General features: G+C 64.5%; 52 protein-coding genes and 5 tRNA genes (1 of these 57 running past the window's edge). 37 read left to right on the top strand and 20 right to left on the bottom strand.

The genetic code is table 11. The features are described from left to right. From Clow_RS10605 to fepB, 8 genes are all read left to right on the top strand, one after another. Positions 1–478, top strand: the 3' portion of a protein-coding gene (locus tag Clow_RS10605) for a DUF2334 domain-containing protein (RefSeq protein WP_055179024.1). 212 nt of this gene lie to the left of the window's left edge; the window shows 478 of its 690 coding nt (coding positions 213–690); its start codon lies off the left edge, out of view; its stop codon occupies positions 476–478. Positions 479–546: 68 nt separating this feature from the next. Further along, on the top strand, positions 547–792 hold the full coding sequence (gene purS, locus Clow_RS10600) for a phosphoribosylformylglycinamidine synthase subunit PurS (protein ID WP_055179022.1): 246 nt from the start codon (positions 547–549) through the stop codon (positions 790–792). Next, positions 789–1,460: a phosphoribosylformylglycinamidine synthase subunit PurQ gene (gene purQ / locus Clow_RS10595; protein ID WP_055179020.1), complete on the top strand. Its 672-nt coding sequence runs from the start codon at positions 789–791 to the stop codon at positions 1,458–1,460. The genes purS and purQ overlap by 4 nt, the downstream gene beginning before the upstream one ends. An 18-nt stretch (positions 1,461–1,478) precedes the next feature. Further along, entirely contained in the window at positions 1,479–3,758 is a 2,280-nt protein-coding gene (gene purL, locus Clow_RS10590; protein ID WP_055179018.1) for a phosphoribosylformylglycinamidine synthase subunit PurL, read from the top strand. 137 nt (positions 3,759–3,895) lie between these two features. Then, entirely contained in the window at positions 3,896–4,918 is a 1,023-nt protein-coding gene (locus Clow_RS10585) for a FecCD family ABC transporter permease (protein WP_245625760.1), read from the top strand. After that, positions 4,915–5,979 carry a FecCD family ABC transporter permease gene (locus tag Clow_RS10580; protein WP_245625759.1) on the top strand — a complete coding sequence of 355 codons (1,065 nt, stop codon included), beginning with the start codon at positions 4,915–4,917 and terminating at the stop codon, positions 5,977–5,979. The genes Clow_RS10585 and Clow_RS10580 overlap by 4 nt, the downstream gene beginning before the upstream one ends. Next, entirely contained in the window at positions 5,979–6,758 is a 780-nt protein-coding gene (locus tag Clow_RS10575; protein WP_055179012.1) for an ABC transporter ATP-binding protein, read from the top strand. The genes Clow_RS10580 and Clow_RS10575 overlap by 1 nt, the downstream gene beginning before the upstream one ends. Before the next feature lie 198 nt (positions 6,759–6,956). Further along, entirely contained in the window at positions 6,957–7,997 is a 1,041-nt protein-coding gene (gene fepB / locus Clow_RS10570; protein WP_055179011.1) for a Fe2+-enterobactin ABC transporter substrate-binding protein, read from the top strand. Positions 7,998–8,124: 127 nt separating this feature from the next. On the opposite strand, the gene Clow_RS10565 is transcribed toward fepB, so the two are convergent. Further along, a complete protein-coding gene (locus Clow_RS10565) occupies positions 8,125–8,736 on the bottom strand; it encodes a GNAT family N-acetyltransferase (protein WP_055179009.1) in 612 nt (203 codons plus the stop codon). A gap of 78 nt (positions 8,737–8,814) precedes the next feature. Between Clow_RS10565 and Clow_RS10560 the strand changes: the two genes are divergently transcribed. The 4 genes from Clow_RS10560 to Clow_RS10545 are packed head-to-tail and all read left to right on the top strand — an operon-like array spanning position 8,815 to position 19,851. Further along, a complete protein-coding gene (locus tag Clow_RS10560; protein ID WP_055179007.1) occupies positions 8,815–10,344 on the top strand; it encodes an amino acid adenylation domain-containing protein in 1,530 nt (509 codons plus the stop codon). Between the two features lie 12 nt (positions 10,345–10,356). Continuing rightward, positions 10,357–16,893, top strand: coding sequence for a condensation domain-containing protein (locus Clow_RS10555; protein WP_055179005.1), 6,537 nt, complete (start codon positions 10,357–10,359; stop codon positions 16,891–16,893). Further along, complete coding sequence (locus tag Clow_RS10550) at positions 16,890–18,191, top strand: SidA/IucD/PvdA family monooxygenase (protein ID WP_082418656.1); 1,302 nt, start codon at positions 16,890–16,892, stop codon at positions 18,189–18,191. The genes Clow_RS10555 and Clow_RS10550 overlap by 4 nt, the downstream gene beginning before the upstream one ends. Beyond that, positions 18,178–19,851 (top strand): siderophore-interacting protein, encoded by a 1,674-nt coding sequence (locus Clow_RS10545; RefSeq protein WP_055179003.1) that lies wholly within the window; start codon positions 18,178–18,180, stop codon positions 19,849–19,851. The genes Clow_RS10550 and Clow_RS10545 overlap by 14 nt, the downstream gene beginning before the upstream one ends. Before the next feature lie 29 nt (positions 19,852–19,880). Here Clow_RS10545 and Clow_RS10540 read toward each other — a convergent pair whose 3' ends face one another. After that, positions 19,881–20,348, bottom strand: a complete 468-nt coding sequence (locus tag Clow_RS10540; RefSeq protein WP_156334914.1) for an Lrp/AsnC family transcriptional regulator — start codon at positions 20,346–20,348, stop codon at positions 19,881–19,883. 92 nt (positions 20,349–20,440) lie between these two features. Here Clow_RS10540 and Clow_RS10535 point away from each other — a divergent pair, with 92 nt between their 5' ends. Continuing rightward, on the top strand, positions 20,441–21,085 hold the full coding sequence (locus tag Clow_RS10535; RefSeq protein WP_055179001.1) for a LysE family translocator: 645 nt from the start codon (positions 20,441–20,443) through the stop codon (positions 21,083–21,085). A 126-nt stretch (positions 21,086–21,211) separates the two neighbouring features. Then, on the top strand, positions 21,212–22,465 hold the full coding sequence (locus Clow_RS10530; RefSeq protein ID WP_082418655.1) for an MFS transporter: 1,254 nt from the start codon (positions 21,212–21,214) through the stop codon (positions 22,463–22,465). A 55-nt stretch (positions 22,466–22,520) separates the two neighbouring features. Here Clow_RS10530 and Clow_RS10525 read toward each other — a convergent pair whose 3' ends face one another. The 4 genes from Clow_RS10525 to Clow_RS10510 all read right to left on the bottom strand — a co-directional run bounded on the left by Clow_RS10525 (position 22,521) and on the right by Clow_RS10510 (position 26,553). Beyond that, positions 22,521–23,315, bottom strand: a complete 795-nt coding sequence (locus tag Clow_RS10525) for an ABC transporter ATP-binding protein (protein ID WP_156334911.1) — start codon at positions 23,313–23,315, stop codon at positions 22,521–22,523. Between the two features lie 13 nt (positions 23,316–23,328). Continuing rightward, on the bottom strand, positions 23,329–24,387 hold the full coding sequence (locus tag Clow_RS10520; protein WP_055178997.1) for a FecCD family ABC transporter permease: 1,059 nt from the start codon (positions 24,385–24,387) through the stop codon (positions 23,329–23,331). Beyond that, positions 24,384–25,430: a FecCD family ABC transporter permease gene (locus tag Clow_RS10515; protein ID WP_055178995.1), complete on the bottom strand. Its 1,047-nt coding sequence runs from the start codon at positions 25,428–25,430 to the stop codon at positions 24,384–24,386. Before Clow_RS10515 ends, Clow_RS10520 begins: the two co-directional genes overlap by 4 nt. A gap of 127 nt (positions 25,431–25,557) precedes the next feature. Next, a complete protein-coding gene (locus tag Clow_RS10510) occupies positions 25,558–26,553 on the bottom strand; it encodes an acyl-CoA thioesterase (RefSeq protein ID WP_156334908.1) in 996 nt (331 codons plus the stop codon). A gap of 110 nt (positions 26,554–26,663) precedes the next feature. On the opposite strand from Clow_RS10510, the gene Clow_RS10505 reads away from it, so the two are divergent. The 3 genes from Clow_RS10505 to purM are packed head-to-tail and all read left to right on the top strand — an operon-like array spanning position 26,664 to position 29,696. Further along, positions 26,664–27,053, top strand: coding sequence for a sterol carrier family protein (locus Clow_RS10505; RefSeq protein WP_055178991.1), 390 nt, complete (start codon positions 26,664–26,666; stop codon positions 27,051–27,053). Positions 27,054–27,064: 11 nt separating this feature from the next. Continuing rightward, positions 27,065–28,588, top strand: coding sequence for an amidophosphoribosyltransferase (gene purF / locus Clow_RS10500; RefSeq protein ID WP_055178989.1), 1,524 nt, complete (start codon positions 27,065–27,067; stop codon positions 28,586–28,588). A gap of 34 nt (positions 28,589–28,622) precedes the next feature. Further along, positions 28,623–29,696 (top strand): phosphoribosylformylglycinamidine cyclo-ligase, encoded by a 1,074-nt coding sequence (gene purM, locus Clow_RS10495; protein ID WP_055179087.1) that lies wholly within the window; start codon positions 28,623–28,625, stop codon positions 29,694–29,696. 91 nt (positions 29,697–29,787) lie between these two features. Here purM and Clow_RS10490 read toward each other — a convergent pair whose 3' ends face one another. Both Clow_RS10490 and ygfZ read right to left on the bottom strand, forming a co-directional pair. Further along, positions 29,788–29,994, bottom strand: a complete 207-nt coding sequence (locus Clow_RS10490) for a DUF3073 domain-containing protein (protein WP_055178987.1) — start codon at positions 29,992–29,994, stop codon at positions 29,788–29,790. Between the two features lie 162 nt (positions 29,995–30,156). Further along, the gene (ygfZ, locus tag Clow_RS10485) at positions 30,157–31,263 is read right to left on the bottom strand and encodes a CAF17-like 4Fe-4S cluster assembly/insertion protein YgfZ (protein WP_245625758.1); all 1,107 of its coding nucleotides are present in this window, start codon (positions 31,261–31,263) and stop codon (positions 30,157–30,159) included. A 40-nt stretch (positions 31,264–31,303) separates the two neighbouring features. On the opposite strand from ygfZ, the gene Clow_RS10480 reads away from it, so the two are divergent. Then, a complete protein-coding gene (locus Clow_RS10480) occupies positions 31,304–32,200 on the top strand; it encodes an aminodeoxychorismate lyase (protein WP_055178983.1) in 897 nt (298 codons plus the stop codon). Between the two features lie 17 nt (positions 32,201–32,217). Here the strand turns inward: Clow_RS10480 and Clow_RS10475 are convergent, their stop codons facing one another. Further along, a complete protein-coding gene (locus Clow_RS10475) occupies positions 32,218–32,913 on the bottom strand; it encodes a heme-binding beta-barrel domain-containing protein (protein ID WP_055178981.1) in 696 nt (231 codons plus the stop codon). Positions 32,914–32,974: 61 nt separating this feature from the next. On the opposite strand from Clow_RS10475, the gene Clow_RS10470 reads away from it, so the two are divergent. From Clow_RS10470 to Clow_RS10460, 3 genes are all read left to right on the top strand, one after another. Further along, positions 32,975–34,000 (top strand): diacylglycerol/lipid kinase family protein, encoded by a 1,026-nt coding sequence (locus Clow_RS10470; RefSeq protein ID WP_082418659.1) that lies wholly within the window; start codon positions 32,975–32,977, stop codon positions 33,998–34,000. Between the two features lie 77 nt (positions 34,001–34,077). Further along, complete coding sequence (locus Clow_RS11535) at positions 34,078–34,680, top strand: TetR/AcrR family transcriptional regulator (RefSeq protein ID WP_082418654.1); 603 nt, start codon at positions 34,078–34,080, stop codon at positions 34,678–34,680. Between the two features lie 117 nt (positions 34,681–34,797). Then, positions 34,798–35,958: an MFS transporter gene (locus Clow_RS10460; RefSeq protein WP_055178976.1), complete on the top strand. Its 1,161-nt coding sequence runs from the start codon at positions 34,798–34,800 to the stop codon at positions 35,956–35,958. Between the two features lie 34 nt (positions 35,959–35,992). Here the strand turns inward: Clow_RS10460 and Clow_RS10455 are convergent, their stop codons facing one another. Next, entirely contained in the window at positions 35,993–36,793 is an 801-nt protein-coding gene (locus Clow_RS10455) for an LmeA family phospholipid-binding protein (protein WP_055178974.1), read from the bottom strand. 32 nt (positions 36,794–36,825) lie between these two features. Here Clow_RS10455 and mshD point away from each other — a divergent pair, with 32 nt between their 5' ends. From mshD to Clow_RS11860, 6 genes are all read left to right on the top strand, one after another. After that, complete coding sequence (gene mshD, locus Clow_RS10450; protein ID WP_055178972.1) at positions 36,826–37,704, top strand: mycothiol synthase; 879 nt, start codon at positions 36,826–36,828, stop codon at positions 37,702–37,704. 154 nt (positions 37,705–37,858) lie between these two features. Further along, a complete protein-coding gene (gene pstS / locus Clow_RS10445) occupies positions 37,859–38,959 on the top strand; it encodes a phosphate ABC transporter substrate-binding protein PstS (protein WP_055178970.1) in 1,101 nt (366 codons plus the stop codon). Between the two features lie 26 nt (positions 38,960–38,985). Further along, positions 38,986–39,966 carry a phosphate ABC transporter permease subunit PstC gene (pstC, locus tag Clow_RS10440; protein ID WP_055178968.1) on the top strand — a complete coding sequence of 327 codons (981 nt, stop codon included), beginning with the start codon at positions 38,986–38,988 and terminating at the stop codon, positions 39,964–39,966. A 12-nt stretch (positions 39,967–39,978) separates the two neighbouring features. Beyond that, entirely contained in the window at positions 39,979–40,887 is a 909-nt protein-coding gene (gene pstA, locus Clow_RS10435) for a phosphate ABC transporter permease PstA (protein WP_055178966.1), read from the top strand. A gap of 29 nt (positions 40,888–40,916) precedes the next feature. Then, on the top strand, positions 40,917–41,690 hold the full coding sequence (pstB, locus tag Clow_RS10430; RefSeq protein WP_055178964.1) for a phosphate ABC transporter ATP-binding protein PstB: 774 nt from the start codon (positions 40,917–40,919) through the stop codon (positions 41,688–41,690). 308 nt (positions 41,691–41,998) lie between these two features. Continuing rightward, entirely contained in the window at positions 41,999–43,201 is a 1,203-nt protein-coding gene (locus tag Clow_RS11860; RefSeq protein ID WP_156334905.1) for a hypothetical protein, read from the top strand. A 149-nt stretch (positions 43,202–43,350) separates the two neighbouring features. Here the strand turns inward: Clow_RS11860 and Clow_RS11855 are convergent, their stop codons facing one another. The 4 genes from Clow_RS11855 to dusB all read right to left on the bottom strand — a co-directional run bounded on the left by Clow_RS11855 (position 43,351) and on the right by dusB (position 46,036). Continuing rightward, a complete protein-coding gene (locus Clow_RS11855; RefSeq protein WP_156334902.1) occupies positions 43,351–43,542 on the bottom strand; it encodes a hypothetical protein in 192 nt (63 codons plus the stop codon). A gap of 58 nt (positions 43,543–43,600) precedes the next feature. After that, positions 43,601–44,107 (bottom strand): hypothetical protein, encoded by a 507-nt coding sequence (locus tag Clow_RS10420; protein ID WP_055178960.1) that lies wholly within the window; start codon positions 44,105–44,107, stop codon positions 43,601–43,603. 83 nt (positions 44,108–44,190) lie between these two features. Further along, on the bottom strand, positions 44,191–44,868 hold the full coding sequence (gene phoU, locus Clow_RS10415; protein ID WP_055178958.1) for a phosphate signaling complex protein PhoU: 678 nt from the start codon (positions 44,866–44,868) through the stop codon (positions 44,191–44,193). A 22-nt stretch (positions 44,869–44,890) separates the two neighbouring features. Further along, a complete protein-coding gene (gene dusB, locus Clow_RS10410; RefSeq protein WP_055179085.1) occupies positions 44,891–46,036 on the bottom strand; it encodes a tRNA dihydrouridine synthase DusB in 1,146 nt (381 codons plus the stop codon). A 155-nt stretch (positions 46,037–46,191) separates the two neighbouring features. Here dusB and Clow_RS10405 point away from each other — a divergent pair. Further along, positions 46,192–46,264, top strand: a tRNA-Lys gene (locus tag Clow_RS10405). A gap of 52 nt (positions 46,265–46,316) precedes the next feature. On the opposite strand, the gene Clow_RS10400 is transcribed toward Clow_RS10405, so the two are convergent. Next, complete coding sequence (locus tag Clow_RS10400; protein WP_055178956.1) at positions 46,317–46,553, bottom strand: hypothetical protein; 237 nt, start codon at positions 46,551–46,553, stop codon at positions 46,317–46,319. Between the two features lie 150 nt (positions 46,554–46,703). On the opposite strand from Clow_RS10400, the gene Clow_RS10395 reads away from it, so the two are divergent. Further along, positions 46,704–46,997 carry a hypothetical protein gene (locus tag Clow_RS10395; RefSeq protein ID WP_055178954.1) on the top strand — a complete coding sequence of 98 codons (294 nt, stop codon included), beginning with the start codon at positions 46,704–46,706 and terminating at the stop codon, positions 46,995–46,997. Between the two features lie 426 nt (positions 46,998–47,423). Here Clow_RS10395 and Clow_RS10385 read toward each other — a convergent pair whose 3' ends face one another. Both Clow_RS10385 and Clow_RS10380 read right to left on the bottom strand, forming a co-directional pair. Next, on the bottom strand, positions 47,424–47,819 hold the full coding sequence (locus Clow_RS10385; RefSeq protein ID WP_055178950.1) for a hypothetical protein: 396 nt from the start codon (positions 47,817–47,819) through the stop codon (positions 47,424–47,426). Between the two features lie 43 nt (positions 47,820–47,862). Then, complete coding sequence (locus tag Clow_RS10380; RefSeq protein ID WP_055178948.1) at positions 47,863–49,293, bottom strand: histidine-type phosphatase; 1,431 nt, start codon at positions 49,291–49,293, stop codon at positions 47,863–47,865. Positions 49,294–49,395: 102 nt separating this feature from the next. Here Clow_RS10380 and Clow_RS10375 point away from each other — a divergent pair, with 102 nt between their 5' ends. Beyond that, positions 49,396–50,616: a threonine/serine exporter family protein gene (locus Clow_RS10375; protein WP_055178946.1), complete on the top strand. Its 1,221-nt coding sequence runs from the start codon at positions 49,396–49,398 to the stop codon at positions 50,614–50,616. Here the strand turns inward: Clow_RS10375 and Clow_RS10370 are convergent. Then, positions 50,613–50,900 (bottom strand): metal-sensitive transcriptional regulator, encoded by a 288-nt coding sequence (locus Clow_RS10370; RefSeq protein ID WP_055178944.1) that lies wholly within the window; start codon positions 50,898–50,900, stop codon positions 50,613–50,615. The genes Clow_RS10375 and Clow_RS10370 overlap by 4 nt on opposite strands. Before the next feature lie 87 nt (positions 50,901–50,987). Here Clow_RS10370 and Clow_RS10365 point away from each other — a divergent pair. The 5 genes from Clow_RS10365 (at position 50,988) to Clow_RS10345 (ending at position 51,853) form a co-directional block, all read left to right on the top strand. Beyond that, a tRNA-Glu gene (locus Clow_RS10365) sits at positions 50,988–51,060 on the top strand. 30 nt (positions 51,061–51,090) lie between these two features. Next, positions 51,091–51,164, top strand: a tRNA-Asp gene (locus tag Clow_RS10360). Between the two features lie 154 nt (positions 51,165–51,318). Beyond that, positions 51,319–51,395, top strand: a tRNA-Asp gene (locus tag Clow_RS10355). Positions 51,396–51,418: 23 nt separating this feature from the next. Further along, positions 51,419–51,491: transfer RNA gene (locus tag Clow_RS10350), tRNA-Phe, on the top strand. A 77-nt stretch (positions 51,492–51,568) separates the two neighbouring features. After that, positions 51,569–51,853, top strand: coding sequence for a GNAT family N-acetyltransferase (locus Clow_RS10345; protein WP_055178942.1), 285 nt, complete (start codon positions 51,569–51,571; stop codon positions 51,851–51,853). Here Clow_RS10345 and epsC read toward each other — a convergent pair. Next, the gene (epsC, locus tag Clow_RS10340) at positions 51,846–52,415 is read right to left on the bottom strand and encodes a serine O-acetyltransferase EpsC (RefSeq protein WP_055178940.1); all 570 of its coding nucleotides are present in this window, start codon (positions 52,413–52,415) and stop codon (positions 51,846–51,848) included. The genes Clow_RS10345 and epsC overlap by 8 nt on opposite strands. A 95-nt stretch (positions 52,416–52,510) precedes the next feature. Beyond that, the gene (cysK, locus tag Clow_RS10335; RefSeq protein ID WP_055178938.1) at positions 52,511–53,446 is read right to left on the bottom strand and encodes a cysteine synthase A; all 936 of its coding nucleotides are present in this window, start codon (positions 53,444–53,446) and stop codon (positions 52,511–52,513) included. Between the two features lie 298 nt (positions 53,447–53,744). Here cysK and ramA point away from each other — a divergent pair, with 298 nt between their 5' ends. Further along, complete coding sequence (gene ramA, locus Clow_RS10330; protein WP_055178937.1) at positions 53,745–54,587, top strand: acetate metabolism transcriptional regulator RamA; 843 nt, start codon at positions 53,745–53,747, stop codon at positions 54,585–54,587. A gap of 40 nt (positions 54,588–54,627) precedes the next feature. Next, a complete protein-coding gene (gene murA, locus Clow_RS10325; RefSeq protein ID WP_055178935.1) occupies positions 54,628–55,884 on the top strand; it encodes a UDP-N-acetylglucosamine 1-carboxyvinyltransferase in 1,257 nt (418 codons plus the stop codon). The last annotated feature ends 143 nt before the right edge of the window (positions 55,885–56,027 follow it).

The raw sequence follows: 56,027 nt of genomic DNA, 5'->3' as shown, positions 1-56,027 counted from the left end.
CGGCTTTGACCAGGCCGTTCAGGGCCGCCGCGCGGAGTTTGCCCAATTAGAAGAGCACGAGGCCCGGCTGCGCCTGCGCGGGGCCACCCGCCAGATGGAAAAACTCGGCCTTACCACCCCCATCTTCGCCCCGCCGCGCTGGCGGCTTTCCCCCGGTACGCTCGCCGTGGCCCCGGAGTTCGGCTTTCAGGTGGTGGGATCCACCAAGGGGGTGCACGTGCTTAGCGACGCCCCCACTGAACTGCGCCGGGGCCGCAATCTCTCGGTGGGTGAGGGCTTTGGCTCGCCGGGGTGGTGGCGTCGCAACGTGATTGCTGCGGCGCGCCGGGGCGGGGCGAAGGGCAAGTTGGTGAGGCTCTCGGCGTCGGCACGCAATTTGTGCGAGCAGAAGGTGGCGCGGGACTTTGTGGGTGCGGTGTGTGCGGCCCGGGAGGAAGGCGCGGTGCCGGTGACCTACGGGCAGGTAGCGGGCAAATAAGAAAGCACTGCCGCACACAAGGTACTCTGTGGGCGTAATGAGAACGTGCGAGAAATAGGGGATTAACCGTGGCCCGTGTAGTAGTTCATGTGATGCCCAAGGCGGAGATTCTTGACCCCCAGGGTCAAGCCGTGGTGCGTGCGCTGGGGCGCCTGGGTGTGACTGGCGTGAGCGATGTGCGCCAGGGCAAGCGCTTTGAAATCGAGGCGGACGATACCGTCACGCGCGAGGACATTCAGAAGATGGCCGAGGTGCTGCTGGCTAATACCGTGATCGAGGACTTCGAGATCGTGGACGTGGAGGAGATCAAGTGACGGCACGAATCGGGGTTATCACCTTCCCCGGCACGCTGGACGACGTCGATGCCGCCCGCGCCGTGCGCTACGCCGGAGCCCAGGTGGAGCGCCTGTGGCACGCGGACGCCGACCTCCACGGCGTGGACGCCGTGGTCATTCCCGGCGGTTTCTCCTACGGCGATTACCTGCGCAGTGGCGCCATCTCCGCGCTGGCTCCGGTAATGAGTTCCGTTATTGAGGCCGCCCGCGGCGGTATGCCGGTGCTGGGCATTTGCAATGGCTTCCAGGTGCTCACCGAGGCCCGCCTGCTGCCCGGCGTGCTCACCCGCAACCAAGGCTTGCACTTCCACTGCGAGGACACCTACCTCACCGTGGAAAACGCCAACACCGCGTGGACGAACACGCTGGAGGCCGAGCAGAAGATCCTCATTCCTGCCAAGCACGGCGAAGGGCGCTTCCAGGCCTCGGCGCAGACCATCGAGGAACTAGAGGGGGAGGGCCGCGTGGTGTTCCGCTACACGGATAACTTCAACGGTTCCATCAACGCTATCGCCGGTATCACCGACCCCACCGGCCGCATTGTGGGACTCATGCCGCACCCCGAGCACGCCATTGACACCCTCACCGGCCCGTCTACCGATGGGCTGGAACTGTTCTTGTCCGCCGTCGGCTCGATCGCCGCCTAAAGGAGAATCGGAGAATCTATGTCTGTTCTCAACGACACCGTGGCACAGGCCGTAGCGCAGCCGGATACCGCGCAGCCCTACGCGGAACTGGGCCTCAAGGACGATGAATACGCCCGCATCAAGGAAATCCTGGGCCGCCGCCCCACCGACGCCGAGCTGACCATGTACTCCGTGATGTGGTCCGAGCACTGCTCGTACAAGTCCTCCAAGGTGCACCTGCGCTACTTTGGGGAGACCACCACCGAGGAGATGAACTCCAAGATCCTCGCCGGTATTGGCGAAAACGCCGGCGTGGTGGACGTGGGAGACGGCAACGCCGTGACCTTCCGCGTGGAATCCCACAACCACCCCTCCTACGTGGAGCCCCACCAGGGTGCGGCCACCGGTGTGGGCGGCATTGTGCGCGACATCATGGCGATGGGCGCACGCCCCATCGCGGTGATGGACCAACTGCGCTTTGGCCCTGCCGACGCCCCCGATACCCAGCGCGTGCTGCCCGGCGTGGTGGAGGGCATCTCCCACTACGGCAACTCCCTGGGCCTGCCGAATATCGGCGGCGAGACCGTCTTTGACCCCACCTACGCGGGCAACCCCCTGGTTAACGCCCTGTGCGTGGGCACCCTCAAGGTGGAGGACCTGAAACTGGCCTTCGCCTCCGGCAAGGGCAATAAGGTCATGCTCTTTGGCTCGCGCACCGGCCTAGATGGCATCGGCGGCGTATCCGTGCTGGCCTCCGACACCTTCGAGGACGGCGCGGAGCGCAAACTCCCTGCCGTGCAGGTGGGCGACCCCTTTGCGGAGAAGGTACTCATCGAGTGCTGCCTGGACCTCTACCACGCTGGCGTGGTGGTGGGTATCCAGGACCTCGGCGGTGCGGGCCTGGCCTGTGCCACCTCCGAGCTGGCGGCCTCCGGCGACGGCGGCATGACGGTGAACCTGGATAACGTTCCGCTGCGCGCCGCGAACATGAGCGCGGCGGAGATTCTGGCCTCCGAGTCCCAGGAGCGCATGTGCGCCGTGGTGGCCCCGGAGAACGTGGAGCGCTTCAAGGAAATCTGCGCGCACTGGGACGTCACCTGCGCCGAGATCGGTGAAGTCACCGAGGGCGATCACCTGGTGATTACCCACGGCGGCGAGGTAGTGGTGGACGCCCCGGCGGCCACCATTGCCGATGAGGCCCCCGTGTACGAGCGCCCCTACGCCCGCCCCGAGTGGCAGAATGAGGTGCAGGCCGAGGCCGCCGTACCGGCTCCCAGCGACCTGGCCGCCACCCTGCGCCAGATGGTTGCCTCCCCGGCCCTGTGCTCCCGCGCCTACATCACCGAGCAGTACGACCGCTACGTGCTGGGCAATACCGTCAAGGCCCAGAACTCCGACGCCGGTGTGCTGCGCATCGACGAGGAGACCGGCCGCGGCGTAGCTGTCTCCGCCGACGCCTCCGGGCGCTACACCTACCTGGACCCGAACACCGGCGCGCGCCTGGCCCTGGCCGAGGCCTACCGCAACGTGGCCGTTACGGGTGCCCGCCCGGTGGCGGTGACCAACTGCCTCAACTTCGGCTCCCCCGAGAACCCCGATGTGATGTGGCAGTTCCGCGAGGCTGTGCACGGTCTGGCCGATGGCGCCAAGGAACTGGGGATCCCGGTGTCCGGCGGCAACGTCTCCTTCTACAACCAGACCGGCGAGACCCCGATTCTGCCCACCCCCGTGGTGGGCGTGCTGGGCGTGATCGAGGACGTCCACAACGCCATCGGCCACGACCTCGGCAGCGTGCCGGAGGACGAGGTGCTTTACGTGCTGGGTACCACCGAGGCGGAGTTCGGCGGTTCCATTTACCAGCAGGTGACCACCGGGGAACTCAAGGGCATGCCCCCGCGCGTGGACCTCGCCAACGAGGAGCGCCTGGCGGACTTCTTCGTGGGCAACACCCTGCTCACCGCCGCGCACGACGTCTCCGAGGGTGGCCTGGCTCAGGCCCTGGTGGAGATGGCCCTGCGTTCCGGGCGCGGCCTGGACCTGGATTTGAGCTCGGTACACGAGGACCTACACGCGGCGCTCTTCTCCGAGTCCGCCTCCCGCGCCGTGGTGGCCACCACGGGGGACCGTGCGGACGCCCTAGAGCGCCGCGCCGCCGAGGCCGGGGTACCCTGCATCCGCATTGGCGGCACCGCCGAGGGCCGCACCCTGCGGGTGAACGAGGCCTTGGAGGTCTCTCTGGACGAACTGCGTGAGGCCTGGGAGTCCACCCTGCCCGAGCTCTTCGGGCACGCGGTGGGCGCGAACTCCGTGGTGGAGTAAACAAGCCTCTGCATACAAGGGCACCACCCGCAGCGGGTGGTGCCCTGTGCTATCGCCGCAGCGGGGGCGTCGCCAGTTAAGGTAGGCCGGGCAACTCAGGTTATACTGCCCTCAGTTTTCGTGAGAAAGGTGAGAGCGTGCGGCGATCTGTGATGTCCGCCTGTGGCGCGGTGCTCCTCATCGCGGCCCTGGTTCTGGTGAGTTTCTTGGTGGGGGCGCGTTCCTTTAGCGCCGCCGAGGTCTGGGAGGGTATTCCCGGGGGGCTGCGCTACGCACTGGGTACTCAGCCGGAGGGCAGCGATGTGGAATTGGTCCTGGGTATTCAGCGTATTCCGCGTACCTTTTTAGCCCTGATCGCCGGGCTGTGCCTGGGCGCGGCGGGTGCCCTCTTGCAGGGCTTTACCCGCAATCCGCTGGCCGATCCCGGAATCCTCGGCGTGGGAGCCGGGGCGGCGGCAGCCGTGGCGGTGGGGGTGAGCCTGGGCGTGCTCACCGATACCACCAGTTATGTGTGGCCCTCCATGCTGGGGGCGGTGGCGGTGACCATTGTGCTTTTCTTCCTGGCCTCCTCCGGCCCCACGGCGGGCAGCCCCCTGGCCTTTATTCTGGCCGGTACAGCCCTTTCCGCGCTGCTCATGGCGGTGGTCAATGCCCTGGTTATCACCAATGATCGCGTGCTGGACGCCCTGCGTAGCTGGGCCACCGGTTCGGTGGCGGGGCGCGATTTCTCGGTGGTCACGGTGGTGGCCCCGGTGGCGGTGGTGGCCCTGATCGCCGCCGTGGCCCTGGGGCCGGTGGTAAACCTGCTGAGCCTGGGCGAGGAGAGCGCGCACGGCCTGGGGGTGTCGGTGCGCCGCGCGCAGACCTTCGGGGTGCTCGTGATTGCCGCGCTCACGGCGGCGGCTGTGGCGGCCGCCGGACCGGTGGGCTTCGTGGGCCTGGCCGCCCCGCACATCGTGCGAGGTTTTACCGGCCCGGATTACCGTCTGCTCATTCCCTTGGCCGCCCTGGTGGGCGGGGTTTTGGCCCTGGTGGCGGATATTCTTGGCCGCGCCCTGGTATCCCCGGCGGAGTTGCCGATGGGCACGGTGCTGGCGCTGCTCGGCGTGCCGATCTTCGTATGGCTGGTGCGCCGCGGACACATGGGGGTGGGGCTGTGAAGGCACTGCGGATAGGGCCGGTGTCCTGGAAAATCAACGCTCGCCTGCTGGCGTGCATGGCGATCACGGCGCTGCTCATGGCGGCGGGCGTGTGCTGGTCGGTCACCCAGGGTTCGTATCAACTGACCTTGGGGGAGGTGATGGAGGTCTTTACCGGGGGCGGCACCAAGATTCAGCGGGCCGTGGTTTTTGATATGCGCCTGGGCCGGGCCGTGGTGGCCTGCCTGGTGGGCGCGGCCCTGGCTTATTCGGGGGCGCTCACGCAATCGGTGGCGCGCAACCCGCTGGCCAGCCCGGATATTTTGGGCATCACCAACGGCGCCTCCCTGGCGGCGGTGGCGGTGATCGTCTTTGCCGGTGCGGGCTCGGGCGGCGTGATTGAGGCCGGGGCCACCTCGGTGCTGGGCACCGTGGGGTTGCCGGGGGCCGCGATGGTGGGAGCCTTCCTCACCGCGCTGCTGATTTGGCTGCTGGCCGGGCCTGCGCGCAGTTCCATGTTGCAGGTGGTGCTCATCGGCGTGGGTGCCTCGATCTTCTTGAGCTCCTGTACCACCTGGCTTTTGGCTTATGCGGAATTGGACAGGGCGGCGGCGGCCCGCATGTGGCTCACCGGCTCGCTCAATGGCAGGGATTGGAACCACGCCTGGGCGCCCCTGGCGGTGCTGCTCGTGGCGGTGGCCCTGGGTGGCTGGCTGGCCTTCCAACTTTCCGCCCTGGTGCTCGGTGAGGCCACCGCGCATGTGTTGGGCCACCGGGTGCAACTGGCGCAACTGGTGCAGTTGTTCTGCGCCGTGGTGTTGGCGGCGGTGGCCGTGGCGGCGGCAGGTCCCATTGGTTTTATCGCCTTCGTCAGCCCCCACCTGGCGCGCCGCCTGGCGCGCACTCCCACCCCGCCGTTGATTTTCTCGGCGCTGCTCGGCGGCACGCTGCTGCTGGGTGCCGATCTCTTGGCCCGCGTGGTGTTGCCCTGGGAGCTGCCGGTGGGCGTGGTCACGGCCTTCATCGGTGCGCCGTTCTTGCTGTACATGATCTTCCGCACTCGTCGAGAGGAAACCATCTGATGAGCACCCCGCTTTTTTCCGCGCGCGGCTTGAACACCGGCTACCCGGATCGCCCGGTGATCGAGGGGCTGGACGTGGATATTGCCGAGGGCGAGGTCACCTGCCTCATCGGCCCCAATGGCTGCGGCAAGTCCACCCTGCTCAAAACGATGTGCGGGCTGCTCAGTCACGGCGGCTCCCTGACCTTCCAGGGCCGCGAGGTGGGGCAGTGGCCGCGCAAGGAGCGCGCCCGCGAACTCTCCCTGCTGCCGCAGACCCCGGTGGCCCCGCCGGGGCTCACGGTGGGCCAGCTGGTCTCGCGGGGCCGCCACCCCTATCAGTCCTGGATGGCGCAGTGGTCACGGGAGGATGATGCCGTGGTCACCCAGGCCCTGGAAACCACGGGGCTTACCGAGCTAGCCGATCGACGCATCGCGGACCTCTCCGGCGGGCAGCGCCAGCGGGTGTGGATCGCCATGACGATCGCGCAGGATACCCCCACGATGCTTCTCGACGAACCCACCACCTACCTCGATCTCTCCACCTCCGTGGAGGTGCTGCGCCTGGTGCGCGGGCTGCGCGAGGAGTCCGGCCGCACGGTGGTGATGGTGCTCCACGATCTCAACCTCGCGGCCCGCTACGCCGATCGCCTGGTGCTGCTCGCCCGCGGCGGCAGGCTGGCGGGGGTGGGCACCCCTGCGGAGGTGTTGAGCGAGGAGAATCTGGCCGAGGTCTTTGATCTGGATGCAGTGGTGGTGGAGGATCCGGTGAGCGGCGGGCCGTTGGTGGTGCCGCGCTGAGTCGGTACTGCCAAGGGGGACCGTCGGGGCGTCGCTAAGTAAAAGAAATGCAATGGCCTCGGCGGCGGGGAAACGAAAGTGTGAGCAAAGATACCTACTTTTGGGTATGGATAGTGTAACCTTACGTGGGAAGGCAATTGTTGGCAGAAGCTTAATTTTTTGCTGCCTTCATCCTTATACTGTTTTGAGGAGAACCTAATGACTTTCTCTCTTTCCCGCCGCGTGACGGCGACCCTCGCCACCGCAGCCGTGGCCCTGAGCCTGGTGGCCTGCTCCAACTCCGACGAGGAATCCCAGGATTCCTCCGCCAACGCCTCCAGCTCTTCCGATTCCTCTTTCCCGCGCACCGTGGATACGCAGGATAAGGACAAGAACGCCACCGAGATCACCATTGAGGAGCGCCCGGAGCGCATCGTTTCCGCCTCCGTGAGCCTCACCGGTGCGCTGCTGGCTCTCGACGCCCCCGTGGTGGCCTCCGGCGGCGGCAACCCCAACGCGCCGATGTTCGCGGACGAGACCGGCTTTGGCCTGGCCTGGGACGACCTGGCGAAGGAGAAGGACGTGGAGTCCATCTTCACCATCGGCTCTGTCAACGCCGAGGCGATCCTGGCCCAGGACCCTGACCTGGTGGTCATGTCCAACGTGGGTGCCGATACCGGCGCGGAGATCTACGATCAGCTCAAGGACGTTGTGCCGGTTCAGGTGATCGACTACTCGGATCAGTCCTGGGAGGAGACCACCCGCGAGGTGGCCGAGGCCGCGGGCCTGGAGGATAAGGCCGATGAGGTGATCGCGGATTATGAGGACTCCGTGAAGGAGGCCAAGGATAAGATCAAGGTCGATGGGCCGGTGAACCTGATCGCCCTGTCCCAGGAGGGTGCGGTGAACTTCTTTACCGAGGAGTCCGCGCAGGGGCAGATCTTCAAGGATCTGGGCATCGAGATCGCCGTGCCTGGCGATGATCTGGTGGGCGATTCCGCCCAGGGTTCCAGCCGTGGCGACGTGAAGGCCGTGAGCGCGGAGAACGTGCCGCTGGCCCTGGACGGCAACAGCGTGTTCGTGCTCAACATTGATCCGGGTACCCCGGCCGATGAGCAGGTGCGCACCAACCCGCAGCTGGCCGAGGTCACGGCGGTGGCCGAGGATCGCGTGTACGGCCTCGATGGGGAGTTCTTCCGCATTGATGCCATCGCGGCTCAGGACCTGGTGAAGTACCTCTCGGAGAACTACTCCTCCTAAGTTATAAGAGGTATCAGGGGAGGGCGCTCGCAGCGGCGGGTGCCCTCCCTTTTTGCGTGCCGATTCCGTGCGCTGGTTTCGGGTGCTGGAGCTATCCCCCGGCGCTCAGCCCCAGCAATCCCAGCACTCACCCCCGATACTCGAAAATGCGTACCCGCCGCGTGGGCCGGTGCTGATATTCCCCAAGGTCGCTCCATCCGGTCTTGCGCAGCATGGAGTGGATGCGGGTATTGCGGTGATCGGGCTCCGCGATAATGCGCTCCGAGCCGGGATTGGCCCGCAGCAGCGCGCCGGGTAATTCCTCAAAGAAGGGTTGGAAGAAGCCGCGCCCGGTGAGTTCTTCCAGGCCGATGGCGATGTGCAGGCCGAGGTCCGTGGGGGCGGAGGGGAAGCAATAGCTGATGTCGTCGCGGGCGGGGTAGTACACCTCTAGGTAGCCCACCTTGGGTGGTTGGTGGTCCGCCACGGAGAGGATCACGGGGGTGGAGTAGGTGCCGCTCAGGCGCGCGGCGATGTCGGCGCGCCAGCGTTCCTCCTTCCAGGGCTGCTCCCAGGTACTCGCCAGGTGGGGGCGATTCATCCACTCGGAGATGAGCGCGGCGTCCTCGGGGGTGGCGACGCGAACCTGGTAGCGTCCGGGTAGTTCGGGCAGGCGCGGCGGGTGGGGCAGCACGGTGGCGGGGGCGACGTCGGTACGCAGGCGGTGCAGCACGGCTGAGGGGTCTGTGTGAGCGGTCACGGCGGTGCTCCTTGCTATTTTGGTAAATCTATCCTTAGTAAACCTATCCGGCCAACGTATCTCTGTAAAAGGCTCTTCATGGAATTACACACCACCAACTCCGCCGCCACGGTGGCCGAGTTGCTGGAACGCACCCTCGAACAGGCAAAACCTGAGCACAAAGCAATCCGCGTGGAGGGGGGAGAAACCATCTCGTACCCGCAATTGCGCGAACTCAGCGGGGCGCTGGCGCGTCGTCTCCTCGCCGCCGGGGTGCAGGTGGGAGACCGCGTGGCGGTGGTGGCTGGGCGCTCGCCCTGGCAGGTGATCGCGGCGGTGGCGGTGATTCGCGCGGGCGGGGTGTACGTGCCCGTCGATAGCTCTTATCCCGCCGCGCGCATCGCGGGCCTGCTGCGCGAGAGCGAGCCCGCCGTGGTGCTCCACGAGGGGGCAGACCTGCCGGAGAACTACCTGAGCCTGAATCTCGCGGACCCAGGTATCCGGGAAGACCTGCGCGCAGAAAGCCAGGGGGGTGAGGTCACCCCCTCGCGCCCCATCCACGGCGAGGACCCCGTGTACATGATCTATACCTCGGGCACTACGGGCACCCCCAAGGGCGCGATCAACCTGCACGAGGGCGTGGCCTGGCACCTGGAATGGATGCGGGAGACCTTCGGTGGTGGGGAACACGTGGTGATGAACAAGGCCCCGGTGGCCTTCGACGTCGGCGTGGCCGAGGTGCTCAGTCCGCTCAGCGCGGGCGGCACGGTGGTGCTCCCGCCCGCCGATTGGTGGCCGGGTGATTCCCGCGCCCTGGTGAGCATGATCGAGAGCCATCGGGTGAGCGTGCTCTCTATCGTGCCGAGCATGTTGCGCGCCCTGTTGGAGGCCGGGGTGCGCCCCGGCGCGCTGGATTCCCTGCGCCACCTCCTGCTCGGCGGGGAGGCGGTTCCGGCGGATCTCGTGGAGGCCGTGCGCGAGGCCACCTCCGCCAGGATTCACGGGCTCTACGGCCCCTCCGAGGCGGCGATGGACGTGATGTGGGTGGAGTACACCCCGGAGGTGCCCCTGCGCGCCGGGCAGGCGCTGCTGGGTCACGCCGAGCCGGGCGTGGGCGTGCAGGTGGTGGAACCCGGTACGACGCAGGAGGTACGCCCAGGCGAGGCCGGGGAACTGCTGATCTTCGGCGTGCAGGTGGGCGGGGGTTACTTCCGACGCCCCGAGCTCACCGCCGCGGCCTTCGACACGACCGAGGCGGGGGAGCGCCGCTATCGCACCGGCGACCTGGTGCGCTTTGATACCGGCTTGGGAATGTACGAGTTCCGGGGGCGCCTGGGCGATCAGGTGAAGGTGCGCGGCAATCGCGTGGAGCTGGGCGAGGTGGAGGCCGCTCTGCGCGCGGTGCCGGGGGTGAGCAACGCCGCCGCGCGTCTGGTGGGGGAGGAACTGTGGGGCTACGTCACGGGGATCGACCTGGCAACAGCGGCGTCGGACGCCGAAGGGGTGCGCGCGCAGGTGGCAGATGCTCTGCCCGCCTACGCCGTGCCCGGTCACATCGTGGTGATGGAGGCGCTGCCCGTGAGCGCCAATGGAAAACTCGACCGGGCGGCGCTGCCGCAGCAACGATAAAAGAAAGGCCCTATGACCACGCCCGATACCTCCGCTCTGCTTCCTTTAACCGGCGCACAGCGCGGAATCTTTGATGCCCAATTGATTGACCCTCACTCGCCCTATTACGTGGTGGGCGAGGTGCTGGAATTAGAAGGCCGCGTGGATACCGCCGCGCTGGTGCGCGCCATCGAGGCCACCCAGCGCGAGGTGGAGACGCTGCGGATTCGCCTGCGCGATACCGAGGGTGGCCCGCGCCAGTACCTCAGCGAGGAGATCGTGCCGGTCATCGTGCGTGACCTGCGCGGGGTCACCCACCCGCGGCGCCTGGCCGAGGCGCGTATCGACGCCGCCAAGACCGCTCTGGCCGAGGGGGCGGCTGGGCTCACCGAGGCTGCGCTGTGCCGCTATGAGGTGCTGCGCCTTGATGAGCAGCGCACCTGGGTGATTCAGCTTTATCATCACATTGTGGTGGACGGTTATTCCGCCACCCTGATTACCCGCCGCATGGCGGAGCACTACCGGGCGGAGGTCACGGGCAAGGCCCCCAAGCGCTATCGGGGCGTGGGCCTGGCGGAATTGGTGGCCGAGGATAGCGCCTACGCCGCCTCCGAGGAGGCCGAGGCCGCCCGCGCCTTCTTCCGCGATCTGCTCACCCCCTTGCCAGACCTCGCCGCGCGCGAACGGCTTAACGCCGCCACGGGTGGCGCCCAGACCTCCGGGACCACCATCACCACCACGGTGCGGGTATCGGCCCAGGATTATCAGTGTTTCAGTGCCGCAGTGGAGCAGGCGGGAAGTACCTGGGTGAGCGCCCTGGTGGCGGTCTATGCCGCTCAACTATGGCAGATCACCGGCCGCCCGCAGGAGGATCTGTGCCTGGCCATGCCGGTGATGGCGCGCACCACCCGCGCCCAGCGGGCCACCCCGCACATGGCGGTGAACGTTCTGCCGTTGCTGGTACCTGTGCGTGCGGAGGCCACCTTGCGCGACCTGCTGGCCGAGACCGACGAGCGCTTCCGTCAGGTGCGCCAGCACCAGCGCTACCGGGGCGAGAATCTGCCGCGTGATCTCGGCGTTCCCGGCGCCGGGGCGCTGCTGCATGGCATGGGCGTGAACGCCAAGATCTTTGATATGACCTTTGATTTTGCCGGGGCCACCGGGGCGCTGCGCAACGTGGCGGGCGGACCCCCGGAGGATTTCGGCCTGGTGGTCATGCCCGCCGCCGATGGGGGCCTAGACCTCGGCCTAGAGACCGACCCGGCGCGCGTACCCGCGCCTGTGGCCCGGCAGCGCCTGAGCGAGCTGCGGGACCTGCTCGCGGGCTTCTCGGGGGAGGCCACCGTGGGCGAACTCGTGGGCGCCACTGACGATACCGAGGCGCTGATCGACGCCCGCGCAGCCCAGCCCGCCACAGCAAGCACGGAACCTACCGCGAGCCTGCGCGACCTCATCGACGCCCTGGCGACGCAGGAAGAGGAAAGCCTCATCGCCCAGGACACCCGGCTCAGCGGCGCGGAATTGCACCGCCGGGTGATCGAGACCGCGCTCCACCTGCCCCAGGGGCAGCCCATCGCCATTGATATGCCGCGCGGCAGCGACCTGGTGGTCACCGTGCTGGCGGCCTTGTATGCCGGGGTGCCCTTTACCTACCTGGAACCGGGGGCGCCGCGGGGGCGTCGCCAAGCAATCATGGAGGCGTTGGGGGCTACCTGGGTGGCCGGGCGCAACGCCTTTCCCGCTGCCGAGCAGGAACGGCGCGAACTCCAGGCTACGGAGCTGGCCTACGTGATCTTTACCTCCGGCTCCACGGGCACTCCCAAGGGCGTGGAGATTACCCGCGCCAGCCTGGAAGCCCTGCTCACGGGCCATCTGGCGGGGCTGTATCGTCGCCCGCGCGCGGTGGTGGGGCACACCGCGAGTTTTGCTTTCGACGCCGCGCTGGACCAACTGCTGTGGCTGCTGGCCGGGCACTGCGTGCGCCTCTATCCCGAGGAGATCGCTACCGACGCTGAGGCCGCCGTGGCCGCCCTGCGCGCCGATGAGGTGACGGTCTTTGACACCACGCCCTCGCTGGCCGCCGCGCTCATGGCGGCGGGCCTGGTCGAGCTCCCGGAGCTGGAATTGTTGGTGCTCGGCGGGGAGGCCCTACCCGCCCCGCTCTGGGACGCCCTGGCGGGAAGCCGTGTGCGTGCGCTCAATGCCTATGGCCCCACGGAGGCCTGCGTGGATGCGCTCATGGCGGAGGTCACCCCTGGCCAGCCGGTCATTGGGTACCCCGTGGCGGGCATGAGGGCCTACGCGCTCACGGAGAATAACCAGGTAGCCGGGGACTTTGAGAGCGGGCGGCTCTACTTGGCCGGGCCTCAATTGGCTAGGGGCTACCTGGATGAGGAGGCCACGGCGCAGGCCTTTATCACCCGCACGGTGGACCCGCGCCGTGGCCCGGAGCGCCTGTATGACACCGGCGATATGGTGCGCTGGATACCGGGGCGCGGCTACGAATACTTAGGCCGTGTGGACGATCAGGTGGAGATCAATGGCCGCCGCGTGGAATTAGGTGAGATCGAGGCCGCCCTGGCCGCCACCGAGGGGGTGGCGGCAGCAGTAGCCACGGTGCACGGGCGCGCGGGCCTGGTGGGGTGGGTGGTACCTGCGTCAGGGGCAACGCTGACTCCCGGTGCGGTGCGCGAGGCCGTGGCCGCCCAACTTCCCAAGGCCTTGGTGCCAGGCCGCATTGAGGTGATCGCGGATCTGCCCACCACGGTTTCCGGCAAGGTGGATCGCAAGGCGCTGGCCGCCCGGGAACAGGGAGATGATTCTCCGGTGCCGGTCAACGACGAGACCCCCGCCGAGGCCGCACTCCTGGCCGCCTGCCGGGAGCAAACGGGCGCGGTTATGGCCCCCACCGGGGACTTTATCTCCCAGGGCGGCGATTCCATCAGCGCGCTCACCGTGGCTACCCAATTGCGCCGCGAGGGCTGGACGATCTGGCCCAAGAATCTTCTTTCCGGGGCGAGCCTGGGCAGCGTGGCCGCCGCGATGGAACAGGCCGGTACCCAGGGAGCAGAGCAGGAAGAAGAGTTCTTCCTACCCATCGGCGCGCTACCGGAAAGCCCCGTGGCCGCCCGCCAACGCGCTGCCGCCCCCGATGCTGAGGCCTGGGCGGGCTTTGCCCAGTACGCCGAGATTCCCGGTCCGCAGGTCTCCCCGGAGGTGCTGCCGGGGATACTCGCCCAGCTCAGCGCCGCCCACGGGGCGCTGCGCATGATTCTGGATACCCAGGCCGGCGAACTCATCGTGCCCAGGGTGTCTTTGGTAGAGCTAGAGGAGAGCACCGAGCCCAGCCCCGTGCGCGACCTCGCCCAGGTGGCCGCCCGCTCAGGGCTGCTCGCCCCCGAGGCCGGGCGCATGGCACACCTGGTGGCCCTGGAACACGGCGGCGTGGGCCTGATCGTGCACCACAGCGCCGTGGATGCGCTGAGCTGGCGGGTGCTGCGCGCCGAGGTCACCCGTATTCTGCGCGGTGGAAAGTTAAACAGCGAGCAGGACGGCTGGCGGGCGCACGCGCTGCGCAGCGCACGGGGCGATCATCGCGCGGAGATTCCCCACTGGCTGCGCGTGCAGCGCGCCGGGCGCCCTACAGAACCCCAGCCGCACACCCTGCCCACCCGCGCCGAGGCCACCACCGTCACCCTGGAGATTCCCCCGGCCGCCGCCCGCGCCCTGACAGAATCCCCGGAGGAGGTCATGCTGGCAGCCCTGGCCCGCAGCACCGGCGCATTGCTGGGGGTGGAGGGCCACGGCCGCAGCAGCGATCAATCCACCGTGGGTTGGTTCACCATCGAATACCCGCTGGCCGTGGAGGCGCCCCACAGCACTGACCCCCTGGCCGATACTGCCGATGCCCTGGCCGCCGCTCGTCGCGCGCGCCACGAGGTGCCCGGCACCGGCGGGGGTTATGGGGTGCTCGCCGCGCACGACTCCGCGGGTGCCCTGCACGGGATCGGTCTGCGCTACCCCGAGGTGGTGCTCAACGTGCTACCGGGCGATACCGGGGAGTTCGCCGTGGTGGACCACCCGCGCCGCCGCCTCACCGAAGCACTCACGGTGAATGTCTTTGTGGGAACTGGGCGCATCGAGTACACCGCCGACCCCGTCCGCTTTGACCCGGCGCGCCTGCACGAGGAGATCGTGTGCCACCTGCTGCGGGTGCAGGCGGTGCGCGCCGGGCAGGTGCCGGAGGCGTCGATACGCCACCTAGAGCAGGCGCACGGCCCCATCGAGGCCACCTGGCCGCTCACCCCGCAGCAGGAGGGGCTGGTATTCCACGCCCTGAGCGCCAGCGAGGACCCGTATGTGCTGGCCATGCGCCTTGACCTGCGCGCCAGCGGGCCTATCGACGTCCCCCGACTGCGCGCGGCCTGGGAGCAACTGCTGCGCCGTCACCGCACCTTGGCGGCCGGTTTCGACGCCGCCGCGGGCCTGCAATTCCTGCCCCGGCACCTGCCCGAGACCTTCCGGCTTATCGACGCCCGCGGCTTGGGGTCCGCGCACAGCGACCTTGTGGTACACCTCATGGCCCGGGAATCGACCCGCCGCGTGGACCTGGCCGCCCCGCCGCTGGTGCGCGTGACGGCGGTGATCTACGAGGAGGACCGCCTGCACCTGGTGCTGGCCGGGCACCACGTGGTCACCGATGGGTGGTCCACGGGCCTGATGATTCGGGAGCTCAACGCGCTCTATTCCGGTGCCGCCCTGCCGCCTGCCCCGCAGCCGGAGATCTACCTTGATTGGCTAGCCCGTCACCGCGAGGCCGACGTTGCCGTGTGGCGCGAGCACCTCGACGGCCTGGAAGGCGGCACCCTGGTGGCGCCGGAGGCCGTGGAAGCAAGCACGGGCGGGGAGGAGTTCTTTGCCGTCGATGTGGCCGAGCACGCCGAGGCCCTGGTGGACGTGGCGCGTGAATCCGGGGCCACCGCTGCTGAATTGCTCCAGGTGGCCTGGGCCTACGTGCTGGCGGAACTGACTGACTCTACCGGCGAGGTGGTCTGCGGCGTGACCGTTTCCGGCAGGCCGCCGGAGGTGCCCGAGGCTGCCGAGATGATCGGGCTTTTTGCCGCCACCCTGCCCGCTCGCATTGCGGTGAGCGGTGACCCGCTGGCCGACCTGCGCGCCCACCACGCCGCCCGCGCGCACCTGGGGCAGCACACGGCGGTGTCCGCCGCGGACGTGGGCGGGGCGGGTCTCTTTGACACCATCGTGGTCTATGAAAATGCCCCCACCCCGCAGGCGGGCGGGGAACTCACCGTGGAGGGTACCGAGTCCTTTGGGCAGACCCACTATCCCATCACGGTGCTCTCCCAACCGGGGCGGGATTTTGACGTGGTGCTCGCCTACCGGCCCGGACTGGTGGATACCGAGCGCGCCCGCTGGGCGGCGAACCGCCTGGGCCAGGTGCTGCGTTCCTTCCTGGGAGAGGGGCTCCCGGAGGCAACCCCGCCGCGGGCAGCCGTGGCTCCGATGTCGGTAACGCAAGAGAAGGACCGGCGGGGCGTCGATAAGCGCCGCGCGGCTCCAGGTACTGCGGAACTGATCGCGGCGGAGATGTCCGCGCTGCTGGACAGCGAGGTCGGCCCGGAGACGAACTTTGCCGAGGCGGGCGGTCACTCCCTGCTAGCGGTGCGGCTTTTGGGTCGCCTGCAAGGCGCCGGCCTGGATATTGCTATCGGGGATATTCTCGCCGGTGGCAGTCCCAGGGGCATTGCCGCGCGCCTGGGTGTTGCCACTACCGACGCCGCGACCTCCCCCTCCCCGCTGCTGGCGCGCAGCGTGGGCGGCCGCACGCTGTGGTGCATGCCGCCGGGCGATGGGCTGCACGCCCCGTGGGCGGAGTTGGCCGCGCAGATTCCGCTGAACGTGCGCGCGGTGACCTGGGGCGGGGAGATCGAGCAGGGGACCCTGGCCCAGGCGGCTCAGGACGTCGCCGCGCTGATCCGCGCCGAGCAACCCCAGGGGCCGTATTGCCTGCTGGGCTGGTCCTTTGGTGGGGCGCTGGCGCACGCGGTGGCTCACGCGTTGGGCGGCCCGGAGCAGGTGGAGTTCTTAGGAATCGTGGATTCCTACCCAGCGGGTGCCGCCCCGCAGGGCTTGACCGAGGGGGCCGACCCCACGCCCCTGGTGGAGGGGTTATTGAACCTGGACGATGAGGCCACTCCGCTGCGTGAGCTGGTGGAGCACAACCTCATCGCCAGTTCGCGGCTCATGGCCGAGGCCCCGGCGCTGCCCTGGGAGGGGAGGGTGCACCTGGTGGTGGGGACGAAGCCGCTGGGTGCAGCCGCCGAGCAGGACGAAACCCCCACAGGCCCTACCACCTGGGACCCCGCTGCCGCCTGGGAGCGCGCGGGCGCGCAGGTAGAGGCCCTGGACGTGGAGGCCGATCACTTTGAGCTGGTCAGTCCGGAGGGTTGGCGCACGCTTGGCCCCTTCATCGCCGGGGCACTAGCGCAAGCACGCTCAGCCCAAGCCCACACACATTCACAGAACCCCACTGGGGAGGAAGAGGAATGATGATAGATCTCATCGCCGTAGGCGCAGGCCCCAAGGGCGTGGCCGTGGCGGCCAAGGCCGCCGTGATGGAACACCTGGGGTTGCCCGCCCCCTCGGTGCTGCTCGTCGATCCCCTGGGCGTGGGTGGACACTGGCGCGCTCACGGGGGCTGGACCGATGGGCAACACCGCCTGGGCACCCCGCCGGAAAAGGACGTGGGCTTTCCCTACCGCACCCGCATCGCGGGGGAGGAATCGCACCGGGTGGATGAGGAATTGGCCCGGCATGGCTGGGCGGCCTTCCTCATCGCGCGAGGGGAGTTCGGTGCCTGGATTGACCGGGGCCGCCCCGCCCCGCGTCACGAGCAGTGGGCGGATTACCTGGGCTGGGTGGTCGAGCGCCTGGGTATTGAGGTACTAGAGGCCACGGTCACGAGCGCAGAACTACGCCACAACGAGCAAGGCGGGCACAGCGAGCAGGGCGAGCACTGGGAGGTAGAGACCACCGCCGGTTCCCTCCACGCCAAGAGCCTCATGCCCACCGGCCCTGGCGCGAGCACGCGGCGTCTGGCCGAGGTGCCGGGGGTGTATTCGCTGGCGCAGTTCTGGCAGCTCTGCGCTGAGGAGGGAATAAAAAAGGGCGTGGACATCGCGGTGATTGGCTCCGGGGAGTCCTCGGCCAGCGTGGTCGAGCAGGTGGCCTATAGCCGCGCGGGTTCGGTCACGGTCATCTCTCCCTCGGCGGCGATTTATACGCGCGGGGAGGGGCAGTTTGAAAACCGCCTGTACACCGATCCCCACCGCTGGGTAGCGCTCGACGAGCCCGCCCGCCGCGATATTCTGGCCCGCACCGATCGCAGCGTGTACTCCGTGCGTATCCAGCAGCGCGAGGGCATGGATGAACGCCTCGATCACGTGCGCGGAACGGTAAGCACAGTGCGCCCGGCAAACGACAAGTTACAGGTGGAATACCGCCGCTCCCAGCCGGAGGGGGAGCACACCGGCAGCGTGCTTGCCGACGTCGTGGTGGACGCCCGCGGCAACTCCCCCTTGTGGTTTGGGGAATACCTGGCCCCGGACACCCGCGAGCGCCTGGCCCGCGAGGCCGGTGCGGAAGGGTGGGCGTCGATAAGCGTGGAGCAGGTGGAGCGCCGCATTGATGGCACCTTGCGCTTTGAGGGGCTGGGTGGCCGCCTCTTTATGCCCACCCTGGCGGGGTTGATGCAGGGGCCGGGCTTTGCCAACCTCAGTTGCCTGGGCGAACTCTCCAATAGAATCATCGCGGGCGTGAAAGGAATGGAAAATAGTGAGCAAAAATAGCAGGCACCGCGATATTTACCCCATCTCTGTCCGGGACCTTGAGGTTCTAGAGGTCATAGACCTCAACCCCGGCATGCGCCGCATCGTGCTGGGTGGGGAGCAACTGGCCGCCCACACCTATGCGGGCTTTGAGGTGCCGGGGCTGGTGAGCCACGGCTTTGACGATGATGTTCGCCTTATTTTCCCGGACCCCCAAACCGGCGCGCGCCCCCGCCCCGAGCCGGACGAGAAGGGCATAAACCAGTGGTCGGCGGAGGTCAAAGACCTCTTCCGCACCTATACCGTGCGCCGCTGGGAGCCGGAAACCGGGCGGTTGAGCGTGGACTTCGCCCACCACGAATCCGGCCTTGCCGACGAGTGGGCGCGCGCGGCCCAGGTGGGTGATCGGCTGTGGGTGGCCGGGCCTAAGAACTGCCTGCGTCTGCCCACGCATACCGATTGGCTGCTGCTGGTGGGCGATGAAACCGCCCTGCCCGCGATCAGCCGCTGCCTGGAGGAACTGCCCGCCGGGCACCGCTGCCTGGTGGTGGTCGAGGTGGCCGAGCGCGCCCACATTCAGGAACTTCCCACGGCGGCCAGCGCCGAGGTCACCTGGGTGGTGCGCGCCGAGGGAGCCAGCATGGTGGAGGCCGTGGCGGCCCTCGACTTCCCCGAGGGCACCCCGTACGCCTGGGTGGCGGGCGAGGCCGGGAACCTCCGCCAGATCCGCCGCGACCTCAAGGAGCGCGGCGTGGCCCCGGAAAACCTAGAGGTCACCGGCTATTGGCGCAACCGCCCCACGGAAAAAACCGAGGAGGCCCAATCCACCGGCTACGCTCTCTACACCGAACTGGCCGCGCTGCTGGACCCGGTGCCGAGCTTTGCCGTGCGCGCCGCCATGCGCGCGGGCATCTTCGCCGCCATTGCCGACGCCACCCGCGCCGACCTCGCAGCACTCAGCAACACCACCGGCATTGCCCCCGACGCCCTGGCGCGCCTGCTGCGCTATCTGGGCTCGCTGAACATGGTGGCCGAAAACGGCGGCGCCTATAAGCTCACCGCCCTTTCCCAGGAACTCGCGGACGAGGAATCGCACCTCTTTGAGCACCTGGCCGGGGTGGCCGCCCATCGCACGATGGCCGTGGCCGGAATCGAGGAGGTGCTGCGCAGCGGCACCCCGCGTCCGGTGGCTTACGACGCCGCCGAATGGGAGGAGGAAGCCGAGGAATCCGCGCAGTGGGTGGCCCCCGCTCTGGTGGAGGCCGTGGCCCGCCCCGGCGCCTCGGTGGCCGTGACGGGGCCGGGCGCCAAGGTCTACGCCGAGGAGTTCGCCCGCCGCGATTCTGGCCGGGTGGCCCGCGCGGTGGCCTGGGATGATCTTGCCGCCGCCGCAGCCGAGGTGAACGTGGTGGTAGACCCCTTTGGGCGTTTTAGCGCGAATGAGGTGGCGGATTACCTGCGGGGCCTGTCAGGGGAGGTAGCGATTCTGACCAAACTCAGCCCCGAGGGTGCCGATAGCGAGCACGACTTTGCCGAGGACATCGTGCGCCTGTGCTTGGACGGCACCCGCGTGCCCACCGCCGCCGAGGTCACTCGCGCAGCCGAAGAAGCCGGGTGGACGGTGACGCGGCGGCAGCAGGTGGGTTGGTCCTCTGCCTTGCTGCGGCTGGGGCGGGCTTAGTTTGTGCCTTTGGTGTTCGTGGCCTCTGTTTAGGCCTCTGCCACCGGCAGGGGCCGCTTTTCCACCAGCGTGCGCATGACCATCGTGGAAGTGATCTTGTTCAGCCCCGGCAACCCGCCCAAGTGGTTATCACGTAGGCGCTGATAATCCTCTAGGTCGCGCGCTACCACGCGGAGCAGATAATCGGGGTCGCCAAAAAGGCGCTCTGCGCTGAGGATCTGAGGTATCTGCACCACCTTTTCCTCAAAGGCCTCAATGGTGGCGCGATCCTCGCGCTCCAAGGTCACAAAGGCGATGACCTGGAGGGAAAAGCCGAGCGCGGCGGGGTCAATATCGGCGTGATAGCCGCGAATCACCCCGTCTGATTCCAGGGCGCGGAGGCGTCGCAAGCAGGTGGAGGCCGCCGCCCCGGTGCGGTCGGCCAGGCCTGCGGCGGTTGTGCGCGCATTGCTTTGTAGAGTGGCAAGAATCGTGCGCGAAAGATTATCTATGTGCATGAATCGCTCATTCTTTTGTTTGTAAAGGTATGTTTATGGCATATTATCGCGCCTCTTGGTGCTTTCTATAGCATCAAGGCACCCTAGCGTGCATGGATATTGCGCTGCTGCTGAGTTTCTTGGGTCTTTCTACGCTGATGAGCTGCGTTCCGGGGCCGGATTGGGGCTTGATTCTGCGCCACGTGATCGGCGCGCCCTCCCGGACGGCGGTGAATCAGGCCGTGGCGGGAATTGGCGTGGGCTACGTGGTGATGAGCGTGGTGGTGGCCGCGGGAGTGGGGGTAATGGTGGCCGATCACCCCGCCGTATTCACTCTCATTAGCGTGGGCGGGGCGCTGCTGCTCATCTACCTAGGCTCCACGATGTTGTGGGGGCTGCGGGCTACGCCATCGACGCCGGTGGGGGAACCCGTGGCATCGAACCAGGCTGCCGGGGCCAAGCGCGGCTCTCCACTCTGGGAGGGCATGGGGGTGAGCCTGCTCAATCCCAAGGGAATCATGTTCTTTGTGGCCCTGCTGCCGCAGTTCGTGAACACCCAGGCCCCGTGGTCGGTGAGCACGCAGATGTTCACCCTGGGCATGGCCTTTACTTTGAGCGTGGTCGTGGTGTACACGGCCCTGAGCCTCCTGGCGCGCCGGGTGCTGCGAGCCAATCCGCGCGCCACGGTATTCCTCCAAGGCGCCGGTGGGGTGGCCATGCTGGGGTTGGCGGTGTTCATGCTGGTGGAGGCGGTGTAGGAGGCTATAAGAGCGCTGGCCTTTTTAGTGATGTGATTCACGGTGATAGGTTAAGATTTGTGCAATTCCCGCTAGCGATGGAGCGTTAGCGGTTTCCTCTGATTCTTAGGCACAGCGAGGGGAAAGATGAGCACAAGGCCACCTCGTTTCCGTGGGCCAGATTTTTCCCGCCTGTGGGTGGGCGATTTCGTCTCGAATACCGGCACGGCGATGGTCACCTTTGCCGTGCCGGTGATCGGGGTGACGGAACTGGGGTTATCGGCGCAGCAGATTAGCTGGGTGGCGGCGGCTAGTCTCTCCGCGCCTCTCTTCTTCTCCCTCTCTGCCGGTGCTCTCGCGGACCGGCTGCGGCGCAGTTTCTTGCTGCACGTATGTAATATCGCGCGCTTCGTCATTTTCGCCCTGCTCTGCGTGCTCTTTCTTGTAGGCTCCCTGGGCTGGGTGAGCCTGGCCGTGGGGCTTTTTGCTGTGGGGGTACTCAACCTCCTTTATGAAAGCTCTATGGCGGCCGCCGTGCCTTCGGTGGTGTCCAAGGGCGATTTGGTGAAGGCCAATTCTTGGATTGAGGGCGGCCTTTCGGTCTCGGAGACGGGCGGGCCGGTGTTCTCGGGTTTTATCCTCAACACCTTTGGTGCCCTGGCGATTTTGGTATTAAACGCGGTGAGTTATCTATTCAGTTCCCTTATGCTTTTGGGCTTACCGCTGGATAGGCGGGGGAGCAAGGATAAGCCAGAGCGCTTTAGTATCAAGGGCCATCTGAGCGAGGTGTGGCTGGGCTTTAGGCTGATCTGGGGCCAGGTGCCGCAGCGCGTGGCCCTCTTTGCGGCCACGCTGTATAACTTCTTTGATTCCTGGCTCTTTGCCATTTTCTCCGTTTTTGCGTTGACGGTTCTGGGGTTGAGCCCTTTCACTTTCGGCCTGGTCTTTGCCGTGGCTACGGTAACGGGGATTGTGGGCTCTGGCGTGGCGGTGAAGCTCACCGATCGGTACGGCTTTGGTACCTTGCTGGTCACCTCCTTCTCGATGATCGCCATGGCGGGTATTGCCCTGGCCTTTTCGGTGTTGTTGGAGGGGCTGAGTGCGGCGGTGCTCGTAGCCGCGGTCTTTGCGATATTCGAGTTCTGCATTGTGGTGAACATGATTATCGGGCGCACCATGCGCCAAACGCTCTTCCCGGAGGAACACATCTCCAAGGTGGCCGGGACGGCGCGTTTTCTTTCCTGGGGTGTCGATCCCCTGGGTGCGCTGGTGGGCGGCGCCTGTGCTGCCGCGTTGGGGCTAGAAACCTCCGTGGTGATCGCCTGTTGCGGGTTCTCCCTCGCTGCCCTGGTGTGTCTCTGTAGCCGAGAGTTGCGGAGTTTCCGCCCGGTCTTGGCATAAACCGCAGCCCGAAGCCACAACCGCAACCCACACCCCATAGACCCCCCAAAAAAACCTACAACCCCCGCGGGTCCAACGGCACTACCGCCGGCGTCCCGGTCACGGGGTCGGGCACCACCAGGCAGCGCAGCCCAAAGACCTCCTCCATCAGCTCCGGGGTAAGCACCTCGGCGGGAGTCCCGGTGGTCACAATCGCGCCCTGGTGCATCACGATGAGCCGCCCGGCATAGCGGGCAGCCTGGTTGAGATCGTGGAGCACCGTCACGATGGTCTTGCCCTCCTCGTGTAGGCCGCGCAGCAGTTCCATGAGTTCGTATTGGTGGGCGATGTCGAGGAAGGTTGTGGGTTCGTCGAGGAGCATAAGCGGGGTGTCCTGGGCGAGCAGCATGGCTATCCACACCCGTTGGCGCTGTCCACCGGAGAGTTCTTCTACCGTCCTATCGGAGAGGTCGAGGGTGCCGGTGGCGTCGAGAGCAGCGCGCACGGCCTCCTCGTCGCTGCTGCGCCACTGCTGCAAGAGTCCCTGGTAGGGGGCGCGCCCGCGCGCCACGAGGTCGGCCACGCGGATTCCCTCGGGGGCGAGGGAGGATTGGGGCAGCAGCCCCACGCGGCGCGCTACCTCCTTGGCGGGCAGGCGGTGAATGTCCTTGCCGTCGAGGAGGATCTGGCCGCGCTCGGGGCGCAGCACTCGGGCCAGGGCGCGCAGCAGGGTGGACTTGCCGCAGCCGTTGGGGCCGATGATGGCGCTAAACGAGCCTTCGGGAATATCCACGGAGAGTTCGGCGGAGATGGTGCGTTGTTCGTAGCCGAGGGTGACGTCGCGGGCGCTGAGGGGGTGGTGGGGTATCACGGGTTTGCTTTCTTTAGGAGGAGGTGGCGCGGGGAACCTGCCGGATGAGCAGCCACATCATGTACGCGCCGCCCAGGCATACGGTGATAAGGCCCACGGGAATGGGCTGGAAGAGGCGGGAGATCACCAGGGAGGCCACGTAGGCGGCGCTGAGCAGGGCCGCGCCCATCGCGGCGGAGGCCCACAAACTTAAGCCCGCGCTGCGGCTGAGCCGGTGCGCCAATTGGGGTGCGCTCAGTGCGATGAATCCGATGGGGCCTGCGGCGGCCGTCACGAGTGCGGCGGTGATAACTCCCAGCGCCATGAGCGCGGGCTTGGCGTAGCGCACGGCAATGCCCTGGGTGGTGGCGGTGGCGTCGCCAAGCTCTAGGGCGCGCAGCGCCGGGGCCAGCAGGACGACGCCCACCAGCACCACCGTTCCGAGCACCAGCGAGGGGAGGAGCCCCTGCCAGGTCACGCGGTTGAGGGAGCCCGCCGCCCAGAAGCCCACCACCATCGCGTCCTCCACCTGGGCGCGGGTGATGAGGTAGGAGTTGAGCGAGCCGAGCCCTGCGGAGACGGCGATGCCCACGATGATGAGCCGGAAGCTGGCCACCCCGCCGCGCCAGGCCAGCGCGTATACGGCCAGCGCGGTGAGCAGCCCACCGGCCACGGCGGCCCCGGCCAGCGACCAGTAGTTTGCCGCGCCCGCCACCAGCACCGTGAGCGTGACGGCGGTGTATGCTCCGGCGTCGAAGCCGATCACGTCCGGGGAGCCCAGGGGGTTGCGGGTGAGCGATTGGAAGATCGCTCCGCCGAGGCCCAGCAGCGCGCCGAAGAGGAGCGCGGCCAGGGCTATGGGCAGGCGCCATTCCAGCACGATCATGCGTTGAATACGGGTGCCCTCCCCACCGAATACCCCCAAGACTTCAGTGGGACGCAGCGGGAAATCACCCATGCCAATGCTGAGCACACAGAGCACAGCGGCCAGCGCAAAGAGCCCTAACCCCGTGAGCAGCACCCGCCAGCCCATTCTCCAGGAGAAGTGCCGGGTGCGGATCACGGCCTGCCGGTAACCGAAGTTAAGGCTCATAGCCCACCTGCCTTCTTGCGCCGCGCCAGGGCGATGAGCACCGGGGCGCCGAGCAGGGCGGTGATGATCCCGGCCTCGATCTCGCCGGGGCGGGCCACCACGCGGCCCACGGTATCGGCAGCCAGCACCAGCACCGGGGCGCACAGCGCGCTATAGGCGATAATCCAGCGCTGGTCGGGCCCCACGAACCAGCGCACCACGTGCGGAATCATCAGGCCCACAAAGCTAATCCCCCCGGTGATCGCCGTGGCCGAGCCCGCGAGCAGGGTCAGTGCCACGATCCCGAGCACGCGGGTGCGCCCCACCTTGGTGCCCAGCGCGGCGGCGAGATCATCACCGAGCGCGAGCGAGTTCAAGGAGGAGGCCAGCGCCAGGGCCAGCAGCAGCCCCGCGATCACGAGGGGCGCGGCGCTCAGGGCGTCGCGCAGCGAGGTGCCCGCCACCGAACCCACCGACCAGTGCCGGATTGCCTCAAAGGTATCCGGGCTGGTGAGCGAGAGAAAGCGGGTGATTCCCGTAAGCACCGCGCCCAGGGCCACCCCGGCCAGCACCAGGGTAGCGGGGGAGGCGTGCGCGCCCTGGGTGGCGCTGATGGCATAGACCCCGGCGGCAGCCAGACCCGCGCCGATAAAGGCGCACCAGATATAACCCGTGGTGGTGCTCAGCCCAAAGGCACCCACCCCCAGCGCGATGGCAAAGCCCGCCCCGGCGTTCACGCCGAGCAGGCCGGGGTCCGCCAGGGGATTGCGGGTGAGCGCCTGAATGAGGGCACCGGCCACCCCAAAGCCGATTCCCGCCAGCACCGCCACCAGGGTGCGCGGCCAGCGCTGCTCCCAGAGGATTGCCGAGGTCATGGCCGGGGCATCATCGCGGTGCCACAGGGCCTCCCACACCTCGGAAAAGGCCAGCGGATTCGAGCCATAGGCGAGGCTGGCGCCGCAGGCCAGCACCAGGGCGGCGAGGATGAGCACCAGGCTCAGCGCGCGGCGTCGATTGCTCTGCGCGGCAGCAGGGGTGCGCGCCGCAGGAGGAGGAGAAGGCATGAAGTACCACAAGAATAGGTAAGGCTAAACTGAACTTCTCCCATATTTAAGGTTCAGCCCGCAGAAAGCAAATGCACCCCGGGCCACGGCGGCCACGGGGTGCAGGGGAGGGCTTATCGACGCCTTCCTAGTCCACGTGCTGCGCCTGCGGCGGGGTCACCAGCGGCTTGGGCGCGTACTCGGCGCGCAGGTTGCGCAGGACCGTGGCGTGCTCGGCTAAGCGCTGATCCTCCTCGGTGACGGGCACGAACTGACGGGTGGGCAGGGCGTTCCCGTCCACGTCCTTGGAGATATAGGTCACGGAGGCGTGAATGGCGGTTTTCAGCGCGGAGCGCCCCTCGTGGGCGGCACCGGAGCGCACGTGAATGGACATCTGCATGCTGCGTTCCTCGGTGCGCAGCATGCGGGCATCTACCTCCACGAGGTCACCGATGGCGATGGGGCGGTAAAAGCGGATGCCCCCGGCGTAAATAGCCACGGTGTGCTCGCCGGTCCATTCCATCGTGCAGGCGGTTCCGGCCTCGTCGATCCACTCCATCGCGGTGCCGCCGTGCACCTTGCCGCCCCAGTTCACATCGGTGGGCTTAGCCAGGAAGCGGGTGATGAGGCGGGGGGCGTCGGAGGGCCCCTCATAGGTTTGCTTTTCCATCTCGGCCTCGATGGCGCTGCGCAGGCCGATGCGGGAGCGGGCGGCCTCCTGAACGCGCACTTCCTCTTCCGTGTTGGGCTCGAAGGAAGCCACGGGGGTGGACTTGCCCGTGGCGGTGTCCTTAGCCACGAAGATCACCAGGCAATCGCAGGCGCGGGTGAATACGCCCTCGCGGGGGTCGGCGGAAAAGACCTCATTGACGATGTGCATGGAGGAACGTCCCGTCATGGCGATGCGGGAGCGCACCTCCACGATGTGCCCGGAGGGAATGGGGCGGGTGAAGTGAATATGGCCCACGTAGGCGGTTACGCAGTAGGTGCCGGACCACTGGGTAGCGCAGGCGTAGGCGGCCTTATCAATCCATTCCAGAAGGCGCCCGCCGGATACGCCGTGGGTACCGGCCAGGATCACATCCGTGGGAGCGGCCATGAAGCGCAGGGTGACGGAGGGGGATTTGGGGGTGGGGGTAGTCATGGGACTGGCATTCTCCGAGGTATTCAACTCCATATAGACCACACCACCATACCGTGCCCTATCTCTCTACGGCGGACCGGGAGTGGGGTTAGCGGCGCTATAATGCGCGCGTGGCTAAGAAGGTCGATCCCCTAGAAGCACGCCGCGCGGTAGAGGCAATACAGCAGTGGGCGCGCGATCCCGAGTCCACCCCCAAACCCCCGCGCGCCGAGATCGCGGCGGCGGTGCGCCAGTCCGCCCGCCTGCTGGAACAGAGCGCGCCGGGGCATTCCGTGGAGCTGCGCGTGCCTCCCTTCGTGGCGGTGCAGTGCATCGAGGGGCCACGGCATACGCGCGGCACCCCGCCGAATGTGGTGGAGATGGATGCGTTCACCTGGCTGCAATTGGTCTTAGGAACGCTGGATTACGAGGGTGCCTGCGCGCAGCACCGCGTGGAGGCCTCCGGGGCGCGGGCGGGGGAGGTGGCCCGCTGGTTGCCTCTGTTTAGGCTGGCTGGCTAAGGGTGGTTATGATGTTGCCCGTGGCACTTAGGAACACGCATTGTCCTCCCGTCCCTGTCTCGCCTCCCGTGAACCTCGATGATCGCGGAGAGACCGCACCGCGCGAGGAATGTGGTGTATTCGGGGTCTGGGCGCCGGGGGAAGAGGTAGCCAAGCTCACCTACTTTGGGCTCTTTGCCCTTCAACACCGCGGCCAGGAGGCCGCCGGTATCGCCGTGGGCGATGGGGACCGCATCATCGTGTACAAGGATATGGGCCTGGTTTCCCAGATCTTCGATGAGATGCTGCTGGATTCCTTCGAGGGCGACGTCGCCATCGGGCACACCCGTTACTCCACGGCGGGCGGCACGGACTGGAATAACGTCCAGCCGATGTTCCGCACCTCCTCCAATGGCACGGACATCGCGCTCGGGCACAACGGCAACCTGGTGAACTTCGTGGAACTGCGCGATGAGGCCACCGAGCGCGGCGTGCTCGACGCCGCCAGCGCCTCCGATACCAACGTGCTCACCGCCCTGCTTGCCGACGCCGTGCAGGACGGCACCACCGTGCTCGACGCCGCCCGAGAACTCCTCCCGCGCGTCCACGGGGCCTTCTGCCTCACCTTCACCGATGGGCAAACCCTCTACGCCGCCCGCGACCCTTACGGCGTGCGTCCCCTGGTTCTCGGCCGCCTAGAGCGCGGCTGGGTGGTGGCCAGCGAGACCTGCGCCCTGGACATCGTGGGTGCTTCCTTCGTCCGCGAGATCGAGCCCGGCGAGATGGTGGCTATCGACGCCACCGGTATCCACAGCGAGCGCTTCGCGGAGACCAAGCACAAGGGCTGCGTATTCGAGTACGTGTACCTGGCCCGCCCGGATACCGTGATCCGCAACCGCAGCGTGAATGCCACTCGCATCGAAATTGGGCGTCGCCTCGCCCGCGAGTTCCCCGCCGAGGGCGATCTGGTCATGCCGGTGCCGGAATCGGGCACCCCGGCGGCCGTGGGTTATGCCCGCGAGTCCGGTATCCCCTTTGGGCAGGGTTTGGTGAAGAACTCCTATGTGGGCCGCACCTTCATTCAGCCCTCCCAGACGCTGCGCCAGCTGGGTATTCGCCTCAAGCTCAATCCGCTGCGCGAGGTGATCGAGGGCAAGCGGCTGATCGTGGTGGACGATTCCATCGTGCGCGGTAATACCCAGCGCGCGCTCATCCGCATGCTGCGCGAGGCCGGGGCCGCCGAGGTTCACGTGCGCATCGCCTCCCCGCCGGTGAAGTGGCCCTGCTTCTATGGCATCGACTTCGCCAGCCCCGGAGAACTCATCGCCAATTCCGGTGATGCGCAGACGGTGGAGGGCATGGCGCAGTCCATTTGCACCGCCATCGGCGCGGATTCCCTGGGCTTCGTATCCATCGAACAGATGGTGGAGGCCACCGAGCAGCCCATGAGCGAACTGTGCACCGCCTGCTTCTCCGGGGAGTATCCCCTGGGCCTGCCCAAGGGTAATCCCAATGCGGACCTGGTGGCCCGCCTCCAAGAAACCGCCTCAAGCTAATCCCCAACCACAAAGAAGAATGGAAGAAGAGACGATGAGCCACAACGACGAGACTCAAGGCGCCTCCTATGCCGCTGCTGGCGTGGATATTGAGGCCGGTGACCGCGCGGTAGAACTCTTTGCGCCCCTGGCTAAGAAGGCCACCCGCCCCGAGGTGCGCGGCGGCCTGGGCGGCTTCGCTGGGCTCTTTGCCCTGGGCAAGTACCGCGAGCCGCTGTTGGCCGCGGGCTCCGATGGCGTGGGCACCAAGCTCGCCGTGGCTCAGGCGATGGGCAAGCACGACACCATCGGCATCGACCTGGTGGCCATGTGCGTGGATGACCTCGTGGTGTGTGGCGCGGAGCCGCTCTTCCTCCAGGATTACATCGCCATTGGCAAGGTGGTTCCCGAGCACGTGGCGCAGATCGTCTCCGGCATTGCCGAGGGCTGCGTGCAGGCCGGTTGCGCCCTGCTGGGCGGGGAGACCGCCGAGCACCCCGGCCTGATGGAGCCGGGCGAATACGACGTCTCCGCTACCGCCGTGGGCGTGGTGGAGGCCGATGAACTCCTCGGCCCGGATCGCGTGCGCGCGGGCGACGTCATCATCGGCATGGCCTCCTCCGGCCTACACTCCAATGGCTATTCCCTGGCCCGCCACGTGCTGCTGGAAAAGGCTGGCCTGCCCTTGGATGGGTACATGGAGGAACTGGGCCGCACCCTGGGCGAGGAGTTGCTAGAGCCCACCCGTATTTACACCCGCGAATGCCTGGCCCTGGCCGCCGAGTGCGAGATTCATACCTTCTGCCACGTCACCGGCGGCGGCCTGGCGGGCAACCTGGCCCGCGTGATTCCCGAGAACCTGGTGGCCACCATTTCCCGCGGTACCTGGACGCCGGGCCAGATCTTCCGCACCATCGCCTCCCTGGGCAAGGTCTCCCAGGAAGAGATGGAAAAGACCTTCAACATGGGCGTGGGCATGGTGGCCGTGGTGGCGGAGAAGGACCGCGATCGCGCCCTGGCTATGCTGGCGGCCCGCCACATTCCGAGCTTTGAGATCGGCACGGTGCGCGACGCCGCCGAGGGCGACGAGCAGCGCGTGGTGATGACGGGCTCGCACCCCGGCGCTTAGGATTTGCGAAGCCGCATAGAAACGATAAAAGAAGGGGGTGGCTACCCAGGAAACGGTAGCCACCCCCTTCTTTGCGCTGTGGGAGAGGGCGCTATTTGTCGCCCTGATCCTCCTCATTCCAGTAGGCGTATTCCGCGTAGGGATCGTCGTAATCCTCATCGGCGGAGTCCTCATAGGAACTGTGAGGAGCCTTGCCCGCCAGTTCACGCTGTAGGGACTCCAGATCCATGTCTGGTGTGCTGTACTTCAACCGGCGTGCAACTTTGGTCTGCTTTGCCTTCGCGCGACCGCGACCCATGGCGATGACCCCCTTGGAGTTTCAGGGCAATCCAGGGAATTCGGACGCCCCATCTGCTGTACGTATGTCTATATTCCTGTTAAACACAATAGCGGTTCTGCTCAAAAATTTCTGCACCGCCTCCGCCCTGATCGGTTTTAAGCAGGATACGGGGCCAAAAATCTAGCGGCCGCGTAGTTTTTCTATCGCCGCGCGTCCCGCCTTGTCTCCCTCGAAGGCGGGCAGGGAATCGCTATCCACCGCCAGGGCGCAATCCCCGGCGCTCAACTCCGGGAGCGAGGCGGCACCAGAAGCTCCGGCAGAACCTACCCCCAGCACCGAGCGCTTGATAAGCCCCAGGGCGATGGGCCCGAGTTCATAATCGTGTACCACCGTGCCCAGGCGGCCCACCTTCCGCCCCCCGGAGGTAATGGGCGTGCCGGGGGCGGGCAGCACGGGCACCGAGCCGTCCAGGTGCAGGCGCACGAGCAGTCGGGGGGAGCGGCCGATATTTTCCACCCGCGATACCGTCTCCTGGCCCCGGTAGCAGCCCTTATCCAGGTGCACGGTCCCGAGGTTATCGCCGCGCCCAATCCAGTGGGGCACCTCGTGGGGGATGGTTTTATCGTCGAGGTCCGCCCGTAGTTCCGGGTTCAGGGTGTGTACGCGGTGGGTGGTCCACGCCATGAGCCCGGCGGGGCTGAGGCCTTGGGCCGTCAGGGCGTCGATAGCCTGGCGCAGGTCGGCGCGCTCCACGGCGAGGTCGGTGCGGTCCGGTAGGGTGCGGGTCCACTCCATGGGCACCCCCGCGAGGTCCGGGGCGGCCCCCAGCACGCTGAGCAGCCCCAGGGTGGTTTCGGTGATCTCCACCTGGGACCAAAAGACCATGCGGCTGAGAAACTCGCGCAGGCTTGCCGCCTCAGCGCGGGGCAGATCGAGGTAAAAGCCCTGCTCGATGCGTATCACTTCGGCGTGGTGGAGCACGTGGCCCTGGGCGTCGAGGTCGAGGGCGCCGGCGTGGAAGCCCACGGGGGCGTCGTCAAGCTTCTGGGAGAGCAGGTTGTTGAGGAAGGTCGCGGCCTCGGGGCCGTCCACGCGCAGGATGGTGCGGTGCGAGCGGTCCACCACGGTCCCGGAAAGTGCGGCCCGGCGCTGCTCGGCCAGGGGATCGCCGTAGTGCCAGGCCACTCCCTGACTATCAAGGCTTAAGGCTAAGGTGTCTTTCTCCTGGGCGGGCAGGGCGCCGGGGAGGCTCAGCAACGGGGAGGAATAAGCGGTGGTATCAGGCACAGGTAGATGGTAACCCTCTGTGGCGGGCATAATTCAAGGTATGGCTGGAAGTACCGCGCCCATCATCTTCATTCTGGAACCCTTCGGCGGCTCTATCCGCAGGCATAACGCCGCCCTTCCCTCCCTCTTCTGGGATGACGCGGGAGTCACCCGCGGCGATGGCGTTTTTGAGACCTTCCTGGTGCGCCAGGGCCGCGCGTGCAACGCCCAGCGCCACGCCGAGCGCTTTGCGGCCTCCGCGCAGCGCATGGGCCTGCCCGCCCCGGACGTGAATTACTGGTTGAAGGCCACCGAGGAGGCTGTGAGCGCCTGGGTGGAAGAGCGCGGCGAGGAGGCCGAGGGCACCTGCGTATGGACGTACACCCACGGTCGCGCCTCCACCGGCTTCCCCTCCGCCTGGCTCACCATCACCGAGATCAAGCCCGAGCAACTGCGCCAGCGCCGCGAGGGGGTCTCCGTGCTCACCCTGCCGCGCGGATTCACCCCCACCGAGGAGAGCGCGCAGTGGATGCTCACCGGGGCCAAAACCCTCAATTACGCCGCCGCGATGGCCGCGCTGCGCCACGCGCGCGCCCAGGGCTGCGATGATGTGATCTTCACCCAGGGCACCGGGGAGGACGCCCGCGTGCTCGAAGGCGCCACCTCCACCGTGGTGCTGGTGAAAAAGAACGGCAAAATCCGCACCCCCTTATCCGGCGGGGAGGTGCTGCGCGGCACCACCCAGGAGGCGCTTTTCGACGCCGCCCAGGCCGCAGGCTGGCGCTGCAAGGCCAAGGACCTCACCGTGGCCGACCTCTACGAGGCGGGCTCGGTGTGGTTGGTCAGTTCCGTGCGCATCGCCGCCAGGGTCACGCATCTCAACGGGAAAAAGCTCCCGGCCCCCGATAATGAGCAGGAGGTACGCGCGCTCATCGAAAGCGCCGTGACCTCCGCCTAAAGCGTTTTAGCCCTCGCTTAGCCCACCACGCGGGTGAGCTCGGCGGACATGCGCGGGTGCAGTTGCCCCTCCACCACGCGCTCATCTACCCAGCCGAGGTGATTATTGGGCATGAGGCCGTAGAGCCGCTTGCCGGGTCCGAGCGTGGTGGGGCCGGTTTCCGTGACCATCGTGGAGGCCGCTTCCAGCTCCCAGGCGCGCTCGTTGACGGGCTTGCCATAAAAGATTTCCACCACGCCGGTGGAGTGGGTGCAGATGAACTCGATGTTGTCCTTCAAGTCAATGCGCACAAAGCCGGACTCGCGCTGATCCAGGCCGCTGGGCTTACCCTCCTCGTCCACCTTCCAGATGCGGGACTCATAGGTGAGATAGTTCTCCCCGTCGTGGGCAAAGGTAATCTGCTGGCCAAAGTTGTACTCGCCGCCCTCGGCGGTATCGGCCTGGCCTTCGCCGCGCCACACGCCCACCAGAGGTAGCAGCGCCAGCAGACCATCGTGGAGGTTGGGGCCTAAGCGGAGGTTGGCGGTATCGGCCTCGATGGGGAGGTCGTCGAGGGCCGGGATATTGCGGCCCGCGGTGTTCTTGGACTGCTCGGCGGCGAGGTTCACGGCGTCGCTCCCGCTGCGGGTGGCGGGCTGCTCCGGGGTGGAGCCGGAGGCGGCGGCGTCGCCGGGGGTATCGGGCACGTGCTGGGAATCGTTATTCTCGGACATGTCCACCAGGGTACTGGTAGGGCGTGGCGACGCCGCTACACTGGGGCGAGTGCGCGCGCTGATGATCTCAAACCCCAATGCCACCACTCAATCCGCTTTGATGTTGCGCCGCGTGGCGGCCGCCCTGCGCGAGGTAGAGGGGTTGCACTTACGCAGCGTTTTTACCCACTACGCCGGGCACGCGGCGCAGATGTGCCGGGGATTGACCCGCCAGGATTATGACGTGGTGATTGCCGTGGGCGGAGACGGCACCGTCAACGAGATCATCAATGGGCTCCTTGGCCCGGTAACTGGCTCTGCGCCCCACCCGCAGGATATTCCCGCTTTGGCCGTGGTGCCCACGGGCTCGGCCAACGTCTTTGCCCGCGCCCTGGGCTACCAGCCCTTCCCGCACATCGTGGCGCGGCAACTGGCCCAGGCGCTCCGGGAGGACTCCCGACGCCGCATTTGCCTGGGCACCTGGGATCAAGGCTGGTTTGCCGTCAACGCGGGCTTTGGTATCGACGCCACCGTGATCGAGCGCGTGGAGCAGGTGCGCAGCCGGGGCTTTGCGGCCACCCCGCTGCGCTACCTGGTGGTATCCACGGAGGCCTGGCTGCGCAGCCAAATAGACCCACCGGAAATCGAGGTACACGCCCGTGCCCAGGACGGGAGCAGCCTCAACAAACAGCAGATGCCCCTGCTCTTTGCCTCCAATACGAACCCCTGGACCTTCTTGGGGCCGCTGCCGGTGGTCACCAACCCGCGCAACTCCTTTGACCAGGGCCTTGGTCTTTTTGGGCTCACCAGTATCCGGGGGATTGGCGGGGTGGCGAGCATGTTGCACCTCATTGGGGTGGGGCATCGCCGCTGGGTAGAGCGCTGGTTGGAGCGGCGCACCGTGCAGTTTGACGACGCCACCGAGGTGCAGATGACCTGCCCCACGCCCGAGCACTTCCAGGTGGACGGGGAATACGAGGGCGATTACACCTCCGTGACGTTGGGCTGTGTGCCGGACGCCTTGGAGGTCTTTGCCCCGCAGGGGCAGCCGCTTTCGGTGCGGCGCACCGTGCGCAGGGCAGTGCGCGATTTCTTCCGGGTGCGGTAGATAGTTGGTCTTGGGGCGCCGGGTTATGTTGAACGATATTCTGGATAATGAAATACAAAATATGCTAGATTCGGCTTATGGCTAGACCGCGTTCATTCGACCCAGTATCCGTACTTGATGCAGCAGCGGCCGAGTTTCGGGTTCATGGTTTTGCTGATACCTCGACGGAACGGCTCTGTGAGGCTGCTGGCGTACGTCGGAGCAGCTTGTATAACACCTTTGTCTCTAAGGAGGAACTGTTCTTTCAATCCTTGGTTCGCTATATCGATGTGATATGGGAGCGGCAGAAAGAGATACTCACTGACTCTGATCTCGATGGTGGTGTGCGTCTCTGGCGTATTCTTGAATTGGTCGTTGAAGAAGAGTCTTCTGCTCGGGCTGGGGGACATGCTGCCGGGTGCATGGTCGTTAATACGTTGATGGCGCCTGGTGTAAGGGGAGCGGATTCCCGTGTTCAGTCGGTGCTGGAACGTGATTATGAGCGTCGATGTTCGCTGTTAACTCAAACGGTCCGAGTGGGCCAAGCTGATGGGAGTATTCTGCCTGGAATATCGCCCGAAGATGTTGCGCTTTCGGTCATTACGGTGATCTCTGGTCTGCGGGTTGCTGCTCAAGCAGGTGAGAGTCCGGAGAGTCTACTTCGGATTGTTCGTACTTGTATGGGTTCTGTGCTGGGTTAAGGGTGATTCATGGTGAGTGGGTAACGCACGTTCAGTTTTGTATTCAATAATCCAAAACTGACCATTGGTTCTCGGGGGCTCCCCGGCTCCTCATTTTCCTATGGAGAAGAGATTTTTATGAAGAAGCATTTATATCTGCTGATGGTCACAATTCTGGTCGTGGTGATGAGCGAACTCCAAGTTGCTGGCATGATGCCCGCAATTGCCGCAGACCTGGGAGTATCAATCGGACAAATCGGTCTCCTTGTATCAATGTACTCACTGGGAATGGCCATCGGCGGCCCTATCGTGGCTTACCTGTTACGCCATACCCCGCCAAAACAAGCGCTACTAGCCGTTGTTGGTACATACGCGGTTCTTGAAGCGTTAGTACCGATGGTGCATGAGTACTGGTGGGTAGCACTATTGAGAATCATCACTGGATGTCTTTCCGGCGCAGCCTTTGGACTTTCCGTTGCTTTCGGTGCGCAACTAGCAGAAAGCCCGGAAAAAATTGGCGAGGCCATCTCTATCGTCCTCGGCGGCATTATGGTGGGCACCGTCATCGGACTGCCCATCTCACACTATATTTCTGGTGTTCTCGGTTGGCAGGCCAGTTTCTACCTTTTGGCAGTGGCAGCCCTAATTCTCTTCATCGTGAGTGTTTTCTTCTTGCCCCGCCGCGAAGCGGCCTCACAAGAAGATGCCGCACAGGACATCCGCAATCTACGCTCCCCCCGTTTATGGTCACGATACCTGGTCAGTTTGCTAACAATCGGGGCAGCATACGGCTCGTTTTCTTACTTCACACCATTGCTAGAAGAAAGTACCGGCCTAAGCAGAAATATCACCACAGTGGTCTTGCTGGCCTATGGAATCTTCTCGTTCATTGGCAATCTTGTAGTAGGGAAGTTTGCAGACCAACATGCTGTGGCCGTTTTACGTGTCGGGCATGGGCTGCTGATCTTCTCGCTCAGCGTAATAGCCGTCTTTGTCACTATCTCTTGGCTAGTGATAGCTATGGTCCTCATTGTTGGTTTGGCTGGGGTGACTATGAATCCTGCGCTTGTCACTCGTGTTGCGGAAGTAGGGGGAACGGGAAATCTCGTGAGCACTGTGCACACTTCGGTTATTACGATGGGTGTCACTTTAGGAACAGCGATTAGTGCTACAACCATCAGTAATTTCGGGGATAACCCAGTTGTTGCTATGTGGACCGGAGCAGTCTTTGCTGTGCTCGCCGCTGGTGTTCTCACCATCCAAACTCGTAGGCAAACGCCGTCAGGAATGAGGGAATAGCATCGGCAGGAACGCCGTCGCCAAGCCCCTCCCCCTAGCTCCCCGCGTTATGCCGCCCGTAATCGGTGTCGTCGTAATCGGAGGGGTTGGAGGTTTCCAGGGGAGAGAGATCGGAAAACTCCACGGTGATATTGCGCCGCTGCGCGGTGAAATAAATGGAGCCGCCGGAAACGTGCACGGCCTCCGCCTGCCCCGCCAGCGGCAGGGAGCGGGTATCGAGCTCCCAGCTAAAGGCGCGCCGGGCCTCTTCTATACGGTCGGCGGGAACCTCGGGGAACTCAAAGGGGGTCATGCGAAAGCTCGGCCCCTCCAGGCGCAGGGCGGCGATCACGGTCACGGGTTCTGTAAAGCCGTGGGGGGTGCCGGTCAGTTGCACCTCCACGGCGGGGCCGCCGCCGGGGGAGATGTCGTAGGGGTTGGAGATGTCGAGGTCGGTCATGCCCAGTTGTTCGCCCACGGCCACGCCGTCGAGCCCGAGCTGTCGGCTAAACACCTCGGCGGTGGCGCCGGTGAGGTCCCCGCTGAATACCTGGTGTCCGCTGGCCTCAATGGCGGTGATCTCCGTGCGGGCGTTGACGAGCCCCAGGCCGGGGGTGTCCACGTCCAGGGCCTCCACGGAGAGCCGGGGTATCTCCCCGCTGAGCAGCGCCTGGGTATAGGGCACCCCGCCCAGGTAGACGTGCGGCTGTACCTCTAGGTTGGAGTTATCGGCCACGGCGGTAGAGATGGCGCGCTCGGCGCGAATCGCCACGGCGGAGTCCGCCACCCACGCCAGGCCCCCCACCGCGCCGAGGCAGGCGAGGGAGAGCACGAGGATTTTCTTCCGGGCAACCACGCTGCACAGTCTAGTGAGTACCCTGGGCGGGCATGAATATCCGTGTCCTCGATCTTCCCGGTACCGCGTGGGCGCCCGCCGCCCGCGCCCTGACTCACCGCGCCGAGGCCGCCGATGGGGTGGCTCCGCTCTCCGAGCAGTTCCTGCTGGGTCTGGACGATCCTCGCCTGGGCCACCGCCACGCCATCGCCACCGAGGGCGAGGAGGTCGTGGGCCTGTTGGCCCTGGGGGAGGAGGGGGAACTGGTAGTCGATCCCGCGTATCGCCGTCGCGGCGTCGCCACCGCGCTTATCGACGCCCTGCCTCCTGCACCCCTGTGGGCGCACGGTGACCTCCCCGCGGCGCAGGGGTTGGCCCGCAGCCGGAACCTGGAGCCGGTGCGCAGCTTGTTGGTGCTGGGCATAGCGGGGGAGGATTTGCGCGCCGCCGCGGAGTTAGACACCCCCGAGGGCTACGAGTTCAGCGACGTGGAGGAGTTGAGCCAGCGCTGGGGGCGGGATCGGGTGCTCGGTGCCTGGCTGCGGGCCAATAATGAGGCCTTTGATTGGCACCCCGAACAGGGAGGGTGGGATCGCGCACGCTTGGAGCGCGGCATGGAGGCCGAGTGGTTCGATCCGCGCGGTGTGAAGCTCCTCACTAGGGGAGAAGAGCTCGGGGGCTTCCATTGGACAAAATGGCATGAGGAGGAAGAGGGTCTGGGAGAGGTGTATGTGGTGGGCCTGGCGGAGGCCTTTCGGGGGCGCGGATTGGGCGGGCCGCTGCTGCGTGCGGGCCTGCACTACCTGGTGGAGAGGGGCGCGCGCCGGGTGATCTTGTACGTGGAGGCGGATAACGAGGCCGCCTTAAAGGTCTATTACCGTTTGGGCTTCCGGGTGGAAGAAAAACATGTGGTGTACACCCAGCATAGTTAGCCTAATGATGGTGTGAAGTTAACCTGTTGTTCACGCTTTATTGGCCGAGTGGACGCAATCAAGCTCTACCTTTTCTCTGGGGCGCTGAGGAACTTTCGTATCCCCGTGCCGCCTACAGACCTGAAACACAGAGCCTGAAAGGTTTTCCGTAACCATGAACTTCAAGCGTTTTGCCGCTGTCGCCAGCATCGCCGCTGCCTCCTCCGCCGTGCTGGTGGCCTGCTCCGAGGAATCCGGCTCCTCCGATGGCGGATCTGTGGAGGGCCTCTCCAACACCACCGGCCAGCTCGTGGCCGAGGGTGCCTCCTCCCAGCAGCAGGCCGTGGACTACTTCGGCGTGCAGTACGGCAGCCAGGTAAGCGGCGCGAGCCTGGCCTACAACGCCTCCGGTTCCGGCTCCGGCCGCCAGAACTTCGTAGGCGGCAACGTGGACTTCGCTGGTTCCGATTCCCCGCTCTCCGATGAGCAGGTGACCAAGGCGCAGGAGCGCTGCGGTTCCGAGGCCTGGCACCTCCCCTTCGTGATCGGCCCGGTGGCCGTGGCCTACCACCTGGAGGGCGCTGAGGAGCTGAACCTCTCCGTTTCCACGGTGGCCAAGATCTTCAAGGGCGAGATCAATAACTGGAATGATGAGGCCATCGCCTCCGAGAACGAGGGCGTGGACCTGCCGGATAAGAAGATCCAGGTGATCTACCGCTCCGATGAGTCCGGTACCACGGATAACTTCCAGAAGTTCCTCAACACCGCCGTTCCCGAGGAGTGGGAGACCACCGGCCAGACCTTCCCGGCCAACGTGGGCTCCGGCGCGAATGGCTCTAACGGTGTGGCCTCCGAGGTGGATTCCATCGACGGCGCCATCACCTACGTGGAGGCCGGCTTTGCCAAGCAGAAGCAGAACCTCAACGTGGCCAACATTGACTTCGGCTCCGGCCCCGTGACCCTGGATGCCGATTCCGTGGGCGTGGCCCTGGATAACCTCACCTTCACCGGCGAGGGCAACAACATGGTGGTGGATTCCAAGGCGCTCTTCGGCATGCAGGAGGACGGCGCTTACCCGCTGGTGCTCACCACCTATGAGATCGTCTGCTCGGATTACGCCAACTCCGGCGCTTCCGAGGGCACGGCTGATCGCCTCAAGGACTTCCTCACGGTGGCCCTGAACTCCCAGGATGATTCCCTCGCCGAGCTGGGTTACATCCCGGTTACCGGTACCCACCACGATCGCCTGGCCGAGGCCGTCGAGGCTATCAAGTAAGCCTGTGAAGTAAGGATTCTCGTTTCATGGCATCTCAACTTTCTGAGGTCGATAGCCCCCAGGCGAGTTCTTCCACGGTCAAGCGCACCGGAGATCGCATTTTTGAGGGCCTATCCACGACCTCCGCGACGCTGATTACGGTCATCATCGCCGCCATCGGCCTCTTCCTGATTTGGCGCGCGGTGCCCTCGCTCTCCCGCAACGAGGGCGGCCTGTGGGGCTTCCTCACCTACTCGGGTGAGTGGCAAACGCAGAACATCTCCGCCATGCAGTTCGGTATCCCGAACCTGCTGGCGGTCACGGTGCTCATCTCCGTGGTGGCGCTGATTATCGCCATGCCGGTGGCCCTGGGCATCGCCATCTTCCTGTCTAACTACGCCCCCAAGCGGGCGGTGAAGCCGCTGGGTTACCTGGTGGATATGCTCGCCGCCGTGCCGTCCATCGTGTACGGCCTGTGGGGCTGGCAGGTGCTCGGCCCCTGGTTGGAGGGGTTCTACTCCTGGCTAGAGAGCTGGGCGGGTGGGTTCTTCCTCTTTACCGTGTATGAGAACTCCCCCTCCTTTGCGACCGGCCGCAACCTGTTCACGGGTGGCATCGTGCTGGCGGTGATGATCCTCCCGATCATCGCGGCCACCACCCGCGAGGTCTTTGTGCAAACCCCCAAGGGGCAGATCGAGTCCGCCCTCGCACTCGGCGCTACCCGCTGGGAAGTGGTGCGCATGACGGTGCTGCCCTTCGGTTTCTCCGGTTATGTCTCCGGCGCCATGCTGGGTCTGGGCCGCGCCCTGGGTGAGACGATGGCTCTGTACATGGTCATCTCGCCGTCCTCGGGCTTCCGGTTCTCGCTTTTCGACGGCGGCACCACCTTCGCCACCGCGATCGCCAACGCCGCCCCGGAGTTCAACAACAACATCTCCGCCGGTGCGTACATCGCCGCTGGCCTGGTGCTCTTCCTCTTGACCTTCGTGGTGAACTCCATCGCCCGCGCCCTGGTGAGCAAGAAATAGGAGGCAAGGATTATGACTAAAACGATTGATAAATCCCTGGCAAAGGGCTCTGCCTTCACCGATATTTCTGGCGGCCGCAAGACCGCTAACACCGTGGCCACCGTGCTGGTGTACGCCACGATGGCCCTGGCGATGATCCCCCTGATCTGGGTGCTCTATGTACTCATCTCCCGTGGTCTCGGGCCGGTGGCTGACCTGGACTGGTGGACCAAGTCCCAGCGCGGAATCATGTACATGGTTCCCGGTGGCGGTGCCCTGCACGCCATCGTGGGTACCTTGGTGCAAACGCTGATCTGCTCCGTCGTCTCCATCCCGATTGGCGTGTTCACCGCTGTGTACCTGGTGGAATACTCCAATGGCAACCGGCTTGGCCGTATCACCACGTTCATGGTGGACATCCTCACCGGTGTGCCCTCCATCGTGGCGGCGCTCTTCGTGTACTCCATGTGGATCGTCCTCTTCGGCTTTGATCGCTCGGGCATGGCGGTGTCGCTGGCCCTGGTGCTGCTCATGGTGCCGGTGATTGTGCGCAACACGGAGGAAATGCTGCGCATCGTGCCCCAGGACCTGCGCGAGGCCTCCTACGCCCTGGGCGTGCCCAAGTGGAAAACGATCATGAAGATCGTGCTGCCCACCTCGCTCTCGGGCATCATCACCGGCATCATGCTGGCGATCGCCCGCGTGATGGGCGAATCCGCCCCGGTGCTGATCCTCGTGGGCTCCACGCAGGTCATCAACTGGGACCCGATGTCCGGTCCGCAATCCTCGCTGCCGCTGATGATGGTGGACATGTACAAGGCCGGCACTGCCGACGCCGTGGTGGACAAACTCTGGGGCGCAGCCTTCACGCTGGTGCTCATCATCGCCGTGCTCAACATCGCGGCGCGGTTCATCTCCGCCAAGTTCTCGGTCAAGCGCTAATTACCACCTAAGAAACACAGGAGTCTGAGATGTCAAAGCTTGAGCTTAGGGACGTCAATATTTACTACGGCGATTTCCACGCTGTGCAAAAGGTCAACCTTTGCGTACCGGCCCAGTCCGTGACGGCCTTCATCGGCCCGTCCGGCTGTGGTAAGTCCACGGTGCTGCGCACCATCAACCGCATGCACGAGGTCACCCCCGGCGCCACGGTCAAGGGCAAGATCCTCCTCGACGGGGAAGATATTTACGGCCTCAAGGTGGACCCGGTAGCCGTGCGCAACACCATCGGCATGGTGTTCCAGAAGGCCAATCCCTTCCCCACCATGTCCATCGAGGACAACGTAGTGGCGGGCCTGAAGCTGGCCGGTGAGAAGAACAAGAAGAAATTGAAGGAGGTGGCCGAGAAGTCCCTGCGCGGTGCGAACCTCTGGGAGGAGGTCAAGGACCGCCTGGATAAGCCGGGTGGCGGCCTCTCCGGTGGTCAGCAGCAGCGCCTGTGCATCGCCCGCGCCATTGCGGTGGAGCCCGAGGTGTTGCTCATGGACGAGCCCTGCTCGGCCCTGGACCCGATCTCTACCCTGGCGGTGGAGGACCTCATTCACGAGTTGAAGGAGAAGTTCACCATCGTCATCGTGACGCACAACATGCAGCAGGCCGCGCGTGTGTCCGATCAGACGGCCTTCTTCTCCCTGGAGGCCACCGGCAAGCCGGGCCGCCTGGTGGAGGCCGGCCCCACCCGCAAGATCTTCGAGAACCCCGATCAAAAGGAGACCGAGGATTACATCGCGGGCCGCTTCGGATAAAGCGGTATAAGAAGATACATGGAAGTGCCCTCCCAACTGGGAGGGCACTTCCTATTGATGGGGAAGCATTGATGATGCTCGGGTGTCCGTCGTAGCTATCGACGCCCTGGTAGCAGCTGGTATGCGGTGGCTAGTGAGGCTTCGTTTGAGCGAGACTGCTCGGTGGTTGGTAGAGAGTGTTTTGGTACGCATGAACGAGCTTTATCAGGTACCTTATAAAGCGCTGAGACCATCAGCGGCAGTGGTATGCCTGTTTTGGGAATGTTCCCAGTGATAGTTGGGTTAAGTGGAAAGGTTAATATATGTCAATGTACCGTCGTAATCAACGTGAACTTCTGCATGATCTAAACATTACCGCAGAGAAACAGCTCAAGGCAGCACGTTTGAATAATATGCTGCAAGCCGCTTCAATGGCTCAGAATCATGCAAACCATCGAGAATTAATTGACAAAATTGAAGATGCCAATAACCGCACCGTTTCGGAGATTAAAAATCTCAACTCTGCGATGCGGAAAATTGGTTCTGAGGTTAATGGCAAATTAGAAGCCCAGAATGTCATACTCGATGCGATCCGTGCGGATCAGCGTCACTACGGTGAAGTTGCTGCCAATCAGCAATATTCGCGCTGGCGCCAGGAAAATGAGCATGGTCGTGCGTATCACTATGATTACTTGCCTAATGCTAAGCGCTATATTGATAGCTGCCTCAGTGCATCTGATGCTTGGACGATGCTTGTTCGTGAAGCTTTGCGCGTCGAAGTAATGCGTTTTACCAAGTGGAAATATTCACATTGGCTTCCCGATGCACTTCAGACTGGTATATTTATTGCGCCCCCTAAAGAGCCTCCGGTTCCGGCGGCTCCTGTTTTGAAGGAATATCCGTCAGGATTTAGCGATTCAAAAAGGAAGACAGCCCGGATTCTCGTGGCAATATTGGCATTTTTTATTAGCGTGATGGGCCTTGCGGCAGTTATGATAATTCCTGTGGGTATACTTAGCCTTATGGGGGTGGATATGGCTCCTGATAGTTCTACTTCTAAGGTCTTCAGATTTTTCATATTTGCGGTTCCTATCGCTGTTACTGTTTACTGTGACAGTCTTGTCAGAAAGCATTTCGATAAGGCGACTAAAGATATTGATGAATGGAACGTAAATGCTCGGGCGAATTACAGGGATGCGCGGTCGGAGTATGAAAATACGGTTCGGGAGAATTGGGCTTCTTGGGAGCGTGCCAATAGAGAGGCGATGCTCGAAGCTGAACGTAGATTTATTGGATTGGTTGGCGTGGATATAAGTCGGAAGGGGTGGGAATCGCAATGGATGGATCCTGGGGACTTTAAACAGTTCGCTGATATTAATAGCTTCATTAAGTCGGGCCGTGATATGCTTCCTGCTATCGATGAGTTTGTTCCGGTTCCTCCACTACGTTACCGTGAAGATCTTCCTGAACGTTATCGGCGGAGTATGCAGTCCTATATCGATTCGCTCGTAAGGGCGGATCTTGCTCCGTAAGTAATTTGGAAAGTATTAGTCAGATCCAGATTTAAAGGCATTTTTGATCTGACTAAAATATTCCAATTATGCTTGGGTATGTGGGAAGATGTGCGGTAGGGTATAACTTTGAATGGCCCTTGGTTTGGTATAAGCGACAAACCAAGGGTTTAACTATCTGTATTCTTTCTTCGCCACTGTTCCTTCGTGGGAATAAGCCCCGCCACCGCGCCGCCCAGTACGCAATAGCCCAGCACTTTCCAGCTGAACTCTACTTCTTTGGGATCGGTGCCGGAGCGGCCAAGAGTGCCTCGTGAGGCTCCAATGTTGATATTAAAGAAAGCAATGAGCAGATAGATCACTACCGCAAAGAATATGCAGAGTGCAACGGAGCGTAGTTTCTTTTTAAGAATGGCTCATTCACCTGCTCAGGGCCTGGCAGGCTTCCGTGGCGAGGTCATAATCCGTCTGCGCGGTCTCGGTAATCAGGATGGCGGTGGGCACCACGCCACCGGCTGCGGAGGTGAAAGCCCAGATATTGCGGTCCGGGCTGGGCTCGGCCAGGCTGAGCACGCAATCGGTGCCGGGGGAGGGTTCCATCCGGCGCAGGTGTGTGCCGGGTGCGGGGGCCTCCTCCACGGCGGAGGCGAGGCGTCGCTTCACCTCGGGGTCGCTCAGGGGTTTGGTCTTGAGTTCTGCGGGGAAGGAATGGTAGGCGTTCACCATCTGCTGAAGATCCACGGCCATCACCGTTTCTTCATCGGAGAGGTTGCTGCGCTGTGCTTCTTCCTCCACCTCGGCAATGGCGCGGTAGGGGAGGACGTCGGGAGTGGTGTTCTCAAAAGCGTGTGCGGCGGGAGCGCTCAATCCGAGGAGGGTAACCCCAAGGGCTGCGGCGGTGATTTTCGGCTGTTTCGGGAAACGCATTATTTCCTTTCGTTTCTGATATATCACGTAGATACCAGTATGCGCGTGATCTACGGCACCGGCAACCACTAGAGAAAGAGACCCTACAGCGAAGGCGTATCCTCCCGCGCCAGGTATTCGCTGCGCGTCATGCCCGTGCTCAGGTAAATCACGCGGGCCGCCACGCTCACGCAGTGGTCGGCATAGCGCTCGTAGTAGCGCGAGATAAGCGTGGCGTCCACGGCCTGCGTGACGGTGCCCTGCCACTGTTCTTGGTTCAGCATTCCCATCACGCGCTGTTGCACGGCGTCCACGGAATCGTCGTCCTTGCTCAACGCCACGGCGGCCTGGGCGTCGGGTTCCAGCAGAAGTTCCCGGGTTTGGGCGGCCATATCGGCCACGAGTTGAGCAAAGCGCTCGAAGTTATCCCGCTGGTCCTCGGGGATCACGGGGGCGGGGTGGCGCCTGCGGGCGGTGCTGGCGATGTGCATGGCCAGTGCTCCCATGCGGCGAAAGTCCTCCACGATGTAGATGGAGGAGACCACCTGGCGCAGGTCTCGGGCCACGGGGCCTTCCAGGGCGAGGAGTTCCACGGCGCGGGCCTCGCAGCGAGAGGCGATCTCGGCTACTTCCTCCTCCGTGGAGAGGGCGTCCTCGGCGGATTGGAGGGAGGCGCGGAGGAGGGCACGCGAGGCCTTGGTCATCACCGCGTCTACGAGGTCGCACATCACCACGAGGTCGTGGGAAAAGGCATCGAGGTGCTCTCTATAGGCGGTACGCATGGGGACAGTATAAGGCGTAAGGCTATCCTCCGCTGTTCTCTATGTCTGCCCCCACAGGCACAGTTTCGTCCTCGGGATCGTCGAGCCAGCCGTCGGGAAGCGCCACCTTGGAGGAGGAACCCTGCCGGCCCCGCGCGCCGCCGGAATCCTTGGCCTTATCGGGGGAATCCGCCCACGGGGAAAGTTCCTCGCGCAGTTCGGCCAGGCTGCTCACCTTGGCCAGGCGCCCGCGCAGTTCCCCGCCCACGGGGAAGCCGCGCAGGTACCAGCCCATGTGTTTGCGCATGTCGCGGCAGGCGCGTTCCTCGCCGTCGTGGGCGGCCAGAAGTTCCGCGTGGCGCAGGATAATGCGGGTGACCTCGCCCAGGGTGGGTTCCTCCGGCAGCGCCACCCCGCGCAGCGCGGCGGAAAGCTCGGCAAAGAGCCAGGGGCGGCCCAGGCACCCGCGGCCCACCTCCACGCCATCGCAACCGGTGCGCTCCATCATCAGGCGGGCGTCCTCGGCGGCAAAAATATCGCCGTTGCCCAGCACGGCCACCCCGGAGCCGCGCATGTGCTCCACCAGGCCGGTGATCTCCTCCCAATCGGCCTGCCCAGAGTAGCGCTGGGCGGCCGTGCGTGCGTGCAGGGTCACGGCGGCGGCTCCCTCCTCGGCGGCGATGCGCCCGGCGTCGAGATGGGTGTGGTGGGCGTCGTCAATGCCGATGCGGAACTTTACGGTCACCGGAACGTCCGTGCCCTCGGTGGCGCGCACGGCGGCCGCCACGATATTGCCGTAGAGGCGCCGCTTATAGGGCAGGGCGGAGCCGCCGCCGCGGCGGGTGACCTTGGGCACGGGGCAACCGAAGTTCATGTCGATGTGATCCGCGAGGTTTTCCTCCACGATCATCCGGGCGGCCTCGTAGGTGTGCTTGGGGTCGGTGGTATAAAGTTGCAGGCTGCGCGGGGTTTCCTCGGGGGCAAAGGCCATCATGTGCATGGTCTTGGGGTTGCGCTCAATCAGCGCGCGCGCCGTAATCATCTCGCACACGTACAGGGCGGCCGACGTCCCCGTGCGCTCCTGCTCGATCTCCCGGCACAGGGTGCGAAAGGCCATATTGGTCACACCAGCCATAGGCGCGAGCACCACCGGGGAATTGAGGAGGAGGGAACCGATCTGCAAAGTCACGCCCAACATTGTCGCCTGCCGCACCCCAGGGCTCAAACCGTAAGGTTTGCTTATCGACGCCCCGGTGCCCCTCCCCATTGGGGAATGTGCGGGAGCGTGGGTTAAACTAATGTGCGTGCCTGCGGTGCGCCCCTGGTTGGCGATAAGCGGGCACTGGGCCTTTAGCTCAGTTGGTAGAGCTACGGACTTTTAATCCGCAGGTCCCGGGTTCGAGCCCCGGAGGGCCCACAAACAAGCAGGTGAGAGGGTTTTCCCTCTCACCTGCTTTGCCGTATGGCCCTTATTTCTGTTGAGCAAGTACACGAAAAGCGCACTGGCGACGGCTCCTGTGATGGGGGTGGTCAAAGCCAACGGCCAAACCGATGATGACGGACACGGCCATTTTCAGTGCGATGTCTTTCATGGCCACCACTCTATAGTTCCACTGATGGGTCTGCATGAAAATCTGTACGCATTGCTTCAATTCCGTAACATATTTTAGCCCCGAAAAGGGGTATTGCTGAGAAATGCCTTCCACCGCACCTCTCTCCGTGGTCTAATTGTGGGGTGGTGGTCGCTAAAATGACAACTCCCCAAGGGGTAATTGTTCCCGTACCGACAAATGTTATAGCCGATTAGGCTGCGGCGGGATATTTTAATGTCAACCTATACGGATTTATGAGGGTATATGAAGAAAGAAAGTTTAGACTTTTTAGCGCGGGTGTCCATAGCAATATCATTATTAGTGGTTGTGGGAACCCTTCTGGCGATGCTTTTTACGGATTGGGGTGTTGATAGGTTTCTGGTGGTAACGTTGCCAGCCGGGCTGGTAGCCCTCGTCGTGGCGTTGGTGGGAAAGTCGGCCAAGGGGGCTGCGGCCGCAATAGGTGCGGCTATCTGTCCATTGCTGATTTTCTGGCTGAGTTTCTTTGTGTATCAGATGCTATATCTGATTAGCTTTGGGCACATAGTTCCGGGATGATGGATAGTGTGCAAGATTTGGGTGCGCCCCTGGGTGGTTGAGATACTTTAAAAGTCCTTGGAGGCTTGGAAAGGAAGCAATGTTCAAAAGCGTACAGCCCTACATTCCTGAGTTTATCGTTCTGATCGCGGGGATTTTTGCTACGGGAATATCCTCCGAATTGGGGCGGGGTAGTGGTAGCGCCGCAGCAATAGGAATAGCCTCGGCCATTATGGGGATAATCGGGATTGTCTACCGGGCGGTACTGGTTGCCACAAAGGCGGGGCAATCCACAGTCCTGTGGGTAATCGGATTCTTGATTACCCTTATTGGGGCGGTGATACTTTATCTTAGTCCTGATGGAATCCTATCGGGTCTAGTCCTCTACGCCGGGCTGGCTATGCTCACTTCCTTATTTCTCCACCGAAGCTAAAAAGAGGTCAGCGGCTACGCAGGGTTCTCCCAGGCCAGGATCATCGCCTTTGCCTTTGATTCATCTCCGCCCAGGGCGGGGGCAACCACCGCCACCTTATCCTCCATCGTTGGAGCCTTACCGGATTTTCTCAGCGCAGATATTCTCTCAAGGGAGGTGGGGTTAAGTGGGAGGAGCCCTTGGGGCTCCTCCCACTTTCCCAACTCAAGCTGATGCAGGGAGGCGATGAGGTTTCTCGATGCGATCTCTTCTTCCGAGGTCAAGCGCATATGCAGCGCCGCCCTTTTGTATCTATATGGTTGCGATACATTCTGCTCGGGAGCACCGGCCTCCAAGAACATCAACCGAGATATTTGGAGTTCCAGGAACTCGATCTTCTTCGATAGATTTTCGTGGTCCTGTGTGGTCAAAGATTCCTCCCTATCAAGAGATACCGGGTGACGGCGGAAAGAGTCACTCCAAAGGCAAGCACCCCTGCAACTCCTCCAGGCGATAAAAGGCCGATTGCGGCTCCATCGGGGTACACCCCTCATGGAAGGGGGTTGCGCGCTCGTTATAGAGCATGCGCACCACTACTTCCCCGCTCTGGTTCTGAAAGGCATCCCACTGGATATTGGCCGCCATAGGGGAAACCGCCTCCCCGCGCCAATCGGAGTTCTCATAATCCATCACCTCATTGGCAGGGGTCCCATGCTCGGAACCGGGGAGGCGGAGCAGGGCGGCCAGGGGGATGATGGTCTCGGCGTGGCCAAAGCGGAAGTCCGCGGCGTTATCACCGCCCGCGGCGCGTTCTTCCACGCGGGCCAGCATGTCCTCAAGCAGCGGCTCGTAGTTGTCGTAGGCCACGGTTTGCCCCTCGATGGCGGGGCCTTTTTGGTAGTAGTCCTCCACGTCGAGGAGGTAGGCGAGGGTGGGGCCGGTGGAGTCGTCGATGTAGCGGTGGAAGATCCACCCTTCCGCAGGGGTGGAGGTTTCCTCGCTCAGAGCCGGGGCGCTCAGGTAGAGGTTATAGAAGGGCAGCGCGGCCTCCACGAGCCCGGTGACCTCCTTGGATTCGTCCTCGCTCCCGGTGAAGGTGAGTTCTCCCGCCTCTAGGGAGTCGATGAAGGAGGGCTGAAAGATGTGGCTGAGCAGACCGCGCGCCGCCTCCTGCGCCTGGGGCTGGGTATAGGCGTGCTCGATCTTTTCCTCTAGGGTGTCGCTCTTCTTCCATTCCTGGTAGCGCTCGTAGCTCGGCAGGCTCTTGTCCTTGTGGGCGTAGAGAAGGGCGGTATTGGCGGCGATGTCCACGTGCTGTGCGGTGGAGTCGTAGTCGGTGTGTTCGCGCAGCGTGGGGGCGGTATCCAGCAACCCGGAACCGAAGTTCCAGCCGGAATCGGTGGCGCGATCCTCCCCGGAGGAGGTGAAGCTGAGTCGGGCGGCGGGGTCGTCGTTAAGCGTGGCGAAGAACTCCGCATTGCGTTCGGCGTTGCGCTGCCCGATGCCGCGCAGTTCCTCGCGGCCCAGGGTGGTGAGGTTGCCGTAGCCGCTTTCTTGCCCCGGCCCGCCGCTGAGTTCCTGGTTGACTTTGGTCATGGCGGCTACCTGCGCAATGAGGTCGTGGCCTAGATCGGTGAGGTCGCCGGATTCCTCGGCGGAGCGCAGCATTTGGGCGGCGAGGTCATCGTATTTAAAACTGGATAATCCTCGGGAGCCGTGGCGGTTCACGGTGGTGGTATATATTTGCTGGAATCCGTTTGGGGCGGGGGAGTATTCGGCGTAATCCTGTCGTGGGGAATAGGGCTGTTTGGTGCTGTAGTAGGGGTTTTCTTCCTGGGCGGAGGCGGTGCAGGCGCCCAGGGCTGTGGCGCAGAGAACAATGGGGAGGAATGAGCGTAAGCGCATGGCCTGAATGTTATAAGCGTTACGGTGTGCTCGCAGTTCAGAGCCGTATTCTGGATTGTGTCACCGAAAAATAAGAAACCACGGGAGCAAAGCCAGCATGAGATGGGGGTGCGGGCGGACGCCGTATTGCGCCTGGGCATGATGCTGATGGGGGCCGGGGCGAGCGGCTATCGCGTGATTCGGGGGATGAAGCGCGCGGCCCGCGCCGTGGGTTTTGAGGGGCTGGACGCGGTAGTGATGGTCACCACCATCACCTGTACTTTCCACGCCGAGCATGATTTCCGCACGGTCGTGGCGCACCAGGGGCGCGTGGAGGTGGACGCCTCCCGCATTGAGGCCCTGGAAACGCTGGCTCATCGCGTGCGCCCGCCGATGAGCGCGGGGGAACTCATGGCAGAGCTGGACGTGATCGAGTCAGGCGTGCGCAAGCGCTGGCGGCTGTGGGTACTGGCGCTGGCGGCGGCCTGCGCGTGCGCGGGGTGCGCGGTGCTCAATGGCTTTGGGGCCAGGGAGATCGCGCTGGTGGCGGCAGCGGCGGCGTTGGGGCAAACCATGCGGGGCTGGTTGGCGGGGAAGCACGTGCAAACGGTGGCGTCGGTAGCAGCGGGCGCGGCGGTGGCCTGCGCGGTTTATGCCCTGGGTGCGGAGGCGGTGGGGGCCTCGGAGGCGGGTTTTGTGGCCGCGGTGCTTTTTGTGGTGCCGGGTTTTCCGCTCTTCTCCGCGCTGATTGATCTGGCCCGCTGCGATATTGCCGCCGGGATCACGCGCGCCGCCTACGCGATGACGCTGATGGCCGCAGCGGGCTTCGCGGTGCTCCTGGTGGGCTGGGCCGCGGGCCTCAACCCCTATTCCGAGGTCTCCTGCAAGCCCAGTTACGGCTGGGTGCTGGCGGCAAGCGCGGTGGGCATCGCCGGTTTTGCCCTGCTCTTTAATTCCTCACGCCGCATGGCCCTGGCCGCCGTAGCCATCGGCACGGTGGGTAGCGCGGTGCGGTGGCTGCTTATCGACGCCACCTCGGCCCCCTTCATCGCGGCCTGTGCGGGTGGTTTGGTGGTGGGCCTCTTGGGATTCGTGGTGGCGCGGGTGGCAAAAATACCCAGGGTGACCACCACGGTTCCCGCGGCGGTGGTGATGATCCCCGGCCCTGCGATGTACCGCGCGGTCTATGCCCTGGGCGTGGGGGATATGGCGGCCGTGGTGCAGCACTCCGCCACGGCCGCGATGATGGTGCTTTCCATCGGCGCGGGTTTGGTACTGGCGCGTTTACTCACGGATCGTGATTGGGCGCTGGGGCGGCCCATTGACTTTTCGCACTACCGCTAGGACTTCACCATGCGCTGAATGGCCTTCATGGCCTCGTCGATTTTCTCGCTGCCGCCCTCGCCCTCCTCGATGGCGTTGGTCACGCAGTGATGGAGATGATCGGACATGAGGGCCACGGAGAGGTTGTGTAGGGCTGCGGTAGCGGCGCTGATCTGGGTTACGACGTCGATGCAGTAGGTGTCCTCGTCAATCATGCGTTGCAGCCCGCGGATTTGCCCCTCGATGCGCTTGAGGCGGGTGAGGTAGGCATCTTTTTCTCCGCTATAGCCGTGTTCGGTGCTCATGGGGAGCCATTCTAACCGCCCGGGGCCTGCTAATTTGGTGGTGTTGAGGGCGTCGCGTATATTTCAGGAAGCCGTGAGAAACGGCAGGCCCCCATCGTCTAGCGGCCTAGGACACCGCCCTTTCACGGCGGCGGCACGGGTTCGAATCCCGTTGGGGGTACGAGGTTTCACCTCAATACATGATGAATATGGCCCTGTGGCGCAGTTGGTTAGCGCGCCGCCCTGTCACGGCGGAGGTCGCGGGTTCAAGTCCCGTCAGGGTCGCATGGTTCAAGGCTTCGGAAGGAAACTTCCGGAGCCTTTTGCTTTACCCAAGGATAACCGTAAAAACGGCGCTGGCCTGCTGATTTGATAGCCGTTGTCCGCTCTGTGTAGAGTATCTTCTCGTGCAAAGGGCATTCCCGGAGCACGGCTTTAAGGCCCTGTGGCGCAGTTGGTTAGCGCGCCGCCCTGTCACGGCGGAGGTCGCGGGTTCAAGTCCCGTCAGGGTCGCCAAGAGGTCACCTGGTGATTTCTTCGGCCAGATAGCTCAGTCGGTAGAGCACACGCCTGAAAAGTGTGGGGTCGCCAGTTCGATCCTGGCTCTGGCCACAAGATAGCGATTCCGCTGCATAAGCGGGGTCGCTTCTTTTGTTTTCGGCTGTGCCCTTTCGTCTATACTCAGTGAAATGAGTAACACTATCACCCATGATGTTCAGAATCACCGCTACGTGCTCACCGTGGAGGGGGAGGAAGCCGGCTTTGCCGATTACGCCCCGCGCGAGGAAGGCGTTAAGGACTTCAACCACACCGTGATTCACGAGGCCTTCCAGGGCAAGGGCCTGTCCAAGGTGCTCGTGCGCGGAGCCCTGGATGACGTGCGGGATAACGGCCAGCGTATCGTCGCCACCTGCTCCGCCGTGCAGCACTTCCTCAGCCGCAACCCCGAGTATGCGGAGCTAGAGGTTAAATAACGTAAAAGTCCGGGTCCACCAGCTTGGTGCGCTCGTGGTGGCCCCTGGGCCGGTAGGTGGCGGGGATTCCCACGGCGATGTGATGGGCGGGCACGTCCTTGGTTACCACGGCGTTGGCACCCACGGCGCTGCCCTCCCCGATGGTGATGGGCCCCAGAACCTTGGCACCCGCACCGATGGTCACGTTATCTTCCACGGTGGGGTGCCTCTTCGTCTGTGTGAGCACCTGCCCGCCCAGGGTCACCCCGTGGTAGAGCATCACGCCCTCGCCTATCTCGGCGGTCTCTCCGATCACGATGCCCATGCCGTGATCTATGAAGAAGCGCCGCCCAATGGTGGCGCCGGGGTGAATCTCCACCCCGGTGAGAAAGCGGGTGAACTGCGCCAGGATGCGCGCGGGGCCTTTGAACCCGCGGTTCCACAGGCGGTGGGCCACGCGGTGTGCCCAGATGGCGTGGAGCCCGGAGTACACCACGGCGTTTTCTAGGTTCCCACGGGCGGCGGGATCGTGTTCGCGGGCGTTGGCTAGGTCCTCGCGCAGCATGGACAGCAGACCGCTCATGCTTTCTTCCTTTCACAAGACTTAAAGGCAGGGAAAACCCCGTTGCTCTGTGTAACGATACGAGCAACGGGGTGTATTCCGGGGAGTTTTAATCTTTAATCGCGGATGTCCTCGTAGAGAACGGTGGATACGTAGCGCTCACCAAAGTCCGCCACCACGGTCACGATGGTCTTGCCCTTGTTCTCCGGGCGGGAGGCCAGTTCCACGGCGGCCTTGATATTTGCGCCGGTGGAGATGCCGCCCAGGATTCCCTCTTCCACGCCGAGCTTGCGGGACCACTCGATCGCCTCTTCGTTGCTCACGGTGAGCACATCGTCAAGCACCTTGCGGTCAAGCACCTCGGGGATGAAGTTGGCACCAATGCCCTGAATCTTGTGGGGGCCGGCCTTGCCCTCGGTCAGCAGCGGGGAGGCAGCGGGCTCCACGGCGTACACCTGAGCCTCCGGGTTGCGCTCCTTGAGCACCTGGCCCACACCGGTCACGGTGCCGCCGGTGCCAAAGCCGGCCACGAAGATGTCCACCTTGCCCTCGGTGTCCTCCCAGATCTCCTCGGCGGTGGTGGCGCGGTGAATGGCGGGGTTGGCGGGGTTGGCAAACTGGCGGGCCAGGATTGCGCCCTCGCGGGAGGCCACGATCTCGTTGGCCTTATCCACCGCGCCCTGCATTCCGGCGGAGCCGGGGGTGAGCACGATCTCGGCGCCGTAGGCACGCAGCATCACGCGGCGCTCGGCGGACATGGTCTCCGGCATGGTCAGCACCACGTTATAGCCCTTGGCCGCGCCCACGAGGGCAAGCGCGATACCGGTGTTACCGGAGGTGGCCTCCACGATGGTGCCGCCGGGCTTGAGCTCGCCCGCGGCCTCGGCGGCGTCGATAATGGCCTTACCAATGCGGTCTTTCACGCTGTTAGCGGGGTTGAAGGACTCTACCTTCACCAAAACCTCTGCGCCGAGATCCTTGGTGAGGCTGTGCAGACGCACCAGGGGAGTGTGCCCGATGGTTTCCGTGATGTTCTCGTAGATCTTTGCCATGATTGTGCTCCTTGGCGTGTTGATTCTATGTGTGCGCGGTATCGCACACCGATGCACCTCACTGTACACCATATGGGTAGACAGAGTTGTTCGCTAATGGTGAACGGATTGGTATTTTCTGCGCTTGATTGGCGGGAGGAAACGGCACTTCCCCAGAATGGGGGCAATCCTTTGACGGGGAAGGCAGTTCACTTTGCCCCCATTAGGGGGTTAGAATTGACAGATGATGTCCATTGCCCAAGTTCCGATGCCGTGCCTTACGGGGCGCGCGCGTCGGGTGTGCTAGGAGGAACTTGTCATGGATGCTCAGCGGATTCGGGATGACGAGGACGCCATCCGCGCGGCTCTTACATCGCTGAAAACCGCCACCGGCATTCCGGTGACCATGTTTGCGAGCATGACCACGGGGCGTCGGCTGCAAATCACTCACTGGGTGGGGCTGCGCACCCCGGCGCTGCATAATCTCATCATCGAGCCGGGGGTAGGGGTGGGTGGCCGCGTGGTCACCACGCGACGCCCCGTGGGGGTGAGTGATTACGCCCGCGCGAGCCTGATTTCGCACGAGAACGATAAGGCGATTCAGGACGAGGGGCTTTATTCCCTCGTGGCCGTGCCGGTGATAGTGCACCGCGAGATTCGCGGCGTGCTGTACGTTGGGGTGCACAGCCCGGTGCGCCTGGGCGACAAGGTGATCGAGGAGGTCACCATGACGGCCCGCACCCTGGAACAGGATTTTGCGGTCAATGCCGCCATGCGCACCGCCGCTTTTGCCAAGGCGGGTGCGCTCAAGGTGGGCAGGGGAGGCAACGCCGCGGAGTGGGAGCAGCTGCGCTCCACACACTCGCGCCTGCGCATGCTGGCCAATCGCATTGCGGAGGAGGAGGTGCGCCGGGAGCTGGAATTGGTCTGCGATGAGATGATTAGCCCCGCCCCCGTCAAGCAATCCACCAAACTCTCGGCCCGGGAACTGGACGTGCTTTCCTGCGTGGCGCTCGGCCACACCAACGTGGAGGCGGCCGAAGAGATGGGCATTGGGCCTGAGACGGTGAAGAGCTACCTGCGTTCCGTCATGCGTAAACTCGGCGCGCACACCCGCTACGAGGCGGTCAACGCCGCCCGGCGTATCGGCGCGCTGCCCTGAGCCGCTGCACCTGTGGCGGGTTCCAGCTAGGGTCAAAGGCGTGAAAGATCGTTTTGTGGTGACAGGCGGCGCCCGCCTCGAAGGGGCCGTGAAAGTAAGCGGCGCAAAGAACAGCGTGCTCAAACTCATGGCCGCGGCCTTGCTGGCGGAGGGGACAACCACGCTGCGCAATTGCCCAGAAATCCTGGACGTTCCCCTCATGCAAAAGGTGCTAGAGGGGCTCGGCTGCATAGTCACTATCGACGGCCCCGTGGTGCGGATCACCACTCCCGCCATGCCCACGAGTGACGCCGACTTCGACGCCGTGCGCCAGTTCCGCGCCTCCGTGTGCGTGCTCGGGCCACTCACCGCGCGCTGCGGCCGCGCCGTCGTGGCGTTGCCCGGAGGCGACGCCATCGGCTCGCGCCCGCTGGACATGCACCAGTCCGGCCTGGAAAAGCTCGGTGCCCGCACCCGCATCCAGCACGGCGCCGTGGTGGCGGAGGCCGACGCCCTCGTCGGCGCCCCCATCACGCTCGACTTCCCCTCCGTGGGCGCCACTGAAAATATCCTCACCGCCGCCGTGCTGGCCCAGGGGCGCACGGTGCTCGATAATGCTGCCCGCGAACCCGAGATCGTGGACCTCTGCGAGATGCTGACCTCGATGGGCGCGCAGATTCAGGGGGCCGGTACCTCCACCATCACTATCGACGGCGTGGCCCGCCTCTATCCCACCGATCACGAGGTGATCGGGGATCGCATCGTGGCCGGAACCTGGGCCTATGCCGCCGCCATGACGCGCGGCGACATCACCGTGAGTGGTATCTCTCCCCGCAATCTTCACCTGCCCCTGGAAAAGCTCAAGATGGCGGGCGCGGAGATTGAAACCTACGAGACGGGCTTTAGGGTGCGCATGGGCCGCCGTCCCTCGGCGGTGGATTACCAAACCTTGCCCTTCCCCGGATTCCCCACCGATCTTCAGCCGATGGCCATTGGCATTTCCGCCGTGGCGCAGGGCACCTCGGTGATTACCGAGAACGTCTTTGAATCTCGCTTCCGCTTTGTCGATGAGATGTTGCGCCTGGGGGCCGATGCCACCGTGGATGGGCACCACGTGGTGCTGCGCGGCATGGAGCGGCTTTCCTCCACTGAGGTGTGGTCCTCCGATATTCGCGCCGGGGCGGGTCTGGTGCTTTCCGCGTTGGTCTCCGAGGGGGAGACCGTGGTGCACGATGTGCACCACATTGATCGCGGCTACCCCAAGTTCGTAGAGAACCTTCGTTCTTTGGGTGCGACTATTGAACGTGTGAGTGCCTAGAAAATAGGCCTCTGGCCTGGGTGTTTGTGTGGTGGTGGGGTGGTGTGTAAATTAGTGCGAGTCGCCGCGACAAGGCCCACCCCACACAATCAGGGGTGATCGCCGTGTGGTGGTTGTGTTGTGTGAGAACTCGATAGCGTACC

It is taken from the genome of Corynebacterium lowii (assembly GCF_001412085.1).
Lineage (GTDB): Bacteria > Actinomycetota > Actinomycetes > Mycobacteriales > Mycobacteriaceae > Corynebacterium > Corynebacterium lowii.
The sequence above is the reverse complement of the archived record's forward strand: the minus strand, read 5'-3'. Positions and strand labels throughout refer to the sequence as shown.

What these genes read in the sequence shown, in the direction of transcription:
- purL (WP_055179018.1), top strand. Translation starts at nt 1,479, where the DNA reads ATGTCTGTTCTCAACGACACCGTGGCACAGGCCGTAGCGCAGCCGGAT.
- Clow_RS10575 (WP_055179012.1), top strand. Translation starts at nt 5,979, where the DNA reads ATGAGCACCCCGCTTTTTTCCGCGCGCGGCTTGAACACCGGCTACCCG.
- fepB (WP_055179011.1), top strand. Translation starts at nt 6,957, where the DNA reads ATGACTTTCTCTCTTTCCCGCCGCGTGACGGCGACCCTCGCCACCGCA.
- Clow_RS10560 (WP_055179007.1), top strand. Translation starts at nt 8,815, where the DNA reads ATGGAATTACACACCACCAACTCCGCCGCCACGGTGGCCGAGTTGCTG.
- Clow_RS10555 (WP_055179005.1), top strand. Translation starts at nt 10,357, where the DNA reads ATGACCACGCCCGATACCTCCGCTCTGCTTCCTTTAACCGGCGCACAG.
- Clow_RS10550 (WP_082418656.1), top strand. Translation starts at nt 16,890, where the DNA reads ATGATGATAGATCTCATCGCCGTAGGCGCAGGCCCCAAGGGCGTGGCC.
- Clow_RS10540 (WP_156334914.1), bottom strand. Translation starts at nt 20,348, where the DNA reads ATGCACATAGATAATCTTTCGCGCACGATTCTTGCCACTCTACAAAGC.
- Clow_RS10535 (WP_055179001.1), top strand. Translation starts at nt 20,441, where the DNA reads ATGGATATTGCGCTGCTGCTGAGTTTCTTGGGTCTTTCTACGCTGATG.
- Clow_RS10530 (WP_082418655.1), top strand. Translation starts at nt 21,212, where the DNA reads ATGAGCACAAGGCCACCTCGTTTCCGTGGGCCAGATTTTTCCCGCCTG.
- Clow_RS10520 (WP_055178997.1), bottom strand. Translation starts at nt 24,387, where the DNA reads ATGAGCCTTAACTTCGGTTACCGGCAGGCCGTGATCCGCACCCGGCAC.
- Clow_RS10515 (WP_055178995.1), bottom strand. Translation starts at nt 25,430, where the DNA reads ATGCCTTCTCCTCCTCCTGCGGCGCGCACCCCTGCTGCCGCGCAGAGC.
- Clow_RS10510 (WP_156334908.1), bottom strand. Translation starts at nt 26,553, where the DNA reads ATGACTACCCCCACCCCCAAATCCCCCTCCGTCACCCTGCGCTTCATG.
- purF (WP_055178989.1), top strand. Translation starts at nt 27,065, where the DNA reads ATGTTGCCCGTGGCACTTAGGAACACGCATTGTCCTCCCGTCCCTGTC.
- purM (WP_055179087.1), top strand. Translation starts at nt 28,623, where the DNA reads ATGAGCCACAACGACGAGACTCAAGGCGCCTCCTATGCCGCTGCTGGC.
- Clow_RS10490 (WP_055178987.1), bottom strand. Translation starts at nt 29,994, where the DNA reads ATGGGTCGCGGTCGCGCGAAGGCAAAGCAGACCAAAGTTGCACGCCGG.
- Clow_RS10480 (WP_055178983.1), top strand. Translation starts at nt 31,304, where the DNA reads ATGGCTGGAAGTACCGCGCCCATCATCTTCATTCTGGAACCCTTCGGC.
- Clow_RS10475 (WP_055178981.1), bottom strand. Translation starts at nt 32,913, where the DNA reads ATGTCCGAGAATAACGATTCCCAGCACGTGCCCGATACCCCCGGCGAC.
- Clow_RS10470 (WP_082418659.1), top strand. Translation starts at nt 32,975, where the DNA reads ATGATCTCAAACCCCAATGCCACCACTCAATCCGCTTTGATGTTGCGC.
- Clow_RS11535 (WP_082418654.1), top strand. Translation starts at nt 34,078, where the DNA reads ATGGCTAGACCGCGTTCATTCGACCCAGTATCCGTACTTGATGCAGCA.
- Clow_RS10460 (WP_055178976.1), top strand. Translation starts at nt 34,798, where the DNA reads ATGAAGAAGCATTTATATCTGCTGATGGTCACAATTCTGGTCGTGGTG.
- mshD (WP_055178972.1), top strand. Translation starts at nt 36,826, where the DNA reads ATGAATATCCGTGTCCTCGATCTTCCCGGTACCGCGTGGGCGCCCGCC.
- pstS (WP_055178970.1), top strand. Translation starts at nt 37,859, where the DNA reads ATGAACTTCAAGCGTTTTGCCGCTGTCGCCAGCATCGCCGCTGCCTCC.
- pstC (WP_055178968.1), top strand. Translation starts at nt 38,986, where the DNA reads ATGGCATCTCAACTTTCTGAGGTCGATAGCCCCCAGGCGAGTTCTTCC.
- pstA (WP_055178966.1), top strand. Translation starts at nt 39,979, where the DNA reads ATGACTAAAACGATTGATAAATCCCTGGCAAAGGGCTCTGCCTTCACC.
- pstB (WP_055178964.1), top strand. Translation starts at nt 40,917, where the DNA reads ATGTCAAAGCTTGAGCTTAGGGACGTCAATATTTACTACGGCGATTTC.
- Clow_RS11860 (WP_156334905.1), top strand. Translation starts at nt 41,999, where the DNA reads ATGTACCGTCGTAATCAACGTGAACTTCTGCATGATCTAAACATTACC.
- Clow_RS10420 (WP_055178960.1), bottom strand. Translation starts at nt 44,107, where the DNA reads ATGCGTTTCCCGAAACAGCCGAAAATCACCGCCGCAGCCCTTGGGGTT.
- phoU (WP_055178958.1), bottom strand. Translation starts at nt 44,868, where the DNA reads ATGCGTACCGCCTATAGAGAGCACCTCGATGCCTTTTCCCACGACCTC.
- Clow_RS10395 (WP_055178954.1), top strand. Translation starts at nt 46,704, where the DNA reads ATGAAGAAAGAAAGTTTAGACTTTTTAGCGCGGGTGTCCATAGCAATA.
- Clow_RS10380 (WP_055178948.1), bottom strand. Translation starts at nt 49,293, where the DNA reads ATGCGCTTACGCTCATTCCTCCCCATTGTTCTCTGCGCCACAGCCCTG.
- Clow_RS10375 (WP_055178946.1), top strand. Translation starts at nt 49,396, where the DNA reads ATGGGGGTGCGGGCGGACGCCGTATTGCGCCTGGGCATGATGCTGATG.
- Clow_RS10370 (WP_055178944.1), bottom strand. Translation starts at nt 50,900, where the DNA reads ATGAGCACCGAACACGGCTATAGCGGAGAAAAAGATGCCTACCTCACC.
- Clow_RS10345 (WP_055178942.1), top strand. Translation starts at nt 51,569, where the DNA reads ATGAGTAACACTATCACCCATGATGTTCAGAATCACCGCTACGTGCTC.
- epsC (WP_055178940.1), bottom strand. Translation starts at nt 52,415, where the DNA reads ATGAGCGGTCTGCTGTCCATGCTGCGCGAGGACCTAGCCAACGCCCGC.
- cysK (WP_055178938.1), bottom strand. Translation starts at nt 53,446, where the DNA reads ATGGCAAAGATCTACGAGAACATCACGGAAACCATCGGGCACACTCCC.
- ramA (WP_055178937.1), top strand. Translation starts at nt 53,745, where the DNA reads ATGGATGCTCAGCGGATTCGGGATGACGAGGACGCCATCCGCGCGGCT.